The 56,502-nt window shown below is 73.2% G+C and carries 48 protein-coding genes and 1 pseudogene (2 of these 49 running past the window's edge); 30 read left to right on the top strand and 19 right to left on the bottom strand.

Annotated features, from left to right (window positions below; translation table 11 throughout):
• A protein-coding gene (locus tag ACF09J_RS19930; RefSeq protein ID WP_392306749.1) for an FAD-binding and (Fe-S)-binding domain-containing protein crosses the window boundary here: on the top strand, positions 1-1,790 show its 3' portion. The gene continues 1,288 nt to the left of window position 1, outside the view; only the last 1,790 of its 3,078 coding nucleotides appear in the window; its start codon lies off the left edge, out of view; it ends in the stop codon at positions 1,788-1,790.
• 40 nt (positions 1,791-1,830) lie between these two features.
• Positions 1,831-3,645: a thiamine pyrophosphate-requiring protein gene (locus ACF09J_RS19925; RefSeq protein ID WP_392306748.1), complete on the top strand. Its 1,815-nt coding sequence runs from the start codon at positions 1,831-1,833 to the stop codon at positions 3,643-3,645.
• Between the two features lie 568 nt (positions 3,646-4,213).
• Here the strand turns inward: ACF09J_RS19925 and ACF09J_RS19920 are convergent.
• Positions 4,214-5,107, bottom strand: a complete 894-nt coding sequence (locus ACF09J_RS19920) for a polysaccharide pyruvyl transferase family protein (protein WP_392306747.1) — start codon at positions 5,105-5,107, stop codon at positions 4,214-4,216.
• Between the two features lie 293 nt (positions 5,108-5,400).
• On the opposite strand from ACF09J_RS19920, the gene ACF09J_RS19915 reads away from it, so the two are divergent.
• The 12 genes from ACF09J_RS19915 to ACF09J_RS19860 are packed head-to-tail and all read left to right on the top strand — an operon-like array spanning position 5,401 to position 17,710.
• Complete coding sequence (locus ACF09J_RS19915) at positions 5,401-6,396, top strand: UDP-glucuronic acid decarboxylase family protein (RefSeq protein ID WP_392306746.1); 996 nt, start codon at positions 5,401-5,403, stop codon at positions 6,394-6,396.
• Positions 6,397-6,450: 54 nt separating this feature from the next.
• Positions 6,451-8,085 (top strand): carbamoyltransferase, encoded by a 1,635-nt coding sequence (locus tag ACF09J_RS19910; protein ID WP_392306745.1) that lies wholly within the window; start codon positions 6,451-6,453, stop codon positions 8,083-8,085.
• Positions 8,082-9,077, top strand: coding sequence for a glycosyltransferase family 2 protein (locus ACF09J_RS19905; protein ID WP_392306744.1), 996 nt, complete (start codon positions 8,082-8,084; stop codon positions 9,075-9,077). Before ACF09J_RS19910 ends, ACF09J_RS19905 begins: the two co-directional genes overlap by 4 nt.
• Positions 9,074-9,643, top strand: a complete 570-nt coding sequence (locus ACF09J_RS19900; RefSeq protein ID WP_392306743.1) for a D-glycero-alpha-D-manno-heptose-1,7-bisphosphate 7-phosphatase — start codon at positions 9,074-9,076, stop codon at positions 9,641-9,643. Before ACF09J_RS19905 ends, ACF09J_RS19900 begins: the two co-directional genes overlap by 4 nt.
• A complete protein-coding gene (locus tag ACF09J_RS19895; RefSeq protein ID WP_392306742.1) occupies positions 9,640-10,650 on the top strand; it encodes a glycosyltransferase family 9 protein in 1,011 nt (336 codons plus the stop codon). Before ACF09J_RS19900 ends, ACF09J_RS19895 begins: the two co-directional genes overlap by 4 nt.
• Positions 10,647-11,609 carry a glycosyltransferase gene (locus ACF09J_RS19890; RefSeq protein WP_392306741.1) on the top strand — a complete coding sequence of 321 codons (963 nt, stop codon included), beginning with the start codon at positions 10,647-10,649 and terminating at the stop codon, positions 11,607-11,609. Before ACF09J_RS19895 ends, ACF09J_RS19890 begins: the two co-directional genes overlap by 4 nt.
• Positions 11,606-12,838, top strand: coding sequence for a glycosyltransferase (locus ACF09J_RS19885; protein ID WP_392306740.1), 1,233 nt, complete (start codon positions 11,606-11,608; stop codon positions 12,836-12,838). The genes ACF09J_RS19890 and ACF09J_RS19885 overlap by 4 nt, the downstream gene beginning before the upstream one ends.
• Positions 12,835-13,464: an SIS domain-containing protein gene (locus ACF09J_RS19880; RefSeq protein ID WP_392306739.1), complete on the top strand. Its 630-nt coding sequence runs from the start codon at positions 12,835-12,837 to the stop codon at positions 13,462-13,464. Before ACF09J_RS19885 ends, ACF09J_RS19880 begins: the two co-directional genes overlap by 4 nt.
• Complete coding sequence (locus ACF09J_RS19875; protein WP_392306738.1) at positions 13,461-14,888, top strand: PfkB family carbohydrate kinase; 1,428 nt, start codon at positions 13,461-13,463, stop codon at positions 14,886-14,888. Before ACF09J_RS19880 ends, ACF09J_RS19875 begins: the two co-directional genes overlap by 4 nt.
• Positions 14,885-15,877, top strand: coding sequence for a glycosyltransferase family 9 protein (locus ACF09J_RS19870; RefSeq protein WP_392306737.1), 993 nt, complete (start codon positions 14,885-14,887; stop codon positions 15,875-15,877). Before ACF09J_RS19875 ends, ACF09J_RS19870 begins: the two co-directional genes overlap by 4 nt.
• Positions 15,867-16,796, top strand: coding sequence for a glycosyltransferase family 2 protein (locus tag ACF09J_RS19865; RefSeq protein ID WP_392306736.1), 930 nt, complete (start codon positions 15,867-15,869; stop codon positions 16,794-16,796). The genes ACF09J_RS19870 and ACF09J_RS19865 overlap by 11 nt, the downstream gene beginning before the upstream one ends.
• Complete coding sequence (locus ACF09J_RS19860) at positions 16,793-17,710, top strand: glycosyltransferase family 2 protein (RefSeq protein WP_392306735.1); 918 nt, start codon at positions 16,793-16,795, stop codon at positions 17,708-17,710. Before ACF09J_RS19865 ends, ACF09J_RS19860 begins: the two co-directional genes overlap by 4 nt.
• A 64-nt stretch (positions 17,711-17,774) precedes the next feature.
• On the opposite strand, the gene ACF09J_RS19855 is transcribed toward ACF09J_RS19860, so the two are convergent.
• Entirely contained in the window at positions 17,775-18,608 is an 834-nt protein-coding gene (locus tag ACF09J_RS19855; RefSeq protein ID WP_392306734.1) for a CAP domain-containing protein, read from the bottom strand.
• A gap of 449 nt (positions 18,609-19,057) precedes the next feature.
• On the opposite strand from ACF09J_RS19855, the gene ACF09J_RS19850 reads away from it, so the two are divergent.
• From ACF09J_RS19850 to ACF09J_RS19835, 4 genes are all read left to right on the top strand, one after another.
• Positions 19,058-19,495: a Fur family transcriptional regulator gene (locus ACF09J_RS19850; protein ID WP_392306733.1), complete on the top strand. Its 438-nt coding sequence runs from the start codon at positions 19,058-19,060 to the stop codon at positions 19,493-19,495.
• Between the two features lie 32 nt (positions 19,496-19,527).
• The gene (katG, locus tag ACF09J_RS19845) at positions 19,528-21,759 is read left to right on the top strand and encodes a catalase/peroxidase HPI (RefSeq protein ID WP_392306732.1); all 2,232 of its coding nucleotides are present in this window, start codon (positions 19,528-19,530) and stop codon (positions 21,757-21,759) included.
• A 170-nt stretch (positions 21,760-21,929) separates the two neighbouring features.
• A complete protein-coding gene (locus ACF09J_RS19840) occupies positions 21,930-22,388 on the top strand; it encodes a MarR family winged helix-turn-helix transcriptional regulator (protein ID WP_392306731.1) in 459 nt (152 codons plus the stop codon).
• Between the two features lie 52 nt (positions 22,389-22,440).
• Positions 22,441-24,180: an MFS transporter gene (locus ACF09J_RS19835; protein ID WP_392306730.1), complete on the top strand. Its 1,740-nt coding sequence runs from the start codon at positions 22,441-22,443 to the stop codon at positions 24,178-24,180.
• A gap of 74 nt (positions 24,181-24,254) precedes the next feature.
• On the opposite strand, the gene sbnA is transcribed toward ACF09J_RS19835, so the two are convergent.
• Genes sbnA through ACF09J_RS19810 form a run of 5 tightly spaced genes read right to left on the bottom strand, consistent with a single transcriptional unit; the run spans position 24,255 to position 33,297 of the window.
• Positions 24,255-25,307 carry a 2,3-diaminopropionate biosynthesis protein SbnA gene (gene sbnA, locus ACF09J_RS19830; protein ID WP_392306729.1) on the bottom strand — a complete coding sequence of 351 codons (1,053 nt, stop codon included), beginning with the start codon at positions 25,305-25,307 and terminating at the stop codon, positions 24,255-24,257.
• 37 nt (positions 25,308-25,344) lie between these two features.
• Entirely contained in the window at positions 25,345-26,424 is a 1,080-nt protein-coding gene (gene sbnB / locus ACF09J_RS19825) for a 2,3-diaminopropionate biosynthesis protein SbnB (protein WP_392306728.1), read from the bottom strand.
• Positions 26,421-27,425 carry a TauD/TfdA family dioxygenase gene (locus ACF09J_RS19820; RefSeq protein ID WP_392306727.1) on the bottom strand — a complete coding sequence of 335 codons (1,005 nt, stop codon included), beginning with the start codon at positions 27,423-27,425 and terminating at the stop codon, positions 26,421-26,423. Before ACF09J_RS19820 ends, sbnB begins: the two co-directional genes overlap by 4 nt.
• A gap of 56 nt (positions 27,426-27,481) precedes the next feature.
• Positions 27,482-30,757: an amino acid adenylation domain-containing protein gene (locus ACF09J_RS19815; protein ID WP_392306726.1), complete on the bottom strand. Its 3,276-nt coding sequence runs from the start codon at positions 30,755-30,757 to the stop codon at positions 27,482-27,484.
• Between the two features lie 14 nt (positions 30,758-30,771).
• A complete protein-coding gene (locus tag ACF09J_RS19810; RefSeq protein WP_392306725.1) occupies positions 30,772-33,297 on the bottom strand; it encodes a Pls/PosA family non-ribosomal peptide synthetase in 2,526 nt (841 codons plus the stop codon).
• Between the two features lie 433 nt (positions 33,298-33,730).
• On the opposite strand from ACF09J_RS19810, the gene ACF09J_RS19805 reads away from it, so the two are divergent.
• A complete protein-coding gene (locus ACF09J_RS19805) occupies positions 33,731-34,675 on the top strand; it encodes an MIP/aquaporin family protein (RefSeq protein WP_392306724.1) in 945 nt (314 codons plus the stop codon).
• A 39-nt stretch (positions 34,676-34,714) separates the two neighbouring features.
• On the opposite strand, the gene ACF09J_RS19800 is transcribed toward ACF09J_RS19805, so the two are convergent.
• The 5 genes from ACF09J_RS19800 to ACF09J_RS19780 form a co-directional block, all read right to left on the bottom strand.
• Positions 34,715-35,731 (bottom strand): DUF4331 family protein, encoded by a 1,017-nt coding sequence (locus tag ACF09J_RS19800; protein ID WP_392306723.1) that lies wholly within the window; start codon positions 35,729-35,731, stop codon positions 34,715-34,717.
• A gap of 278 nt (positions 35,732-36,009) precedes the next feature.
• Positions 36,010-36,513, bottom strand: a complete 504-nt coding sequence (locus ACF09J_RS19795) for a hypothetical protein (protein ID WP_392306722.1) — start codon at positions 36,511-36,513, stop codon at positions 36,010-36,012.
• Between the two features lie 35 nt (positions 36,514-36,548).
• On the bottom strand, positions 36,549-37,043 hold the full coding sequence (locus ACF09J_RS19790; protein WP_392306721.1) for a lamin tail domain-containing protein: 495 nt from the start codon (positions 37,041-37,043) through the stop codon (positions 36,549-36,551).
• 139 nt (positions 37,044-37,182) lie between these two features.
• Positions 37,183-38,208, bottom strand: coding sequence for an alcohol dehydrogenase (locus ACF09J_RS19785; protein ID WP_392306720.1), 1,026 nt, complete (start codon positions 38,206-38,208; stop codon positions 37,183-37,185).
• A 120-nt stretch (positions 38,209-38,328) separates the two neighbouring features.
• Positions 38,329-39,135 carry a thioesterase family protein gene (locus ACF09J_RS19780; RefSeq protein WP_392306719.1) on the bottom strand — a complete coding sequence of 269 codons (807 nt, stop codon included), beginning with the start codon at positions 39,133-39,135 and terminating at the stop codon, positions 38,329-38,331.
• A 167-nt stretch (positions 39,136-39,302) separates the two neighbouring features.
• Here ACF09J_RS19780 and ACF09J_RS19775 point away from each other — a divergent pair.
• Positions 39,303-39,590 (top strand): annotated as a pseudogene (locus tag ACF09J_RS19775) (GNAT family N-acetyltransferase); the annotation flags it as partial.
• A gap of 11 nt (positions 39,591-39,601) precedes the next feature.
• On the opposite strand, the gene ACF09J_RS19770 reads toward ACF09J_RS19775, so the two are convergent.
• Complete coding sequence (locus ACF09J_RS19770) at positions 39,602-40,756, bottom strand: Gfo/Idh/MocA family protein (protein ID WP_392306718.1); 1,155 nt, start codon at positions 40,754-40,756, stop codon at positions 39,602-39,604.
• Between the two features lie 158 nt (positions 40,757-40,914).
• On the opposite strand from ACF09J_RS19770, the gene ACF09J_RS19765 reads away from it, so the two are divergent.
• The 3 genes from ACF09J_RS19765 to ACF09J_RS19755 all read left to right on the top strand — a co-directional run bounded on the left by ACF09J_RS19765 (position 40,915) and on the right by ACF09J_RS19755 (position 43,873).
• Positions 40,915-41,922 carry a LacI family DNA-binding transcriptional regulator gene (locus ACF09J_RS19765; RefSeq protein ID WP_392306717.1) on the top strand — a complete coding sequence of 336 codons (1,008 nt, stop codon included), beginning with the start codon at positions 40,915-40,917 and terminating at the stop codon, positions 41,920-41,922.
• A gap of 307 nt (positions 41,923-42,229) precedes the next feature.
• Entirely contained in the window at positions 42,230-43,291 is a 1,062-nt protein-coding gene (locus ACF09J_RS19760; RefSeq protein ID WP_392306716.1) for a PP2C family protein-serine/threonine phosphatase, read from the top strand.
• A 174-nt stretch (positions 43,292-43,465) separates the two neighbouring features.
• Complete coding sequence (locus ACF09J_RS19755; RefSeq protein ID WP_392306715.1) at positions 43,466-43,873, top strand: SseB family protein; 408 nt, start codon at positions 43,466-43,468, stop codon at positions 43,871-43,873.
• An 83-nt stretch (positions 43,874-43,956) separates the two neighbouring features.
• On the opposite strand, the gene ACF09J_RS19750 is transcribed toward ACF09J_RS19755, so the two are convergent.
• A complete protein-coding gene (locus ACF09J_RS19750) occupies positions 43,957-44,301 on the bottom strand; it encodes a VOC family protein (protein WP_392306714.1) in 345 nt (114 codons plus the stop codon).
• A 353-nt stretch (positions 44,302-44,654) separates the two neighbouring features.
• Between ACF09J_RS19750 and crcB (ACF09J_RS19745) the strand changes: the two genes are divergently transcribed.
• The 5 genes from crcB (ACF09J_RS19745) (at position 44,655) to ACF09J_RS19725 (ending at position 47,790) form a co-directional block, all read left to right on the top strand.
• Positions 44,655-45,116, top strand: a complete 462-nt coding sequence (gene crcB / locus ACF09J_RS19745) for a fluoride efflux transporter CrcB (protein WP_392306713.1) — start codon at positions 44,655-44,657, stop codon at positions 45,114-45,116.
• On the top strand, positions 45,113-45,493 hold the full coding sequence (locus ACF09J_RS19740) for a DUF190 domain-containing protein (RefSeq protein ID WP_392306712.1): 381 nt from the start codon (positions 45,113-45,115) through the stop codon (positions 45,491-45,493). Before crcB (ACF09J_RS19745) ends, ACF09J_RS19740 begins: the two co-directional genes overlap by 4 nt.
• Positions 45,490-45,858: a fluoride efflux transporter CrcB gene (crcB, locus tag ACF09J_RS19735; protein WP_392306711.1), complete on the top strand. Its 369-nt coding sequence runs from the start codon at positions 45,490-45,492 to the stop codon at positions 45,856-45,858. The genes ACF09J_RS19740 and crcB (ACF09J_RS19735) overlap by 4 nt, the downstream gene beginning before the upstream one ends.
• Before the next feature lie 98 nt (positions 45,859-45,956).
• Positions 45,957-46,793 carry an undecaprenyl-diphosphate phosphatase gene (locus tag ACF09J_RS19730; RefSeq protein WP_392306710.1) on the top strand — a complete coding sequence of 279 codons (837 nt, stop codon included), beginning with the start codon at positions 45,957-45,959 and terminating at the stop codon, positions 46,791-46,793.
• 64 nt (positions 46,794-46,857) lie between these two features.
• On the top strand, positions 46,858-47,790 hold the full coding sequence (locus ACF09J_RS19725; protein WP_392306709.1) for a glutaminase: 933 nt from the start codon (positions 46,858-46,860) through the stop codon (positions 47,788-47,790).
• Between the two features lie 155 nt (positions 47,791-47,945).
• Here ACF09J_RS19725 and ACF09J_RS19720 read toward each other — a convergent pair whose 3' ends face one another.
• On the bottom strand, positions 47,946-49,163 hold the full coding sequence (locus ACF09J_RS19720) for a D-alanyl-D-alanine carboxypeptidase family protein (RefSeq protein WP_392306708.1): 1,218 nt from the start codon (positions 49,161-49,163) through the stop codon (positions 47,946-47,948).
• A 150-nt stretch (positions 49,164-49,313) separates the two neighbouring features.
• Positions 49,314-50,462 carry a transcription termination factor Rho gene (gene rho / locus ACF09J_RS19715; protein ID WP_392306707.1) on the bottom strand — a complete coding sequence of 383 codons (1,149 nt, stop codon included), beginning with the start codon at positions 50,460-50,462 and terminating at the stop codon, positions 49,314-49,316.
• A gap of 481 nt (positions 50,463-50,943) precedes the next feature.
• On the opposite strand from rho, the gene ACF09J_RS19710 reads away from it, so the two are divergent.
• Positions 50,944-53,064: a peptidoglycan recognition protein gene (locus tag ACF09J_RS19710; RefSeq protein ID WP_392306706.1), complete on the top strand. Its 2,121-nt coding sequence runs from the start codon at positions 50,944-50,946 to the stop codon at positions 53,062-53,064.
• Positions 53,065-53,304: 240 nt separating this feature from the next.
• Here ACF09J_RS19710 and ACF09J_RS19705 read toward each other — a convergent pair whose 3' ends face one another.
• Entirely contained in the window at positions 53,305-54,273 is a 969-nt protein-coding gene (locus ACF09J_RS19705; RefSeq protein ID WP_392306705.1) for an acetylxylan esterase, read from the bottom strand.
• Positions 54,274-54,403: 130 nt separating this feature from the next.
• Entirely contained in the window at positions 54,404-54,805 is a 402-nt protein-coding gene (locus tag ACF09J_RS19700; RefSeq protein ID WP_392306912.1) for a MarR family winged helix-turn-helix transcriptional regulator, read from the bottom strand.
• Between the two features lie 327 nt (positions 54,806-55,132).
• Here ACF09J_RS19700 and ACF09J_RS19695 point away from each other — a divergent pair, with 327 nt between their 5' ends.
• Positions 55,133-55,951: a putative protein N(5)-glutamine methyltransferase gene (locus ACF09J_RS19695; protein WP_392306704.1), complete on the top strand. Its 819-nt coding sequence runs from the start codon at positions 55,133-55,135 to the stop codon at positions 55,949-55,951.
• Positions 55,952-55,981: 30 nt separating this feature from the next.
• On the opposite strand, the gene ACF09J_RS19690 is transcribed toward ACF09J_RS19695, so the two are convergent.
• Positions 55,982-56,502, bottom strand: partial view of a SpoIIE family protein phosphatase gene (locus tag ACF09J_RS19690; RefSeq protein WP_392306703.1) — the end only. 1,558 nt of this gene lie beyond the right edge of the window; the window shows 521 of its 2,079 coding nt (coding positions 1,559-2,079); the start codon falls outside the window, past its right edge — the gene reads right to left on this strand; the stop codon is at positions 55,982-55,984.

The following is a 56,502-nucleotide window of genomic DNA, read 5'->3' as shown; positions in this document are numbered from 1 at the left end:
GCTACGACCATCCCTCGCTCTACGGCCACTTCGGGCAGGGCTGTGTGCACATCCGTATCCCCTTCGCGTTGAAGACCGGCGAGGGCGTCGCGGAATTCCGCCGCTTCCTGGAGCGCGCCGCCGACCTCGTGGCGTCCTACGGCGGATCCCTCTCCGGAGAGCACGGCGACGGACAGGCCAGGGGTGAACTGCTCACCCGCATGTTCGGTGAGCGACTCGTCGCCGCATTCGGCGAGTTGAAGGCGCTCTTCGACCCCGGCGACCGCATGAACCCGGGAAAGGTCGCCGAACCGAACCCGGTCGACGGGCAGTTGCGGCTCGGCTCCGCCTGGCGGCCCGCCACCGTGGAGCACCATTTCGGCTATCCCGAGGACGAACACTCCTTCACCCGCGCCGTGATGCGCTGCGTCGGCATCGGCAACTGCCGCAGCCACCACGGCGGCGTGATGTGCCCCTCGTACCGGGCCACCAAGGAGGAGGAGCACTCCACGCGGGGCCGCGCGCGGCTGCTGTTCGAGATGCTCGACGGCCACGCGGACTCCGCCGTCAAGGACGGGTGGCGCTCCACCGAGGTCCGTGACGCACTCGACCTCTGCCTGGCCTGCAAGGGCTGCCGGTCGGACTGCCCCACCGGCGTCGACATGGCCACCTACAAGGCCGAGTTCCTCGCCCACCACTACGAGGGCAGGCCGCGCCCGGCCGCCCACTACTCGATGGGCTGGCTGCCCCTGTGGGCCCGTCTGTCCCGCCTCGCCCCCTCCCTGGCCAACACCGTGCTGCACGCACCCGTCCTGTCCGGCGCCGGCAAACGGCTCGCCGGCGTCGACGGCGCGCGCGAGGCCCCCGTGTTCGCGCGGGAGTCGTTCCTCCAGTGGTGGCGGGCCCGGGGCGGCGAGGAACCGGACCCCGCAGACCCCCGGGCCGTGGTGCTGTGGCCCGACACCTTCAGCACCTACTTCCACCCCGGCATCGCCCGGTCGGCCGTCCGGGTCCTGGAGGACGCCGGGTTCCGTGTCGCCGTCCCCGAAAGGCCCGTGTGCTGCGGACTGACCTGGATCTCCACCGGGCAACTGCGCACGGCAAAGAAGGTGTTGCGGCACTCGCTCGACGTCCTGCGCCCCTGGATCGAGGCCGGCACCCCCGTCATCGGCCTCGAACCCTCCTGCACGGCCGTGTTCCGGGCGGACGCCCCCGAACTCCTCCCGGACGACCAGGACATGCGGCGCCTGACCGGCCGGTTCCGCACCTTCGCCGAGCAACTCGTCCACCACGCGCCCGAGAACTGGCGGCCGCCCGCCCTGTCCCGGCAGGCGACCGTGCAGACCCACTGCCACCAGCACGCGATCCTGCACGACGACGCCGACCGCGAGCTGATGCGCCGCGCCCACATCGACGCCCACGTCCTCGACGAGGGCTGCTGCGGACTGGCCGGCAACTTCGGGTTCGAGCGCGGCCACCACGAGGTGTCCATGGCCGTCGCCGAACAGGGCGTCCTGCCGGCCGTCCGCGCGGCGCCCCCCTCCGGCCTGCTCCTCGCGGACGGTTTCAGCTGCCGTACGCAGATCGAACAGGCCGGCACCGGCCGCGGAGCCCTGCACCTGGCCGAGGCACTGGCGCTCGGGCTGGACGGGACGCTCCCCGGCCACCTGCCCGAACGTCTCGCGCAGCGCCCCGCGAAGCCGTCGAGGGCCGCCGGGCGCGCGGCCACGGCCGTCGCCGCCGCCCTCGCGGCCACCGCCGCCACAGCGGCCGGCCGCGGCGCGATGAGCCGTCTGCACCGCAGCCCCTAGCCCCCGCACCCTCTCGGGCTCCACCGGAAAGGCTCCCCGCATGTCCATCAAGGTCTCCGACTACCTTCTCCAGCGCCTGCGCGAGTGGGAGGTGGAGCACGTCTTCGCCTACCCCGGCGACGGCATCAACGGCCTGCTCGCCGCCTGGGGGCGGGCCGACAACCAGCCGAGGTTCGTCCAGGCCCGTCACGAGGAGATGGCCGCCTTCGAAGCCGTCGGCTACGCCAAGTTCTCCGGCAAACCCGGCGTGTGCGCGGCCACCTCGGGCCCCGGGGCGATCCACCTGCTCAACGGCCTGTACGACGCCAAACTGGACCATGTGCCCGTGGTCGCCGTCGTCGGCCAGACCAACCGCAGCGCCATGGGCGGCTCCTACCAGCAGGAGGTCGACCTGCTGACCCTCTACAAGGACGTCGCCTCCGACTTCTGCGAAATGGTCACCGTCCCCGAGCAGTTGCCCAACGTGCTCGACCGCGCCATGCGCACCGCCATGGCCCGGCGTTCGGTGACGGCCGTCATCGTCCCCGCCGATGTGCAGGACCTCGACTACACGCCGCCCGAGCACGCCTTCAAGATGGTGCCCTCCAGCCTCGGCATGTCCCACTACGCGCCGGTGCCCTCCGAGGAGGACCTGGCCAGGGCGGCGGAGGTCCTCAACTCCGGGAGGAAACCGGCGATCCTCGTCGGCCAGGGCGCCCGCGGCGCACGGCAGGAGGTCATGCAGGTCGCCGAACACCTCGGCGCCGGGGTCGCCAAGGCACTGCTGGGCAAGGACGCCCTCGACGACGACCTGCCCTACGTCACCGGCGCGATCGGACTGCTGGGCACCCGCCCCTCGTACGAGATGATGCGGGACTGCGACACCCTCCTGGTCGTCGGCTCCAGCTTCCCGTACACGCAGTTCATGCCCGAGTTCGGCCAGGCGCGGGCCGTGCAGATCGACATCGACCCCCATATGATCGGCCTGCGTTACCCCTTCGAGGTCAACCTGGTCGGGGACGCCGCGCTGACGCTGCGCCGGCTGCTGCCGTCGCTCAAGGTGACCAAGGAGCACGGCTGGCGCCAGAAGATCGAGCAGGACACCGCGGCCTGGTGGGAGGTCATGGGGCGGCGCGCCGCGGTCGAGGCCGACCCGATCAACCCCGAGTACGTAGCCCACGCGCTGAACGATCTGCTCCCCGGCAACGCCGTCCTGGCCGCGGACTCCGGGTCCGCCGCCAACTGGTACGCCCGCCACCTCAAGCTGCGCGGCGCCATGCGCGGTTCGCTCTCGGGCACCCTCGCCACCATGGGTCCGGGGGTGCCGTACGCCATCGGCGCGAAGTTCGCGCACGGCGACCGGCCGGCGATCGCTCTCGTGGGCGACGGGGCGATGCAGATGAACGGCATGGCCGAGCTGATCACCATCACCAAGTACTGGAAGGACTGGGCCGATCCGCGGCTGATCGTCGCCGTCCTCAACAACCGGGACCTCAACCAGGTGACCTGGGAGATGCGCGCCATGGAGGGCGCGCCGCAGTTCCTGCCGTCGCAGTCCATCCCCGACGTCGCCTACGCCGACTTCGCCCGCTCGCTCGGCCTGGAGGGCATCCGGGTCGAGAAGCCCGGCGAGGTGACGGGAGCGTGGGAGGCCGCTCTGGCGGCGGACCGGCCCTGCGTGCTGGACTTCGTGACCGACCCGGCCGTGCCGCCCATTCCGCCGCACGCCACTCTCGACCAGATCGAGGCCGCGGCGACCTCGGTGCTCAAGGGCGACAGCGACCGCGCGGCCGTGGTCCGCCAGGGCTTCAAGGCCAAGGTTCAGGAGTTCCTCCCCACCCACCGCGACCGCGGCCGCCCCCAGACCGGCCACTGACAACGCGTCCCCCCGCACGGCACCTCCCGCCACGGCACGGGCGCCGAGCGCCGCTCCGCCGCCACGCGGCGGCGGAGCGGCGGTTGCGCCCCGGCCCGGTCGTCCGCGCTCCGAACGGTGCCCTGCGGAGCCGTTGGGCCGGTACCCCGTCCCGGTACGGCGACTGTCACCACCACCCGCCGCAGCGATCCCGCCGCCGTCCGCCCGGCGGGCGCTCGCCTTTGTGCGCCCGCTCGTGAGTGCGCCGTACGCCGCTCCGCCGCCGTCTGTCACGGCGGCGGGTGGTGGTTGGTCGTCAGCGCCCGCCCTGGGGGCGGTGTTCCGCCGACCCCCGCCTGCAGGGCGGGCGCTGACGGTGGGGCCGGTTCCCCGTCCCGGTGCGGCGACTGCCACCACCACTCGCCGCGGCGATCCCGCCGCCGAGCGCCGGGGCGACGCTCGCCTCCCTGCGCCCGCTCGTGAGTGCGCCGTACGCCGCTCCGCCGCCGTCCGTCACGGCGGCGGGTGGTGGCGGTTGCGCTGAGGTGGGGCGACCCCGGCGCCGTGCGCCGTCGACCGCGCCCCGGCGTCAGCTCGTCGCGTGCTGCCCTGCCGCTGTCCGGCCCGGCTCGGACAGTGACCAGGTCCACCAGTGGTCCAGGCGTTGTGGTGTGAGGGTGTCCGCCGTCAGGAGTGCGGGCCAGTCCTCGGCGTGGGCCTGGGCGCTGACCTTGGCGCCTCCCTCGACGGGGTCGACGGCGATCACGGGTGTGCCCGCCCGCAGGGCCAGGACCAGGCCGTGCAGTCGGGTGGTGACCACCAGGTCGAGGTGGGAGACGAGCGCGAGGAACTGCTCGCCCGTGGCGCACAGCCGCCAGTCGTCGGCGGCGAGGCGGGTCTCGGCGGGGACGCGCGCGCAGTCCTTGGCCGCCAGCCAGTCGGTGAGCCGCGCGTTCACCTCCGTGTGCCGGCGGCGGTCGCCGTACTCGCCCTGGCCCTGGCCCTCGGAGAGCACCACGCCCACGACGGGCGGCAGCGGCCCGACCGGCGCGGTCGCCGCCAGGTCGCGGCGGGCCGGGGCGGGCGTGCCGTCCCGCGCGAGCACCTCGCTGAAACCGGTGACCGCCGGGTCCGCCGGATCGACGACGCTGACACCGACCGCCAGCCTGCGACAGGCCCCGAACCCGCGGTGCAGAAGGTCGAACTGCGGTCCGTGCACGGGACCGCACACGAAGACGAGGGTGTCGTAGCGCCGCGGATCCGCGGTCGTCAGTGACAGCGCGTCCGGCCGGAAGACCGGACTCCACGCCGTGTCGTGCGGGACGCCCGCCCGGGTCAGCGCCGTGGACACAAGCCGCTGGGCGAGCACGTCACCCGCTGTCGCCTCCCCGTCGCGGAAGCTGAACCAGCCGGTGAGCAGCAGCCGCCGGGGACGCGGCGCGCGCAGGGCGGTGAGCAGCTCCGCCACGAGATCGTCGGCCATGGGCCTCGACCCTGTGTCCATGGTCCCTCCGGCTGCGGTGACGCACAGGCGTCACACGAGTACCCGGACGTCGAAGAAAGAACCAACGTGTGAAGCCAACCGCCAGGGGAACTTGGCTGTCGACGGCGGGCGACCACCAGGGCGGTCCACAGGACCGGCGGAACCCGAGCCCTTCCCCGTCTTCCTTCTCAACGGGCCGAAGACACGACCCGGCGGCACAGAGGCGTCCGAAGAGCAGGCCAGAACATTGCCCGGGCCACGGCATGGACGTACAGCACGAAGGAGTGCCCCTGATGGTTGGTGACACCCTGCCGTTCTCCTGGAAACGAGCGGTCGTGACCGGCGGTGCCGGCTTCCTCGGCTCCCACCTGTGCGAGCGGCTGCTGGATTCAGGCGTCGAAGTCGACTGCGTGGACAACCTGGCCTGCGGGCGGCGGGAGAACATCGCCCACCTGGAGGCCCGGCCCGGATTCCGGTACCTGCACTGCGACGTGTCCGCGCCCGACTGCGTGGAGCCGCTCCTCGGCGACTACGACCTCGTCCTGCACTTCGCCTGCCCCGCGTCACCGGCCGACTACCTCAGGCTGCCCCTGGAGACCCTCGACGTGGGCAGCCTCGGCACCCGCAACGCCCTCGCGATCGCCGAACGCTGCGGCGCGCGCTTCCTGCTCGCCTCCACCTCGGAGGTGTACGGCGACCCCCTCGTCCACCCCCAGCACGAGGGCTACTGGGGCAACGTCAACCCGATCGGCCCGCGCAGCGTGTACGACGAGTCCAAACGGTTCGCCGAGGCCCTGGTCACCGCCCATGCCGGCACGCGCGGCACCGACGCCGGGATCGTCCGGCTGTTCAACACCTACGGCCCGCGCATGCGCGCCCACGACGGCCGGGCCGTTCCCACCTTCATCAGCCAGGCCCTCGCGGGCGAGCCGCTCACCGTCACCGGCGACGGCAGCCAGACCCGCTCGCTGTGCTACGTGGACGACACGGTCGACGGCGTACTGCGGGTTGCGGCGAGCCGGTCCGTGCGGCCCGTGAACATCGGCGGCTCCGACGAGATCACGATGGTCGACCTGGCCCGCCGCGTGGTCGCGCTGACCGGCTCCGACTCGCCCATCGACTTCATCGACCGGCCCGCCGACGACCCCTGCCGGCGCCGCCCCGACACCACCCTGGCGCGCGAACTGCTCGGCTGGGCGCCGCAGGTGCCCTGGGAGGAGGGCCTGAAGCAGACGATCGCGTACTTCGCCTCCCCGCCCTCCGCGCCCTCACGGGCCCCGCAGCCCTGACCCCCGGCCGTCTGCCGACGGACCACCGGCCCTCAGCCGACCTGGAGACAGCGCATGCACGTCCTCGGTATCAACGCACTCTTCCACGACCCCGCCGCCGCTCTCCTCACCGACGGCAGGGTCGTGGCCGCAGCGGAAGAGGAACGGTTCTCCCGCCGGAAGCACGGCAAGCGGCCCGTCCCCTTCGCCGCCTGGGAACTACCGGAACAGTCGGCCCGCTGGTGCCTGGAGCAGGCCGGGCTCACCCCGTCCGACCTGGACGCCGTCGCCTACTCCTACGACCCCTCCCTCGCCCGGCCCGCCCAACGCATGGGACTGCACGACCCCTTCGACCACCTGCGCCAGGAGTACGCCCGCCAGGCCCCCGGCTTCCTCGCCGAGGCGCTGCCCGGCCTCGACCCCGCCAAGGTCCGGTTCGTTCCGCACCACGTGGCGCACGCGGCCTCCGCCGGTCCGGTCTCCCCCCACCCGGACTGCGCCGTCCTCGTCCTGGACGGCCGCGGCGAGTGCGGCTCCCACCTGGCCGGCCGGTACACGGGCGGCCAGCTCACCGTCCTCGGCGCGCAGGAACTGCCGGACTCCCTCGGCCTGTTCTACGAGGACCTCACCCAGCACCTGGGCTTCCTGCGCAGCAGCGACGAGTTCAAGGTGATGGCGCTCGCCTCCTACGGCGCCCCGCGCTTCGCCGGCCGGCTGCGCGAGTACGTCCGGGCCGACGACAGGGGCGGCTTCCGGGCCCGCCCCGTGCCCTGGGCATCCCTGGTGCCGCCGCGCCCGGCGGGCGGCGCCTGGCACCAGGACCACGCCGACCTCGCGGCCAGCGCCCAGCTCTGCCTGGAGGAGGCCCTGCTCGCCCTCGCCCGGTGGCTGCGCGAACTCACCGGCGAGGACGCCCTCACCATGGCCGGCGGTGTCGCCCTCAACTGCGTCGCCAACACCCGCCTGTACCGGGAGAGCGGCTTCCGGCACGTGTGGGTGCAGCCCGCCGCCGGGGACGCCGGCACGGCGCTCGGCGCGGCCGCCCACGTGGCGGGGGAGAAGGACACGGTGGAGCCGATGCCCACCGCCGCGCTCGGCCGCGGCTGGAGCGACGGCGAGCTGCGCGACTGGCTGGAGCGCGCGGCGGTGCCCTACGAGGAACCCGCCGACATCGCCGAGACGGCGGCCGAGGCCCTGGCCGCCGACGGCATCGTGGCCTGGTTCCAGGGACGCAGCGAGTACGGGCCGCGCGCGCTCGGCCACCGCTCCCTGCTCGCCCACCCCGGGCACGCGCGCAACCTGGAACGGCTCAACGCGGTCAAGGGACGCGAGGAGTTCCGGCCGGTCGCGCCGATGGTCCTCGCGGAACGGGCGGCCGAGATCTTCGACGGCCCCCTGCCCAGCCCCCACATGCTGTTCGTGCACGACGTGTCGGACGAGTGGAAGACCCGTATCCCAGCCGTCGTGCACATCGACGGCACGGCCCGCATCCAGACCGTGGACCGCGCCGACGAACCCCTCGTGGCCCGCTTGATCGACGGCTTCGAGCGGCGGACCGGACTGCCGGCCGTCGTCAACACCAGCCTGAACACCGCCGGACGGCCCATGGTCGACGACCCCCGCGACGCCCTGGAGTGCTTCGGCTCGGCCCCCGTCGACCTGCTCGTCCTTGGACCCTTCGCCATCCGGCGCGGAAAGGCCTTCGCATGACCGCCGCCCCCGCCTACACCGTCGTCGTCCCGACGATCGGCCGCCCCTGCCTCGCCGCGTGCCTGCGCGCGCTCGCCGCGGCGGACGGGCCCCCGCCGTACGAAGTGGTCGTCGTCGACGACCGTCCGGCACCCGGTCCCGGTCTGCCGCTCGCGGAGGCCGGGCGGCTCCGGGACCGGGTCCGCACCCTGCGCACGGCCGGCCGGGGACCCGCCGCCGCCCGCAACGCCGGCTGGCGCACGGCCACGACCGCCTGGACGGTCTTCCTGGACGACGACGTCCAGGTGCTGCCGGACTGGTCCCGGCTGCTCGCCGAGGACCTGCGCGAGGCCGGCGAGGACGTCGGCGGCGTCCAGGGGCGGCTGCGGGTCCCGCTGCCCGCGGACCGCCGTCCCACCGATTGGGAACGCAACACCAAGGTGCTGGAGGACGCGGCCTGGGCCACCGCCGACATGGCCTACCGGACCGACGTGCTCGGCGACGTCGGCGGGTTCGACGAACGCTTCCCCCGGGCCTTCCGGGAGGACGCCGACCTGGCACTGCGCGCCCTGCGGGCCGGCTGGTCCCTGCGGCGCGGCAGGCGCGTCACCCGCCATCCCGTCCGCCCGGCCCCCTGGTGGGCCTCGCTGCCCGCCCAGCGGGGCAACGCCGACGACGTCCTGATGAACCGGCTGCACGGACCCGACTGGTGGACCCGGGCCGACGCGCCCAGGGGACGGCTGCGCCGCCATCTGGTGGTGACGGCCGCCGCGCTCGCCGCGGCCTCCTGCGTCCTGGCGCGACGGCACCGGGCCGCGACCGCCTGCGCGGCGCTGTGGACGCTGGGCACCGCCGAGTTCGCCCTCGCCCGCATCCTGCCGGGCCCACGGACCGCGCGGGAGATCGGCGGGATGCTCGGCACCAGTGTCCTCATCCCGCCCCTCGCGGTCGCGCACCGGCTGCGCGGAACCGTCCGCCACCGGCACGCCGAACCCCTGCGAGGCACCCCATGAGCACCCGCCGGCCTCGCGTGCGCGCCGTCCTGTTCGACCGTGACGGAACCCTCGTGGCGGACGTCCCGTACAACGGCGATCCGGACCGTGTCCGCCTGCTGCCCGGCGCCGCCCGGGCCGTCGGGCTCGCCCGCCGCGCGGGCCTGGCCACCGCGGTGGTCAGCAACCAGTCGGGGATCGGGCGCGGGCTGCTCACCGACGAGCAGGTCCGCCGCGTCAACGCACGCGCCGACGAGCTGCTCGGCGGCGTCGACGTCTGGGCCTTCTGCCCGCATGCGCCGGACGCCGGCTGCGCCTGCCGCAAGCCGCGGCCGGGCCTCGTGCTCGCGGCCGCGCGGCGGCTCGGTGTCGCCCCCGCCGACTGCGTGGTGGTCGGTGACATCGCGGCGGACGTCCTGGCCGCGCGGGCGGCGGGCGCGCGAGGCCTGCTCGTGCCGAACGCGGCCACGGCGCCCGCCGAAGTGAAACGTTTCGCCGATGCGTGCGCGCCGGACGTCCTCGACGCGGTGCGCCAGGTGGTGGACTCCGCCCGCGGCGGCGTCCCGGCGGGAAGGGGTGCCCGATGAAGGCCCTCGTCGTCCGACTCGACAGCTTCGGGGACGTACTGCTCGCCGGACCGGCGGTGCGTGCGGTGGCCGCTCACTGCGCCCACGTGACCATGCTGTGCGGGCCGCGCGGCGCCGCCGCGGCCCGGCTGCTGCCCGGTGTCGACGAGGTCCTGGTGTGGGAGGCGCCCTGGGAGGGCTTCGACCCGCCCCCGGTGAGCGCGCCCGACATCGACGGCCTGCTCGCGCGCCTGCGCGCCCGCGCCTTCGACACCGCGCTGATCCTCACCTCCTTCCACCAGAGCCCCCTGCCGGCCGCGCTGCTGCTGCGGCTCGCGGGAATCGGCCGCATCGGCGCCGACAGCGTCGACCACGCCGGGCGGCTGCTTGACGTGCGCCACCGGCGGCGGCCGGGCCGCCACGAGGCCGAGGCCGCGCTCGACACCGCCGTCGCCCTGGGTTTCCCGCCACCGCCCGGGGACGACGCCCGGCTGCGGGTCCTCCCGCCGCCCGACACCAGCACCCTGACCGGCTGCGGGCCCTACGTCGTCCTGCACCCCGGTGCCAGCGCCCCCGCGCGTGCCTGGGGCCCCCGCCGGTGCGAGGAGGCCGTCGCGCTGCTCGCGGACGCCGGGCACCGCGTGGTCGTCACCGGCGGCCCTCAGGAGCGGGACCTCACCCGCAGGGTGAGCGCCGGGGCCGCCGTCGACCTGGGCGGGCGCACCGCCCCGCGCACCCTCGCCGGGGTGCTGCGCATGGCCGACGTCGTGATCAGCGCCAACACGGGGCCCGCCCATCTGGCCGCCGCGGTCGGCACCCCGGTCGTCTCGCTGTTCGCCCCCGTCGTACCGCCCGGCCGCTGGGCGCCGTACGGCGTGCCCGTCATCCTCCTGGGCGACCAGGCGGCGCCCTGCGCGGACAGCAGGGCCCGGGTCTGCCCGGTGCCGGGGCACCCCTGCCTGAACGAGGTCACCGGCCAGGACGTGGTCCGCGCGGTGCACAAGCTGATCCAGGAACGGAACTCATGAACATCCTCGTGTGGCACGTGCACGGATCCTGGCTCACGGCCTTCGTCCAGGGCCCGCACACCTACCTGCTCCCGGTCACCGGGGACCGTGGCCCGGACGGCCTGGGCCGCGCGGTGACCTGGGACTGGCCGGCGAACGTGCGTGAGCTCACCCCCCGGGAGCTGCGGGACTGCGAGATCGACCTGATGGTGCTGCAACGCCCGCACGAACCCGACCTGGCGCGGCGCTGGACCGGCCGCCGCCCCGGAGTGGACGTGCCGGCCGTGTACGTCGAGCACAACAGCCCCGACGGCTCACCGGTGGACACCCGCCACCCGCTGGCGGGGCAGACGAGCATCCCCGTCGTCCACGTCACCCACTTCAACCGGCTGATGTGGGACAACGGCAGGGCCCCTACGGAGGTCGTCGAGCACGGCATCCTCGATCCCGGCCACCTGTGGACCGGCACCGAGCCGCGGGCGGCCGTCGTGGTCAACGAGCCAGTGCGCAGGGGCCGTACCACCGGAACGGACCTGCTGCCCCGCTTCGCCCGGTCGGCGCCGCTGGACGTGTTCGGGATGCGCACCGACGGACTCGCCGGACACCTGGGACTGCCGGCCGAGCGGTGCCGCACCCGCGACCTGCCCCAGCACCGGCTGCACCAGGAGATGGCCCGCTGCCGGCTGTATCTGCACCCGGTGCGCTGGACCTCGCTGGGCCTGTCCCTCCTCGAGGCCATGTTCCTCGGCATGCCGGTGGTCGCCCTGGACACCACCGAGGTCCGCGAAGCCGTACCGGAGGGGGCCGGAGTGGTCTCGAACCGCCTCGACGTGCTGGAGGACGCCGTACGCGGGTTCCTCGCCGATCCGGAGCACGCGCGGCGGACGGGGGAGACGGCCCGGGCCGCGGTGCGGACCCGCTACGGAGGACGGCGCTTCGTGGACGACTGGGAGCGCCTGATCAAGGAGGTCACCCGATGAGTCGCACCCTGACACCGGCCGGGCACGTCGCCATGGTCTCCGAGCACGCGAGCCCGCTGGCGGCACTCGGCGGACCCGACGCCGGCGGCCAGAACGTGTACGTGGCGCAGCTCGCCCGCCAACTGGCCGGAAAGGGCTACCGGGTCACCGTCTACACCCGCCGGGACGCGACCGGTCTGCCGGACTGCGCCACCCTCACCGGCGGTGTCCGCGTGGTCCATGTGCCCGCGGGACCGCCCGCACCGCTACCCAAGGACGAACTCCTGCCCTACATGGGCGAGTTCGGGGAGTTCCTCGCCCGGCAGTGGGCCGCCGCCCCTCCGGACGTGGCGCACGCCCACTTCTGGATGTCCGGCCTGGCCGCCCTGTCCGGCGCCCGCGGCCTCGGCATCCCCGTCGTGCAGACGTACCACGCCCTCGGCACGGTCAAGAAGCGCCACCAGGGCGCCGCCGACACCAGCCCGCCGCAGCGCGTCACCATCGAGAGGGCCGTCGGGCAGGCGTGCGCGCGGATCATCGCCACCTGCTCCGACGAGGTCGCCGAACTGGAGGCGATGGGCCTGCCGCAGGAGCGGACCGAGGTCGTCCCGTGCGGCGTGGACCCCGGCGAGTTCACCCCGCTCGCCCGGCCCCGCCCGGCCGGCGGCCCAAGGCGCCTGCTCGCCGTCGGCCGGCTCGTGCCCCGCAAGGGCTTCGACCGGGCGATCCGCGCCCTGGCCCGGATACCGAACGCCGAACTCCTCGTCGCCGGCGGCCCCGAGGCCCGCCTGCTCGGCGCCGAACCCGAGGCGGAAAGGCTCCGCTCCATCGCGGGCGAGTACGGCGTGTCCGACCGGGTGACCCTGCTCGGCGGGGTCGGCCGCGACCGGATGCCCGAGCTGATGGCCGGCGCCGACCTCGTCCTGTCGCTGCCCCGCTACGAGCCCTTCGGCATCGTGCCCCTGGAGGCCATGGCCTGCGCCAGGCCCGTCGTCGCCAGCGCGGTCGGCGGCCAGCTCGACACGGTCGTCCACGACCGGACGGGCGTCCTGGTCCCCGCCGACGACGACCGCGACCTCGGCGCCGTCATCGGCGCGCTGCTCGACGACCCCTACCGGCTCGCCCGCTACGGGGACGCCGGCCGCCGGCGGGTCCTGGCCCACTACACGTGGGACCGCGTCGCCGAGGGGATCGCCGGGGTCTACGCGGCCGTTTCCTCCACCGCCTCGCTCCGGGAGGCCGTCCGATGAAGACCGTCACCGGCACCGCGCACTGCGACGACCTGATCAAGGCCCTGGAGTCGTTCCGCGACCGCGGGCCCGTCATCGAGCGATGGGGACACGAACTCGCCCGGCGCCTCGGCTCCGGCGCCCGGCTCCTCGTCGCCGGGAACGGCGGCAGCGCGGCGCAGGCGCAGCACCTCACCGCCGAACTCGTGGGCCGCTACCGGGACGACCGGCCGCCGTTCTCCGCCGTCGCCCTGCACGCCGACACCTCCTCCACCACCGCGATCGCCAACGACTACGGCGTCCAGGAGGTGTTCGCCCGCCAGACCGCGGCCCACGGCCGGCCCGGCGACGTCCTGATGCTGCTGTCCACCAGCGGCGCGAGCGCCAACCTACTGACCGCCGCCGAGCGGGCCCGCCGGCTCGGCATGACGGTCTGGTCGCTGACCGGCCCGGCGCCCAACCCGCTGCAACTCGGAAGCGACGAATCGCTCTGCGTCGACGCACCCGTGGCCGCCACCGTGCAGGAACTCCACCTGGTGGCCGTCCACATGCTCTGCGAGTGCTTCGACGCGGCGGTGGAGCACGGCGAGGCGGACGGGGCCCGTACCGCGCGCCGGTCCGTCGTCTCCCGGAAGGGCCGCACATGACTGCCTCCCCCACACCCCTGCTCGTGGTCGGCGACGCGCTGCTCGACCACGACGTGCGCGGCCGGGCCGACCGGCTGGCCCCCGACGCGCCGGTGCCCGTCGTGCACGGCGCCCGGCGCAGCTCCCGCCCCGGCGGAGCCGCCCTCGCCGCCCTCCTCGCGGCCGCCGACGGCCGGCCCGTCACCCTGGTCACCGCCCTCGGCGACGACGAGGCCAGCCACACCCTGCGGGACCTGCTGGCCGGCCGCGTCGAACTGGTCGAGGTGCCGCTGGACGGCTCGCTGAGCAGCAAGACCCGCATCCTCGCGGGCGATCGGCCACTGCTGCGCCTCGACGACGGCGAAGGACGCGCCCGTGCGGCGACCGCGGCCGCCGCGGACGCGGTCGACGCCGCCACCGGGATCCTGGTCGCCGACTACGGCCGGGGCACCGCCGAAGTCCTCCGGGACGTCCTCGCCGCCGCCGCGGGCCGCGCCCCCCTCGTATGGGACCCGCACCCGAAGGGCGGGCCCCCGGTCCGCGGCGTGCGGCTGGCCACGCCGTCCGCGCGGGAGGCCCGCACGTTCGCCGGGCGGGCGGACCGGCACGCCGAGCCCGCCGACACCGACGGCCTGCGCTCGGCCGGCCGGGACGCCCGCGCCCTGATCCGGGCCTGGCGGGCGCAGAGCGTCGCCGTGACCCTGGGCGAGCGCGGCGCGCTGCTCTCGCACGGCGAGACACCCCTGCTCGTGCCCACCCCGGCCACCGCGGCGGGCGACCCGTGCGGCGCCGGGGACCGGTTCGCCGCGACCGCCGCCGCCCTCCTGGCCGACGGCGCCTTCACCGAGACCGCCGTGCAGGCCGCGGTCCACGCCGCCACCCGGTACGTCACCGAGGGCGGCGCCCGGTCGGTCGCCGCCGGGACCGAGTCGCGGCCCGTACCCCTGGAGGCCCCCGCCGAGGAGGACGGCACGGCCGACGCCGTGCGCACGGCCGCCCGGGTCAGGGCCGCCGGGGGCACCGTCGTCGCCGCGGGCGGCTGCTTCGACGTGCTGCACGCCGGTCACGTCGCCCTGCTCCAGGCGGCACGCCGCGTCGGGGACTGCCTGATCGTGTGCGTCAATTCGGACGCCTCGGTGCGCCGCCGCAAGGGCGCGGGCCGCCCCCTCGTGCCGGCCGTCGACCGGGTACGGGTGCTGCGGGCCCTGGAGTGCGTCGACGCGGTCGTCGTCTTCGACGAGGACACCCCGGAACGGGTCCTGTCCGAACTGCGCCCGCACGTCTGGGCCAAGGGCGGCGACTACGCCCTGACCAGCCTGCCCGAGCAGCCCCTGGTGGAGAGCTGGGGCGGACAGGTTCTCCTGCTGCCCTACCTCGACGGCCGCTCCACCACACGGCTCGCCCGCCGCGCCGCGCAGGCACCCGCCCCGGGAGGCGCCCGGTGACACCTGCCTGCCACACCCCGCGCGTCCTGGTGCTCCGGGCCCTGGGCCTCGGCGACCTGCTCGCCGGCGTGCCCGCGCTGCGCGGCATCCGCCGGGCCTTCCCCGGCTGCCAGGTCGTCCTCGCCGCGCCGCCCGGCCTCACCGAGGCCGCGTACGCCACCGACGCGGTCGACGCCCTCCTGCCGGCCGAGGCGCCCGCCAGGGCCGTGCCCTCGCTCACCCACTGGCCCGGACCCCCGCCTGACCTGGCCGTCGACCTGCACGGCAACGGCCCCGAGAGCCGCGACGCCCTGGCCGCCCTCCACCCGCGCCGGCTGCTCGCCCACGCCTGCCCGGACGGCCCGCCCTGGCGGCCCCACGTCCACGAACGCGACCGCTGGTGCGCCTTCCTGCATGCCTACGGCATCCCCGCCGACCCCGCCGACCTGCTGCTCGCCCGTCCGCCCACCCCCTCCCCGGCGCCGGGCGCGGTCCTCGTGCACCCGGGAGCGGCGTCGGGCTCCCGCCGCTGGCCGCCCGAACGGTACGCCGCCGTCGTACGGTGCCTGCGCGCCGCGGGACACCGCGTGGTGGTGACCGCGGGGCCCGGCGAGGACGACCTGGCGCGTGCGGTCGCCGCGCACGGCGGTCTGCGCGCGGCGGACGTCCTGACCGGGGGACTGCCCTTCCGGGAGCTGTCCGCACTGGTGGCGCAGGCGTCCCTGGTCCTCAGCGGGGACACCGGACTCGCCCATCTCGCGGTGGCGCACGGCACCCGCTCCGTCACCCTCTTCGGACCGGTCTCCCCCCGCCTGTGGGGACCGCCGCCCGGCTCCCGCCATCTCGCCCTGTGGAAGCCGGGGCCGCCCGGCGACCCGCACGGCCGCGCGGTCGACGCCCGGCTGCGCCGCCTCGGCCCCGGAGAGGTCGCCGCCGCCTGCCTGGCCTCGCTCCGGCGGACGGACCCCCGCGCACGGCGCCGAGGAGCGGAGGCGGCCCGTGTCCACTGAACCGGTCACCGCCACGGACCCCGGCACCGCCCCCGGACCCGATCCCCGGGTCACGGTGGCGGTGATCACGCGCGACCGGTGCGCGAGCCTCCTGCGCACCCTCGACGCGCTCGCCGCGCTGCCCGAGCGGCCACCGGTCGTCGTCGTCGACAACTCCGGCGGCGACAGCACCTGGAGAGCCGTGCGGGACCACCCGGCGGTCACCCGCCTGCTGCGCCCCGACGCGAACACCGGCGCCCTCGGCCGGAACCTCGCCGCCCGGCACGCCCGCACCCCCTACGTCGCCTTCAGCGACGACGACTCCTGGTGGACGGCCGGATCCCTGCGACGCGCGGCCGACCTCCTGGACCGCCATCCGCGCCTGGGCCTGCTCGCCGCCCGCACCCTGGTGGGCCACGAGGCCGCCGACGACCCGCTGAACGCCGTCCTCGCCTCCTCGCCCCTGCCCTGCGAACCCGACCTCCCCGGCCGCCCGGTGCTCGGCTTCCTCGGCTGCGCCTGCGTGGTGCGCCGGGAGGCGTTCCTGCGCGTCGGCGGCTACCACCCGCTGCTGTTCTTCGGGGGCGAGGAGACACTGCTCGCCTACGACCTCGCCGCCGACGGCTGGGGCGTCGTCTACGAACCGGACCTGCGCGCCTGCCACCACCCGGACCAGGGCGAGCGCACCGGCCGCTCGGCGGTCGTCCGCCGCAACCAGGTGCTGACGACCTGCCTGCGCCGCCCCTGGCCGGTCGCCCTGCGGGCCGGCGCCGAGCTTGCCCTGGCCGCCGCCCTGGGCCGGCCCGGCGCCCGCCGGGCACTGAAGGAGACCGCCGTCCGGCTGCCGGCCGCCGTCGCCCGGCGCCGCACCCTGCCGCCGCACGTCGAACGGGCCGCCCGCCTGCTGGACGGGCGGGAGGCCAAAGGAGGCGCCGGATGACCGAACACGGCCGGGACGGGACCGACGCCCGTACCACCGTCGTCGTGATCACCCGCGACCGCAAGGACGAACTGCTGCGCACCCTCGGGAAGTTGCGGCGGCTGCCCGAACGCCCCCCGGTGATCGTCACCGACAACGCATCGAGCGACGGCACCGCCGAAGCGGTCCGCCGCCACTTCCCGGAGACGACCCTGCTGACCCCCGGCCGCAATCTGGGCGCCGTCGGCCGCAACCTGGCCGTACGGCAGGTGCGGACGCCTCATGTCGCCTTCTGCGACGACGACAGCTGGTGGGAGCCGGGCAGCCTGCGGCGGGCGGCCGACCTGCTCGAGAGGCGGCCGCGGCTCGCCGCGGTCACCGCGCGGATCGTCGTCGAACCGGACGGCACCGAGGACCCCGTGGTCCGCGAACTGCGCGAGTCGCCCCTGACCGGACCCGACTGGCTCCCCGGCCCCGCCCTCGGCTCGTTCCTCGCCGCCGCCACCGTGCTGCGCACCGAGGCGTTCCGGGCCGGCGGCGGCTTCCACCCCGGCCTGTGGCTGGGCGGCGAGGAGGAACTGCTCGCCTGCGACCTGCTGCGCCAGGGCTGGTGGCTGAGCTACGCCGAGGAACTCACCGTCCACCATCAGGCGTCCGTGCTGCGCGACAGCACCGAGCGACGGGTGCTGGGGCTGCGCAACACGCTGTGGTTCACCTGGCTGCGCCGCCCCCTGCTGCCGGCCCTGCGGCGGACCGGGCACCTGCTGCGCACCGTGCCCCGGGACGTCGCTTCGGTCCGCGCGTTCGCGCACGCGGCGGCCGGACTCCCGTGGGTGCTGCGCGAGCGCGAGCCCGTGCCCAGAGAGCTGGAACTCCGGCTGAGCCGACTGGAGTCGGCCCGCAGGACCTCGCCCGCGCGGCGGTACGTCGGCTGAGGGGCCGTGGCCTGCCGTGGCCGGCCGGCGCGGTCCGGCCGGGGGTGCCGGACCGCGCCGCGGGTCAGCGGCCGGCTCCGAACTCCTGGGTCCAGTAGTTGCCGGGCTGGGCGAGACCGACGCCGATCTCCTTGAAGGAGCAGTTGAGGATGTTCGCCTTGTGTCCCGCGCTGGACATCCAGCCGTCCATGACCTGCTCCGGGGTGGCGTAACCGTAGGCGACGTTCTCGCCGTAGGTCTGCCAGCTGTAGCCGGCCTGCGTGATCCGGTCGCCCGGGTTGGATCCGTCGGACCCGGTGTGCGACATGTTCTTGTGGGCCGCCATGTCGTCGCTGTGCGCCTGGGCGGCCTTGGTCAGCTTGTCGTTCACGGTCAGGGCCGAGCAACCCGCCTTGGAACGCTCGGAGTTGACGAGCTCCACGACGCGGGCCGTGGCCTTGGACGACGCGGAGTCGTCCTTGGACGCGGTCGGTTCGGCGGGTGCTCCGGCGTCGGGCGCGCTCGGCTGGGCGGGTGCTCCGGCGTCCGGGGCACTGGGCTGGGCGGGTGCTCCGGCGTCGGGCGCACTGGGCTGGGCGGGTGCTCCGGCGTCCGGGGCACTGGGCTGGGCGGGGGCGGCCGCGTCACCCGGGGACGCCGGTGAATTCGGGTTGCCCGGGGGGAAGTGGTTGCCGTGCCAACGCCAGCTGTGACCGCCCGGCTGGGATCCACCGGGTCCGCCGGGCTGCAACCCGCCGGGTCCGCCGGGCTGCAACCCGGCGCCGGAGGAGGGGCTGCCGCCGGGGGCGGACGGCCGGCCGTTGCAGGCCAGTGCGGTGGAAGGGACGGCGACGACGCCCACGGCGACGGCGGCGACGACTATGCGCCCGTAGTGCTGCTGCTTGCGGTGCGTACCCATGCGTGACCTCGCTCGGGGTGGGGGATCGTCATTCTTGGGACGGCTCCGCAAAGGGTGCAAAGGGCGCCCGGTACTACGTCACCTCGTAGCTTCGGGAGACCCTTGCGAAAGCGAACGCGGGCGTGCTGCCCCCGGCCCCGTCGGCCTCCGTATTCCTGGCACACCGTCAGGAGCCCCTCGGAAGCGCGGGACGAGCGGCGGCGACGGGGGAGCGGCGCGTCGGCGGGTCCGTCGGGACACGCCCCCGCACGAAGACGGACATATCCCATATGTCGCCGGAGGGGCGTCTACTATCCCGGACGCATAGTTGCGGGATGGAACGTGACAGATGTCACGGAACCGCGGGTTCCGCGCCTCCGTCCCCGTCGCGGTCACGGCCGCTGGGACACGGCAAGACTTTGACCCTTCGTTTTCTTGAGTCGTTCGTGTTTACCGCGTAGGTTCTGCGCATGACCGGATCTCGGACCGAGTCCACCGCCGGTGAGCTGCGCGGTGCCGGCCTGCGCGTGACTGCCGCGCGGGTGGCGCTGCTCGAGACCGTACGGGCAGGTGATCACCTCGATGTCGAGGCGATCGCCTCCGGGGTGCGCGAACGCGTGGGTCACGTCTCCCTGCAGGCCGTCTACGAGGCGCTGCGCGCGCTCACCGCGGCGGGGCTCGTGCGCCGCATCGAACCGGCCGGCAGCCCGGCCCGGTTCGAGGGGCGCGTCGGGGACAACCACCACCACGTCGTGTGCCGCTCGTGCGGTGCCGTCGCCGACGTCGACTGCGCCGTCGGCGACGCCCCCTGTCTGACCGCGTCCGAGGACCACGGCTTCTCGATCCACGAGGCCGAGGTCATCTACTGGGGCCTGTGCCCCGCCTGTTCCACCTCCGGCAGTACCTGAGCTCGCGATCCGCCCAGTCCGGAAGGAAGACCATGTCCGAGAACCCCGATGCCATCGTCACCGACGCCAAGACGGAGGGCACAGGCGGCTGCCCGGTCGCGCACGGCCGTGCGGCGCACCCCACCCAGGGCGGCGGAAACCGCCAGTGGTGGCCGGACCGTCTCAACCTGAAGATCCTCGCCAAGAACCCCGCGGTGGCCAATCCCCTCGGCGCGGACTTCGACTATGCCCAGGCGTTCCAGAGCCTCGACCTGCCCGCCGTCAAGCGGGACATCGCCGAGGTGCTGACCACCTCGCAGGACTGGTGGCCCGCGGACTTCGGCCACTACGGCCCGTTCATCATCCGGATGGCGTGGCACAGCGCCGGCACCTACCGGATCAGCGACGGCCGGGGCGGCGCGGGCGCCGGCCAGCAGCGTTTCGCGCCGCTCAACAGCTGGCCGGACAACGGCAACCTGGACAAGGCCCGCCGCCTGCTGTGGCCGGTGAAGAAGAAGTACGGCCGGAACCTCTCCTGGGCCGACCTCATGATCCTCGCGGGCAACGTCGCCCTGGAGTCGATGGGCTTCAAGACCTTCGGCTACGCCGGCGGCCGCGAGGACGTGTGGGAGCCCGAGGAGGACGTCTACTGGGGTCCCGAGACCACGTGGCTCGGCGACGAGCGCTACACCGGCGACCGCGAGCTGGAGAACCCGCTCGGCGCGGTCCAGATGGGCCTGATCTACGTCAACCCCGAGGGCCCGAACGGCAACCCGGACCCGATCGCCGCGGCCCGCGACATCCGTGAGACGTTCCGCCGGATGGCGATGAACGACGAGGAGACGGTCGCCCTGATCGCGGGCGGCCACACCTTCGGCAAGACCCACGGAGCGGGCCCCGCCGACCACGTCGGCCCCGCCCCCGAGGGCGCCACGATGGAGGAGCAGGGCCTGGGCTGGCGCAACACCTACGGCACCGGCAAGGGCGGCGACGCGATCACCAGCGGCCTCGAGGGCATCTGGACGGACACGCCGACCACCTGGGACAACAGCTTCTTCCAGATCCTGTTCGGCTACGAGTGGGAGCTGTTCAAGAGCCCGGCCGGCGCCTACCAGTGGCGGCCGAAGGACGGCGCGGGCGCGGACACCGTCCCCGACGCCCACGACCCGGCCAGGCGGCACGCGCCCACGATGCTGACGACGGACCTCTCGCTGCGGGTCGACCCGGCCTACGAGCCGATCTCGCGGCGCTTCATGGAGAACCCGGAGGAGTTCGCGGACGCCTTCGCGCGCGCGTGGTTCAAGCTGACCCACCGCGACATGGGCCCGGCCGTGCGCTACCTCGGTCCGGAGGTTCCCACCGAGACGCTGATCTGGCAGGACCCGCTGCCCGAGGCGGACCACGAGCAGATCGACGCCGAAGACGCCGCCGAGCTCAAGGCCAAGGTCCTCGACTCGGGCCTGTCGGTGGCGCAGCTCGTGTCCACTGCCTGGGCGTCGGCCTCCACCTTCCGCGGCAGCGACAAGCGCGGCGGCGCCAACGGCGCCCGCATCCGGCTCCAGCCGCAGAGCGGCTGGGAGGTCAACGACCCCGACGGGCTGGCGACGGTGCTGCGCACCCTGGAGCAGGTGCGGGAGTCCTTCAACGCCGCGCAGAGCGGCGGCAAGCGGGTCTCGCTGGCCGACCTCATCGTGCTCGCCGGCGGCGCGGGCGTCGAGCGGGCCGCCAAGGAGGCCGGCTTCGACGTCGAGGTGCCCTTCACCCCGGGCCGCGTGGACGCCTCGCAGGAGGAGACCGACGCGGAGTCCTTCGCCGCGCTCGAGCCCACCTCCGACGGGTTCCGCAACTACCTCGGGAAGGGCAACCGGCTGCCGGCCGAGTACCTGCTGCTCGACCGGGCGAACCTGCTCACCCTGAGCGCCCCCGAGATGACGGTCCTCGTCGGTGGTCTGCGCGCGCTCGGTGCCACGTACAACGGCTCGCAGCTCGGCGTGCTCACGAAGACGCCCGGCGTGCTGACCAACGACTTCTTCGTCAACCTGCTCGACCTGGGCACGACGTGGAAGGCGGCGTCCGAGGACGCCGGCACCTTCGAGGGCCGCGACGCCGCCACCGGCGAGGTCAAGTGGACGGGCAGCCGTGCCGACCTGGTCTTCGGGTCCAACTCCGAGCTGCGCGCGCTCGCGGAGGTCTACGCGAGCGACGACGCGAAGGAGCAGTTCGTCGGGGACTTCGTCGCGGCCTGGGTCAAGGTCATGAACCTCGACCGGTTCGACCTCGCCTGATCGCGGGTTCCGACCGCGGCTGACGACAACCGAACACGCCTGATCACGCCCGACATCGGCTGATCACGACATCGAGGCCGGCCGGCCCGTCCCGGCCGGCCTCGACGTGTCCCCGCCCGCCCTGATCGCGAAATCTTGTTTCGCCCTACACGTAAGCGCATAATGCACTTATGCATAAGTGGGTTATGGACCCAGCGGGCCCCGAGGCGTCGCCCGAGGACCTGATGATCGCCGTCGAGCAGATGGTCCGGTACGTGCGCCGCAGCGCCACCGCCGGCGGACTGAGCACGGCCGCCTCCTCGGTGCTGTCGCGGCTGGGCCGCGAGGGGCCGTACCGGCTGACCGAGCTGGCGCGGGCCGAGAGCGTGTCCCAGCCCAACATGACCCAGCTCGTGACCCGCCTCGAGCGGGCGGGGCTGGTCCGGCGCACCGCGGACCACAGCGACGGCCGGGGCGTCCTCGTGGAGGCCACCGACGCCGGTCTCGAGGTCTTCAGGCAACGCCGCTCGGAACGCGCCCGGGCCCTCCAGCAGCTCGTCGAGGAGCTGCCCGAGGCCGAGCAGCGCGCGGTGCGGGTCGCGCTGCCCGCCCTGGCCCGTGCCATCGAGGACCGCCAGGCGCGCTCCTGACCCGCCCATGCCGTCACCGACCACGTCAGCCCACCTCACAGGAGAGGCGCACATGAGTGCACCGCACGCAAAGGACGCCGGCCACGGAAAGGCCGCCAGTCCTTTCAAACAACCCAAGGCTGTCTGGGCCGTCGCGTTCGCCTGCGTCATCTCGTTCATGGGCATCGGCCTGGTCGACCCGATCCTGCCCGCCCTGGCCCAGAACCTGCACGCCACGCCCAGCCAGGTCTCCCTGCTGTTCAGCAGCTATCTGATCGTCACCGCGGTCGCGATGCTGATCGTCGGCTGGTTCTCCAGCCGCTTCGGGGCCAAGCGCACCCTCGTCACCGGTCTCGCCGTCATCGTCGTCTTCTCCGCCCTGGCCGGCACGTCGGGCTCCATCGACGGCATCGTCGGCTTCCGCGCCGGCTGGGGACTGGGCAACGCCCTGTTCATCGCCACCTCGCTGGCCGTCATCGTCGCCTCCGCCAGCGGCGGCTTCGGCGGCGCGATCATCCTCTACGAGACCGCGCTCGGCCTCGGCATCGCCGTGGGCCCGCTGCTCGGCGGCGAACTGGGCTCCATCAGCTGGCGCGGCCCCTTCTTCGGCGTCGCCGTCCTCATGGCCATCGCCCTCGTGGCCACCCTGGCCTTCGTGCCGAACCTGCCGAAGCCCGCACGCCGCACCTCGCCCCTCGCCCCCCTCAAGGCACTGCGCCACCGCGGCCTGCTGACCATGGGCATCATGGCCCTGCTCTACAACTGGGGCTTCTTCACCATGCTCGGCTACGCCCCGTACCCGATGGAACTGGACGCCCACCAACTCGGGCTGGTCTTCACCGGCTGGGGCCTGCTCGTGGCCGCCTTCAGCGTCTTCTTCGCCCCGCGCCTCCAGGCCCGCTACGGCACCGCCCCCGTGCTCTACGCCAACCTGATCGGCCTGAGCATCGTGATGGCCGTCATAGCCGTCGGCGTCGCCACGCCGACCGTCGTCATCGTGGCGGTCGTCGTCAGCGGCGCGTTCATCGGCATCAACAACACCCTGACCACCCAGGCCGTCATGCTCGTCTCCCCGGTCGAGCGGCCCGTCGCCTCCTCCGCGTACGGCTTCCTGCGGTTCATCGGCGGCGGCCTGGCCCCCTACGTCGCCGGCAAGCTCGCCGACGCCACCGACCTGAGCGTCCCGTTCTACCTCGGCGCCGCCACCTTCCTCCTCGCCATCCCGGTGCTGGCCTGCGGTCACCGGCTGCTGCGGCAGGCCGAGACACGCACCGGCGAAGCCGAGGAGGTCGCACCGACGTTCACGCCCGTCGGCCCCGCGCCGTCCGCCGGCACGCCGCCCGTGGTCGTCGCCGTCGGCGCCCACGAGGGGGCCGGCGTGATCGTCGACGCCGCGGCACGGCTCGCCCGGGACTCCGGCAGCCCCCTGGAGGTCGTGCACGTCCAGCAGACCGCCGTCGTCGAGGAACAGGCGGCCGACGCCGAGGACTTCGAGCAGGCCCGCGCCACCGTCACCGCGCACCTCGACCGCCTCGCCGCCCACGGCGTCGTCGCGCGGGGCCAGATCCTCGGCAGCGTCGGGGACCACGCGGCGGCCGGCCGCGCCCTGGCCCGGCACGCCGGCGAGGTGGGCGCGCGTGCCGTCGCCGTGGGCCGCTCGCCGCGCGGCCCGCTGGCCCAGTTCGCCGACGGCAGTTTCACCGCGGCCCTGACCCACGCCGCCACCTGCACGGTGGTCCTGGTCGACCCCGGCAGCGAGCCCCGGCCGCTGACCGCGGCCACGCTGTCCGAACTGCGCGGCGCGGCGGGCTGACCGGCGGAGCGCACCCGCACGGGGACCGCGGGGCGGCCGTCCGCCCCGCGGTCCCCGTGCGCGTGCGGCGGGCGTCACCGCTCGCGGGGGCCGCCCTGCGCGCGCGAGCGCGGGTCGACGGCCAGGGACCCCGCGGTGACCTCCTCCGGGTCGGGCTCCTCCTGGCCGCGACGGTCGCGCAGGAGCAGGTCGCCGTACAGGTCCTCGAGCCAGGAGGTCTGGTAGATGGTGTCCAGGTAGCGCTCCCCGAGGTCGGGGGCGATGGCCACGGCGGTCAGGTCGCGGGCGTCGTTGCGCGACAGCCACTCCATCGCGCCGCTGACCACCGTCCCGGTGGAGCCGCCGAAGAGGAAGCCGCGCCGGGCCAGCCGGTGGCAGGCACGGATGGTGTCGGCCTCCTCGACCCGGATCACCTCGTCGACGAAGGACTCGTCGAGCAGCGGCGGACGCATGCTCATCCCCAGTCCGGGGATCATCCGCCGGCCCGGCTGACCGCCGAAGGCGACCGAGCCGACGGTGTCCACCGCGACGATCCGCACCGGCCGGTGCCACTCGCGGAAGAAGCGGGCGCAGCCCATCAGCGTGCCCGTGGTGCCCGCGCCGACGAACAGCACGTCGAGCCGCGGGAACTGACGGGCGATCTCCGGCCCGGTCCTGCGGTAGTGGGCCCCCCAGTTGTTCGGGTTGGTGTACTGGCTGAGCCAGACGTAGCGCTCGTCGGAGGCGCACAGCGCGCGGACGTAGTCGATCCGCGCGCCGAGGAACCCGCCGTTGGCGTCCAGGTCGGCGATGACGTGCACCTCACTGCCCAGTGCCTCCATCAGCAGCCGGGCGGACAGGTTGCAGCGGGAGTCCGTCACGCAGAGGAACCGGTAGCCCTTGCTGGCGGCGATCATGCTGAGCGCCACACCGAGGTTGCCCGACGAGGACTCGATGAGGGTCGAGCGGGGGGTCAGGAGGCCGTCCCGCTCCGCGGCCTCGACCATCTCTGTCGCGGCCTTCATCTTGATCGAGCCGGCGAAGTTGAAGCCCTCGCACTTCAGGTAGAGCGAGCGCCCGAATATCGACCGGAGATCAACATAGAGTTGGCCTTCGTTGAAGGCATGGGGGGCTGATATGACGGGCACGCTGGCCTCCTGATTCCTGAGCCGAGGGAAGGAACGTTCAGCCGTACCGGCGCAGCTCATGGAAGAAGTCGTCGATGACGTGCAGGTTTCCGGCGCGGGCCACCTCGTCGTAGACGTACTTGCCGACGGCGAGGTCGAGAACCCCCAGACCGAACGGCGAGAAGATCACCGGCCGGTCGGTGGGCGGGTCGACCCGCCCGGTCATGACGTCGTCGAGGGTGCCGTTCAGGAAGTCCCGGCCGCCGGTGAGCTGCTCGGTCAGGTGCGGCGAGGTGTCGGCCTTCAGGCAGTGCTCGACGTCGTCGACGAAGTTGGCCGCGGAGAGCAGCACCTGCGGGGCGAGGTCGCGCAGCGACACGTGCAGGACGACCGGGTGGTGGGTGAACCAGGCCGGGTCGGTGACGTGCGGCTCGCCGGCGATCGTCGCGAAGACCAGCAGGTCGCTGGAGCGGATCAGGTCCTCGGCGCTCTCGTGGACAGTGACCTCCGGGGCGTTCCCGGCGGAGCCGGATTGGCGCAGATAGCCGCAGAACCCGGCCGCGCTGTCGGCGGACACGTCGTACACGCCGACACTGTCGAAGCCGAAGCCGGTGCCCGTCAGGAAGGTGTGGATGTAGCGCGCGATCAGACCGGTGCCGAAGAAGCCGACCCGGGTGGGGCGCGGGCGGTTGCGGGTGAGCCAGTCGGCGGCCAGCGCCGCGGACGCGGCGGTCCTGGTGGCGCTGATGATGGAGCTCTCCAGACAGGCGATGGGGTAGCCGGTGTCGTGGTCGTTGAGGACGAGGACCGCCGAGGCCCGGGGCAGTCCGGCGCCGACGTTGTCCGGGAAGCTGGAGATCCACTTCAGTCCGTCCACGCCCGCCGGACCGCCGACGGAGGCCGGCAGCGCGATGATCCGCGACGTGGGGCGGTCGGGGAAGCGCAGGAAGTACGACGGCGGGTTCACCGTGCTGCCGGAGCCGTGCAGCCGGTACGTCGCCTCGACCAGCTCGGTGAGCTGCTTCTGGCGCCCTTCGAGCGCCTGCCGCACCTGGGCGCCGGAGATCACGGCGAAGGTGGGCGCCGGGGCCTGCCGGGAGGCGGTCCGGCCGGTGGCGGGGGAGGTCACGGAGGTCATCGCCGGCTTCCCTTCGCGGTCGGGCCGTACTCGGCCAGGCGCTGGGGCTGGGCCATGGCGACGAGCACCTGCCGGTCACCGGTGAAGGCCTCTCTGCTGTGCGCGGTGCGTATGTTGTCGACCAGCAGCAGGTCGCCGGACTGCCAGGGCTCGCGCCGGGTGTGCGCCTCGTAGGTCTCGTTGAGCAGCTCGATCACCTCCTCGCCGATCGGTGCGCCGTCGCCGAAGCAGGTGTTGAACGGCAGTCCGTCCGCGCCGTACTCGTCCACCAGGTACTCGCGCACCTCGGGGGCCAGCGTCCACTCGTTGAGGAAGGCGATCTGGTTGAACCAGCAGCGCCGGCCGGTGACCGGGTGCCGCACCACGGCGCAGCGCCGCTGCCGGGTGCGCAGTCCGCCGTCGGGCTGCCAGGCGAACTCGATGGCGTGGGCGCGGCAGTAGTTCTCGACGGTCTCGCGGTCGTCGGTGCCGAAGGACTCCTCCAGGGACGCCCCGATCTCGTCGTTGTAGCTGCGGGTGAGCAGCCAGCCCTCCCGCTCGAAGCGCTCGGTCAGCCCGGTGGGCAGCGCGTTCAGCACGGCCTCCGCGTCGGCCACCGCGGTCGCCCCGCCCTCGGCGGGCGCGGTCGGGCACGCGAACAGCATCAGCCCGGGCACCTTGAGCGCGTAACTCAGCTCGTGGTGCATGCACATGGGCTGGTTGGCGGGCCAGGCGGTCGAGGAGTACAGACCGGGGCCGTAGGACTCGCGGGGGGCGAACGCCTCCCGCTCCGGCATCAGGGGGCCGGCCAGTTCCGTGAAGACGGCGGATATCCGCTCCGCCTCCCGCAGCCCCAGGCCGCGCACGAACAGTGCTCCGTGCTCGGCGACCAGCGCCCGCAGTTCTTCGCGGTGCTCGGCCGCCCATCCGGTCGCGTCCGCAGGGGTGTCGACGCGCAGGACGGGCGGTCTGCCCGGGCGCAGCTCCACCTCCAGCACCGAAGCCGGGGATGAGAACGACATCTCGGTTTCCTTTCGTTCGTCACCAGCGAGGCTCACAGAGGCGGCCTCAGCGGTGTTCAGGAGGAGGCCAGCAGCCCCGCGGCGTCCAGTACGGCCGCCGCCGCCGCGGCCGGGCGGGTGCGGGGGAAGTAGTGGCCGCCGTCGGTGAGTTCCCGCAGGTCCACCTGTTCGGCCAGCAGCTCCCAGTCCCGCCAGTGGTCCCGGAAGCCCACGGTGCTCGGGTCGTCGTCGGCGACGACCACGGTGACCGGCGCGGCCAGTCGCACCGCGGGTGGGCTGTCCAGGGCGTCGGCGAAGCAGCGGTGCGCCGCCACGCAGTCGTGCCGGTAGGCGGCCCCGACGCGTTCGGCGTGCTCCGCGTTCAGCTCGCCGAGTTCCAGGTAACCGCCGTCCGCACCGAGCCGGGCGGCGATCTCGGCGTCACCGCGCTCGGTCAACTCGGTTGCGGCGGCGCGTCGTTCGGCCGCCGTCCCGAGCAACTGGGCGCCGAGGAACACCCGTGTCACCTCGACCCCGAGCGCGGCGAGCCTCTGGGCGGTCAGCAGGGCGGGCGCGGTGCCGGAGGAGTGGCCCCACAACATGACCTGTTTCAGGCCGCGCCCGGCGATCTCCGCGGCGACCCGCTCCACCACCTGGTCCAGCGGCGCGAACGGCTCCTCGCCGGCGGCCAGGTCGTGGCCGGGCAGGTCCACCGCGAGGACGGCGACGCCGCTTCCGGCCAGCGCGCCCGCCAGCGGCTGGAAGTTGACCGCGTTGCCGCCCGCGTGGGGGAAGCACACCAGCGCGCACGCGCGGGAGGCCTCGTCCGCCGACAGCGGCTGGAGCAGCCCCGGCCGCTGCCGGGCCGTGCCGTCGAGGCACGCGGCGAGTTCGGCGAGCACCGGATGCCGGGTGATGTCCTTGAGGGACACCTCGCGGTTCAGGGCGATGGTGAGCTTCACCGCCGACAGGGAGGTGCCGCCGAGGTCGAAGAAGTGGTCCCGCCGGCCGATCGCCTGCCCGGGCAGGCCCAGCAGTTCCGCCCACGCGGCCGCGAGCCGCCGCTCGGTCGGCGTGCGCGGGGCGTCCTCGGACTCCCCGGAACCGGCCTGTTCCGTCGCCGGCGCACTGCGTTCGGCCAGCGCGGTCAGCGCCTTGCGGTCGATCTTGCCATTGCCCGTCAGCGGCAGCGCGTCCTGCCAGTGGAAGGCAGACGGGACCATGTACGCGGGCAGCGCGGCACCGAGCGCCTGGCGCAACTCCTCCGGCTGGAGCCGCCGGCCGGTGTGGAAGGCGATCAGGTGCGTGCTGCGGCCCGCGAGTTCGGCGACGACCACCGCGCCGTCCCGCACCCCGGGAACGCGCAGCAGGGTGTTCTCGATCTCGCCGATCTCGATGCGGAACCCGCGGATCTTGACCTGGCTGTCCCGGCGGCCGAGGAACTCGAGCTTCCCGCCGGGGTGCCAGCGGCCCCAGTCGCCCGCCAGATACAGTCGCTCGCCCGGCCGGTGCGGGTCCTCTCGGTAGCACTCACGGGTCCGTTCGGGATCGTTGACGTATCCGCGGCCCACGCACACACCGGAGAAGGCGATCAGCCCGGGCGCGCCGAGCGGCACCGGCGAGAGGTTCTCGTCGACGACGTAGACGCGCACGTTGTTGACCGGCCGTCCCAGCAGCACCCGTTCCGGCACCGCGTCCATGACCTCGTGGTTGGTGTCGTCCGAAGTCTCGGTCAACCCATAGGCGTTGACCAGCTTGATGCCCGGCTGGAGGGCGAACCAGCGCTGGACGAGCTCCCGCTTCAGCGCCTCGCCGGTCACCGACACACAGGCCAGGTCGGGCAGTTCGCGGGGGTGCCGCTCCAGGTACGAGGCCACCACCTCCAGATAGGAGGGCACGACCTGCGCCACGGCGACCCGGCCGCGTACGAGCGTGTCGACGAACCGCTCCACGTCCACCACGGCTTCCTGCTCCACCAGCAGGGTCCGCCCGCCCACCAGCAGCGCGGCCAGCAACTGCCACAGCGAGATGTCGAAGCACTGCGGAGCCGTCTGCGCCACCACCCGCCCGGGACCGATCCCCAGATCGTCGATCTTGGCGTACAGGTGGTTGAGCATGCCCGCGTGCTCGCACATCGCGCCCTTGGGCTCACCGGTGGAGCCGGAGGTGAAGTAGATGTACGCCAACTGGTGGGGAGAGACCTCCACTTGGAGGTCGTCGTCGGCGTGCCGCTCCGCGTACGCCGTCTCGATCAGCAGCTTCTCGGTCCCCGCCGGCAGCGCGGCCAGCGCCTCGTCCAGGGTGCCGGTGCTGCCCGGCTCGGTCAGTACCAGCCGGCAGCCGGCCCGGGCGAGCGTCGCCTCGATCCGCCCGGCCGGGAAGTGCGGCTCGATCGGCAGGTAGGCGCCGCCGGCCTTCAAGACCGCCAGGACGGCCGCCAGCCAGTCGAGATTGCGCTCGGTGACCACGGCCACCACGTCCTCCCGGCGCAGACCGCGCGCCAGCAGGGCCCGGGCCAGCCGGTTGGCCCGCGCGTTCAGCTCCCCGTACGTCCACGAGCGCTCGCCGTGCACCGCGGCCACTGCCTCGGGGTGGGCCCGTACCCGCTCCTCGAAGAGCTCGTGAGCCCGCGCGGACGGCAGCTCCCGGTGGGGCCCGGCCAGCCCCTCCAGCTGGTCGCGCCTCTCCTCGGGCGACACCAGGCTCTGCCGGGTGTGCTCGGCGTCCACGTCGGCGGTCATCAGGCGCAGCGCGGTCAGGTGGTAGCCGCAGATCCGGGCCGCGGCGCCGGCGTCCAGCACGTCCGTGCGGTACCGCAGCCGTGCCGTCAGCAGCCCGTCCGGCTCCCCGAACGCCACCCGAAGCACCGCCTCGGCGGGCAGGGCGCCGGTGTCGATCCCGGTGTCCGCCGGGTCGAAGACTGCCTCGAACGACGGTCCCGGGAGCCCCAGCTCCCGGCGCAGCTCGTCCACGGGGAAGTCCCGGCGCGCGAGCAGGTCCGCCGTGACGCGGTGGGCGTCGAGCACCAGCCGGCGCCAGGACGCCGGCGCGACGGCCAGCCGGCAGGGCAGCGGGCCGGCGTCCGGGCCTGGGACATGGCCCGTCACCACGTCCGGCTCACCGGACAGCACCGCCAGCACCTTGGCGTGCGCGGCCAGCAGGACCGCGCCGGGCGGCACCTCCAGCTCCGCCGCCAGGGCGCGCACCGCCCGCGCCGTCCCGGCCGGCACGATCTGCTCGTGCTCGGCCTCACCGGCCACCGGCTCGGCCGCCCACCGCGGAACGGCGGTGAAGCCACCGGCGGTCAGCACCTCGCTCCAGAACTCCCTGTCCGCTGCCACGAGCGCTCCCATCGACTGGCCCTTCCTCACTTCGCCGTCGGCGCGGCGGGGTTTCCGCCCCATTCCGTCTTCGCGGGGACTTCCTCGCCTTTCATGAGGAAGGAATCGGGTGCCAGTACGGCCCCGTCGCCCAGCGTCACGCCGTAGTGCACGTGTGCGCCGATCCCGAGCGTGCAGTCGGAGCCCAGCGTGGTGTGGTCCGACTTGAAGGTGCCGTCCTCCTGCGAGTGGCACTGGATCTTGCTGCCCGCGTTCAGCGTGCAGTCGTCACCGATGACGGTGAGCGTCCGCTCCGTGATGTAGCAGCCGTCGTCGAAGACCCTGCGGCCGATGCGCACGCCCATCAGGCGCCAGACGAGGGTTTTGAACGGGGTCCCGTTGAACACCTCGAGCCATTCGTCCGGCACCTTCCACAGCCGCTCGTGCCACCAGAAGTACGGGTCGTAGATGGAGCACAGGCGCGGACGCAGGGCGCGGAAGGCGGCGATGGCCCGCTCGACGAGGATGAAGTAGCCGGCCGTGAGGGTGAGGGTGAGGGCCAGATAGCCGGCGATCACCACGTGGCCCAGCGTGGCGTACAGGTCGACGCAGGCCAGACCGAGTCCCGTGAGCATCGCGGCGAGCACCCAGCGCAGCAGCAGGAAGAGCGCCATGGAGCGGAGGTTGTAGCGGTTCTTCGCGGCGAGGCTGCGGTGCAGGGCGTCGCCCGTCCTGAGGTGGTCGAAGCGGGTGTCGCGCTCCACCGAGCGGGGGATCTCGAAGCACGGTGAGCCGAGCAGCCCGACACCTTCGCGCAGTTCGCCGTCGAGGGGGACCATCACCTTCGTCGCCAGCAGGCAGTTGTCGCCCGTCCTGGCCCCCGCCGGATACGCGATGTTGTTGCCGAGGAAGTTGTGCGCGCCGATCGACGCCCGGCTCACCTTGAAGGACGTGCTGGAGTACTCGGCGTTGATGACGGAGAGCCCGTCGGCCACCATCGTGCCGCTGCCCACCGACACCAGGAACGGCGTCTCGTGCTGCACCTCGGTGCCGAAGTTCGAGCCGGTCTGCTCCACCCGGGAGAGGTCGTATCCGAGCCGGCGCAGGTAGGGGACGATGTAGGAGCTGTCACCGAAGAGCCAGGGGAAGAACTTGATGTTCGTCAGGCCGGCCACCGTGCGGTGCAGCGCGTAGTGGAAGCCGTAGAGCGGATAGACCCGGTCGGGCCTGACGGCCAGGCTCAGCAGCCGGGGCACCGTGAACAGCACGCCCAGGCCCACGACGAGCCCGCCGAAGAACAGCACGGCGGACACGGTGAGGGTGTCGGTGAGGAACTCCGGCATCGTGGACAGGTTCGTCCCCGCGTCCAGGCGGGTGCGCAGCGCCGGGACCTGCGAGAACAGTATGTAGACGCCGCCGACGGCGAGCGGCAGGTACAGCAGGAAGAGCTGGAGCAGGGAGGTCAGTCCGAACGCCGCCCGCCGCAGGGTGCCGCACCGGGCCGGTTCGACCCGGATGTGGTCGAACGACGTGGGCTGCGCCGGGGAGCCGTGCCGGCGTTCACCGGCCGGCACGTGCTGGCCCCGGTACAGGGCGGAGGAGTGGCCGAGCTGTGCGCCGTCGCCCATCGAGGTGTCGATGTCGAGCACCGACTTCTCGCCGACGAAGACGTCCCGGCCGAGGTCGATCCGGCCGGTCTGGATGTGCCCGGCGTGCGCGCGGTAGCAGAGGAAGAACGTGTCCTTGCGGATCACCGTGCCCGCTCCGATGGTGAGCAGGTCGGTGCAGACCGGCACGGAGTGGGAGAGGATCGTGACGTCCTTGCCGATCCGCGCGCCCAGGGCCCGCAGGTACATCACGTACACCGGATTTCCGATGAAGAGAATCATCGGATTCGCGTGCAGGAGCACCTTGACGATCCAGAAGCGGAGATAGGCCGCACTCCACACCGGGAATTCCCCCGGCTTCCAGCGGCCGACGAGAACCCACTTCGCCGCGATCGGGAAGAGGCACAGGAGGATGAATCCGCCGGTCCCGAACAACAGGGAACGGAGATAGATGTCGAGGAGTCCCGATGCCGAGGCGACCCACTCGTACGCCTGCGCGGTGACCATTCCGACGACGAACGAATACCCGAGGAAAATGAGCAATTGGGCCGCTCCGCACAGCACGTAGCGCGCCGTGCTCGGTGCCGTGCCGACCGGTGCCGGCGTCCCGCCCGCCGGTGCCGCCGGGGCCGCCGCCGACGGTGCGTCGACGGGGGTCGGAGAGGCGACCGCGAGAGCTTCCGCCAGGCCGCGGACCGTGGGGTTGCGGTAGATGTCCTTCATGGACACCGACGGCAGGTCGGATCTTTTTCTGACCCGTGCGCAGAACTGCGCCATGACCAGGGAGTTGGCCCCCAGGTCGTCGAAGAAATGACTGTCGGGCGGGACGTGTTCGGCGTGTACGACGTCCGCCAGAATCCCGGCGAGTTCCCTTTCGGTATCCGCGGCCGGGATGGTGCCCGTATGCCCGGCGATCACGGGTTCGTCCGGCCCGGGCATCAAGATGTCGGCAGACTTCTCCACCATGCGAGCTCCCTGAAGGAAAGGTCGAAAACCATCGGCCAGCGGTGCCCGGTCTCCGGGACCGTGCGTTTTCGCCTGATCACGAAACCATGGATCAGTCTTGTTCGGCCGCCGCGGGGGTGCCACTCGGATCCGGCGGCGCAGAGGCGGCCGGAGCGTTCGGTGAGCCGCTATTCCTCGGTTCTTCGCACCGCCGGGATGAGCAATCTCACCCGTATGGGGGTTCACTCTCCAGGGGGAGAGGGCACGCGGCCCGCCGTCTCGGGCCGCCTGCCGGGAAGCAGCGGCCGGTGTCCCGCACCGGGCCGAGTGGCCTCGGTCCGCACCGGCGCGCAGACTGGCAGTGAGGCGGGGCCGCCCGGGTGGGCGGTGCCGCGAGGCCGCCCTGTGCAGGGCTGTGCCGGCCGTTGCCGGACCGTTCGTTGAGGGGGCCGATATGGCCGTGGAAATCCCGCCCCTGCTGAGACCGTCACGGCTCAGGAACCGTGGAGGGCTCGGGGGCGAATGCATGGCAGAGTTCCTGGGGACCTTCGTACTCATCGCTTTCGGATGCGGCTCGGTGGCCATGACGGTCGCGGCGCTGCCCGGTTCGGGCCGTACGTCGGGGCCCACGACGTTCTTCGTCGGCGCCGCCGACTGGCTGGTGATCGGCTGGGGCTGGGCCTTCGCGGTGGCCTTCGGCGTGTACGTGGCCGGCGGCGTCAGCGGGGCGCACATCAACCCCGCGGTGACGCTGGCGTTCGCGGTGCGCCGCAAGTTCCCCTGGGCGAAGGTGGTTCCGTACTGGATCTCGCAACTGGCGGGCGCCTTCGTCGGCGCGGCGCTGGTGTACGCCGTCTACCACGATGCGATCAACACCTTCGACAGCGTGTCGAAGGCACCGAAGACGCATGGGCACACCCTCGCCACGTTCTCGATCTTCGGTACCTTCCCCGCGCCCTACTTCCACGGCGGTTACTGGGGGCCGCTCGTGGACCAGATCGTCGGCACCGCCTTCCTGGTCATGCTGATCGCGGCGGTGATCGACCTGCGCAACATGGCCGTGAAGGCCAACCTCGGACCGCTGATCATCGGCTTCGTGGTGGCCGCCATCGGCATCTCCTTCGGAGCGAACGCCGGGTACGCCATCAACCCGGCCCGTGACTTCGGGCCGCGCCTGTTCACGTTCTTCGCGGGATGGGGAGACCTGGCTCTACCCGGCAGTCTGGCGGGGTCGTTCAGTCACTACTGGTGGATCCCGATCGTCGGACCGCTGATCGGAGGGGTCGTCGGTGTCCTCGTCTACGACCTGTTCATCGGCGACGTGCTGCACGTGCGCGCCCAGAAGGGCGAGCTGCCGGAGCCCGGACGCACCCGCCCGACCGAGGAGAACGACACATAGCCGCTGCTGTCGCCGCACAGGGCGCCCGGTCACCGACGCTCAGGTGGTCGCCGGGTGCGGGTCGCCGAGGTACGGGAACCGGTCCAGGGTGTCGGTGTGCGGCGTCAGACCGGTGGGCGGCGCCTCGTTCCTGGTGAGGAACGCGACGCGGATGTCGATGACGTCTTCCGTGAATGTCCGGCCATTCGGGTACGCGGCCGGCTTGGACGGGTCGAAGTGCAGTACGTCCGGCAGGAGGCCGTGCTCGTCGAGCGCGGTGATCGCCTCCTCGCGCGAGTAGCCGCCGGTGTGGCCGAGCAGGTGGACGAACTGGTCCGTCCACCTGGCCCGGTCGTCGACCGGCTCGCCGGCGTTGTACTCCTCCTTCGTGTCGTCGGTGTTGAAGAAGCTGCTCATCGACGGGTGCCCGGCCCGGTCCGCGTGGACGAGTTCGCCGTCGCGCAGGACGCTGCACCGGCCCCAGACGCGCAGTTCGGGCTCGGGGGCCAGCTCCGCTGTCGGCAGTTCGACGGCCATGGAGAAGACGTTGGCCGTGCTGTTGGAGTCGACGCCGGTCCACGGGGACTTTCCGCCCAGGTGCGGCGCGGTGAAATTCCGGTTGCCGCTGGTGTCGAACAGGTTCTTGATTCCGTCGAAGTCGAAGAAGAAGGCATCGCTGCGGCTGCCGGCGGCCACCTGGTAGTCGCCGCTGCTGACCACGTTGGCCTGCGGTCCGAAGGAGACGGCGGCTTCCGAAACGATCTTGGTGCCGACCGCCTCGGGCTTGCGGGACTCCGCACCGGTTGCCATGAAGACGCTGTAGGTCTGCGAGCCGTCGGAGGCCGGCGGGCTGAAGACCCAGCTGAAGGCGCGGTCGGTCAGGTAGTCGCCGTCGTTGTCGATGTTCAGGCGGTACACGGCGTCGGGGTGCATGGCGTCGGCGTTGGGATTGGCGTTGAGGATGAGAACGGTCCTGCTCGGATCGCCGGGTGCCCCGAAGGCATAGAGGTCGCACAGATCGAGACGCTGGTCGTCGAGCGGTGCGCCGAGGCTGAGGCCGGTGAAGTGGTTGGACATGTCGGGCCCTTCCCTTGCTCGTCCGTCCGCTGGAACGCTCGACCGGTCGTTCTCGGGGCGCGTGAGTACACCCACACCTGTGCGGTGCGTCCACGCTAGCCGCCACAGCGGTCCGGCCACCGAAGGTGAAGCCACGGCCGTCAAACAACGCTCGAATGGATCACCGGCAGGCGGGGGCGTTCGTCTCCCGGTGAGACAGGACGCACCCGCCCGGCCGAGGAGAACGACACATGGCCGCTGCCGTCGCCGGACGGGTGCGCCTGGTTACCGACACCCGCTCAGGAGTAGGTCCAGCGCCAGGCGTTGGAACGGTACGAGCACGTGATGCGCGTGCCGTTCGCGGTGGTGGTGCTGGCTCCGTGGTCGCTGTTGCGGCAGTACTGCCCCGCCTGGTAGCAGTTGCCCGCGTTGGAGCGGATCGAGCACGTGCCGGAGGCGCTGCCGCCCCCGCCGCCGCTGCGGGTGGTGCCGCTTCCGGCGACAGCGGCCGTTTTGGTGACGGTGACCGTCGGACCGGGCGTCCTGACGGTCTCGGTCTCGGTGGCGGTGACCGTCGCGGTGGGCGCGGGTGTGACGGTCTCGGTCGCGGTCGCCGTGACGGTGGCCGTGGCCGTGACGGTCACGGTGGGCTGCGGCTTCGCGGCCTCGCCGCCGGACTGGCCGCAGCCGAAGGCTCCGACGGCGAGCAGGGCGACGCTCGCCGCCCGCGCGAGTGCCCGCCGGTGCGACAGACGGACGCCGGATCTGCCGCCCGGTCGTCGCGGCCGGTGGTGCTGGTTCATGGTCCCCCCTGGGGCCGGTACGCGGACGGGCGGGCTCAGCCGTGGTAGCGGATGTAGCCGTCGCCGTCGCGGTCGTCGCGGGCCTTGGTGTAGGAGTGGACGTCGGCCCGGGCACCGGAGGGCTTGAGCAGGTAGATGGTGTCCTTGTCGTTGTTCCAGAGGAAGTTGCAGTTCTGGCGGTAGACGACGTTCTTGGCGTCGGAGTCCGTGCCCTTGCCGCCGCGCAGCTTCACGTAGTCGCCGGGCTCGAGGTAGTGGTTCGCGCGGAACGTGAACCGGTTGCCGGAGGCGTCCTTGACCACGTAACCCTTGAGGTTGACCTTCGCGGTGCGCGAGTAGTTCTTGATCGTCAGGTATTCGTTCTTGGTGTTGCCGGTACGGCAGTTGTTGGAGTCGCGCCCGGGCGCGTCGTACTGGACGCCCTTCACCTTGAGCGCGGACGAGTATTCGGCGGCCTGCGCCGGAGCGGCGCCGACGACAGCGACGGTACCGGCCGCGGCGGCCACGGCCAGTACGGAGCGTATGCGCATGAGGTTCCCCCCTCAGTGGAGCCAATGGAGCCTCAGGAGCATACACAGGAGGTGAGAAAGGGGTAACGGGGAGGTGTGGAGAGTGTGAAGGCGACCGTGTCTCCTCGACACGCGAGCCGCTCTCGCGATCAGGCGTGCCTCACGCGGTCGTGAGCACCATGCGGAACCGGGCGGAGCCGGAGAGCATCTTCTCGTACGCCTGGCCGGCCTGGTCCAGGGGCACGACCTCGGTCATCGGGCGGATCCCGTGCAGCGCGCTGAACGCCATGGTGTCCTGCACGGCCTGCGCGGTGCCCGACGGGTGGCCGCGGATGAGACGGCCACTGGTGATCAGCTGGAGCGGGCTGATCCCGAGCGGTTCGGGCGTCGCCCCGATGACCACCAGCTCGCCGCGGTGCGACAGGCCGTCGACGGTCGCCGCGATCGCCTCGGAGCTGCCGGCCGTGGCCAGGACGACCTTGGCGCCGCCCAGCGACTGGAGCGCCTCGCCGACCGGGGTGTCCGTCGTACTGTCCACGTAGTGGTGCGCGCCGAGCCGCTTGGCGAAGTCGGCCTTGTCGGCCCCGCGGGCGATCGCCACCGTCTCGAAGCCCATGGCCACCGCGTACTGCACCCCCAGGTGACCCAGGCCTCCGATGCCGAGCACGGCCACCAGATCGCCCGGCTGCGCGGAGCTGCGCCGCAGTCCGTCGAACGTGGTCACGCCCGCGCACGCCATCGGCCCGGCGTCGCTCGCCGCCAGCGCCTCGGGAATGCGGGCCAGGGCGTCGACCGGCGCGATCACCCGCTCGGCGAAGCCGCCGTCGTAGGACCAGCCCGGCACCTTCAGATCCGGGCACACGATGAAGTCGCCCTGCCGGCACGGGGTGCAGTGGTGGCAGCTGCCGCCGAACCAGCCCACCGCCACCCGGTCGCCCACCTGCCAGCCCTGGTCCCGCGTCCCCTCGCCGAGCTGTGCGATCCGCCCGCCGATCTCGTGCCCGGGCACCACCGGGAAAGTGATCCCGGGCAGCGCGGCGTTCACGAAGAAGCTGTCGCTGTGGCAGACCCCGCACGCCTCCACGGCGATCGCGACCTGACCCGGGCCCGGCTCCGCCACCTCACGCTCGACGATCTCGAACGGACCGCCGGCGGCGGTCGCCTGCGCGACTTTGTAGGTACTCATCTGTCTCTCCCGGGAAGCGGGTACGACGGACCCCCGCAACCAGCACATCAGCTCCGTGCCGTTCGCGCGCGCCGTACGGGAGGGACGGCGGGCCCGCGACCGCGCGGGCCCCGGCCGCGGTCAGCCGCCCGGCATGGGGCGCACGGTCAGGATCTGCTGCGCGTGCCCGACCGGACCGTGCAGATCGTGCAGGACCGTGCTGGTCAGGCCCACGCCGGTCGGGCCGAAGGCCACGGTGGTGTCCAGACCGGTCCAGGGACCCTCCGGGCGGCGGTGCAGGTGCACGGTCAGGTCGACGTTGGGGAACATCCACGCGGTCGGCGACTCGCGTACGGCGATGCCGTTCGACGTGTCGACGAGGGCCAGGTAGGAGGCGAGCGGGCTGCTGGGCTCGCCCGCGACCAGGCTGAGCGGGGTGGAGATCCAGGCGGTGGTGCGGCCCGGACTCGGCGGGGCGAGCGGACGGATGTCCAGGGACGCGATGAAGCCGCCCGGCCACAGCTCGCTCATCGCCCAGGGCGCAAGCCCGTCGGGCGGGGCGAGCCGGTCCCCGGCGCCCCCGGCGACGGCCGCGGTGTCCTGGGCCGACAGCAGCCAGACCCTGGCCCGGACCACCGGGCGCCCGGCGATGCGCACGACGGCTTCCAGAAGCTCGATGGTGCGGCCGGGACGGAGGGTCTCCACCTCGATCTCGCACTCGTCCAGGGCCGGCGCCCCGAGGATGTCATAGCTGATCCGGGCCGGTATCAGGGCGCTGCCCCCACGCGCGGCCAGATGGTCCTCGACCGCGTGGACGACCAGCCCGCCCAGCGGGCCGAAGTGCTGCTCGCGCACGTCCCAGGCGCCACCGGCATGCTCGGTGGGCTTGAAGCGGTGCTCGTCGATGCGTTCGTAGTAGCTGCCGGGAACCGGGGCGCCGGTGTTCAACGCGTACTTCTCCTCGGGCTGTTCACGGGAAGCCGAACAGGTGCGGGTTTCTCGCGCCGGATCGGCCGGGCAGCCCCATCATGGCCCAGCCCATACTTGCCATCTACACCCACCTTCCGTCAGGAGGCCCCGTGCTCTTGCGTGACGTCACCCTCGACGACGGCGCCGACGGCGACGACGGCCCGATCCCGGAGATCGGCTGGATGGTGCTGCCGCGGTACCAGGGGCGCGGACTCGGCGGCCGTGCGGCCCGCGCGCTGCTGGAACGGGCACGGGACGAGGACCGCTGGGGAGAGGTGCACGCCTTCCCGGCTACCACCAACGCGCCCTCGAACGGCATCTGCCGCTCTCTCGGCTTCCGGTTCGTCGGCGAGCGCGAGGTGGAGTTCGCCGGCCGGGTGCTGCGCACCAACCACTGGGCGATCACCCCGCGCACGGACCTGACGCCGGGGTGAGGCGGGACGGGTCAGCCGAGGCTCACCCAGCCGCGCTCCCCGGCGGAGCGGGCCATCGCGTCCAGGGCCACCGCGGCGGCCACGGCGTCGTCGAGGGTGGCGCCGTGGGGCTTGCCCTCCGTGACCGAGCGCAGGAAGTGGTACGCCTCGACGACCTTGAGGTCGTCGTAGCCCATGGCGTTGGCCGCACCCGGCTGGAAGGCCGCGTACTCGCCGTGGCCCGGGCCCACGTGGACCGTGCTGACGGGCTGGTCCTGGTAGGCGGTGCCGCGGCTGACACCGAGTTCGCCCATGCGCCGGAAGTCCCACCAGAGCGCGCCCCGGGTGCCGTGGATCTCGAAGCCGTAGTTGTTCTGCTCGCCCACCGAGACCCGGCAGGCCTCCAGGACACCGCGCGCGCCGGAGGCGAAACGCAGCAGGCAGTTCACGTAGTCGTCGTTCTCCACCGGACCGAGCTCGCCGCCCGCCGCCCGGGTGTGTCCCGAGGTGGCGCCGGTGGGGCGGGCCCGTTCGGGCACGAACACGGCGGTGTCCGCGGACAGCGACTCGATCTCGCCCAGCAGATGGCGGGCCAGGTCGACCCCGTGCGAGGCCAGGTCGCCCAGCACCCCGCTGCCGCCGCGTTCACGCTCGTAGCGCCAGGTCAGGGCGCCCTCCGGGTGAGCCGCGTAGTCGCTGAACAGCCGGATGCGGACATGGGTGACCGTGCCGATCTCACCGGCCGCGATCATCTCGCGGGCGGCGTCGACGGCGGGCGCGTTGCGGTAGTTGAAGCCGACCGTGCCCCGCACACCGGCCCGTGCGGCGGCGCCGGCGACCGCGCGGGCGTCGTCGGCACCCAGACCCACCGGCTTCTCGATCCAGATGTGCTTGCCCGCCTCGGCCATGGCGAGACCGATCTCCCGGTGCAGGAAGTTCGGGGCGGTGATGCTGACCGCCTCCACCCGGGGGTCGGCGGCGATCTCCCGCCAGTCGCGGGTGGCGGAGTCGAAGCCGTACCGCTCGGCCGCCTCCTCGGCCCGGCCGGGCACCTCGTCGGCGACGGCAACCAGGTGCGGACGCACCGCGAGCCCGGGGAAGTGGTGGGGCACGCGGGCGTACGCCTGGGTGTGCACCCGTCCCATCCAGCCGAATCCGACGACGGCGACGCCGAGCGTAGGCACCATGAAAGCCCCTCGTTTGGACCGATCCAAAACCTGGTGGCTCACGATGGGGCCGCCTCCCGCCAGGTGTCAAGCCACCCGTGAAGCTTCCTGCGAGCGCCTCCCACGCCCGCCTCCCGGCCTCTTTACAAGGACCCCGCCCTCATGGAACGGTCCACACCGTGCGACCGCCCACCATCCGTGACGTCGCCGCGCGCGCCGGTGTGTCCAAGTCCCTGGTCTCCCTGGTGCTGCGCGGCTCCGGCAGCGTGCGCCCCGAGAAGCGGCAGGCCGTCCTCGCCGCGGTCGAGGAACTCGGCTACCGGCCCAACGCCGCCGCCCGCAGCCTCAGCGAGCGCCGCACCCGCACCGTCGGCGTGCTGCTGAACGACATGCGCAACCCCTGGTTCGTGGAACTCCTCGACGGTCTGAACTCCCGCCTGTACGACTCAGGTCTGCACATGCTGCTCGCCGACGGCCATCTCAACCGGCGCCTGGGGGAGGACCTCACCCGCACCTTCGCCGAACTCCGTGTCGACGGCCTGGTCGCCGTCGGCACCCTGCGGGATCCCCGCGCGCTGCGTGTCGCGGCCGGCCGGGTGCCCACCGTCGTCGCGGGCACCCACGAGCCCGAACTGCCGGGGGTGGACGTCGTCGCGGGCGACGACGAACAGGGCGCCCGGCTGGCCACCGAGCACCTCGTCTCCCTCGGCCACCGGCACATCGCCCACATCGCGGGCCGGGGCGCGGTCGGCGAACTGCGCCGCCGCGGCTTCGAGGCCGCCATGCGCGCACACGGGCTCGCCGGCACGGCGGTCGTCGAGCAGGGCGACCTCACCGAGGAGGGCGGCTACCGGGCCACCGTACGGCTGCTCAGCCGCGCCCCGCGGCCCACCGCCGTGTTCGCGGTCAACGACATGGCCTGCGTCGGCGCGCTGTCCGCCGCCGAGGAGAGCGGCCTCCGGGTCCCCGGGGACCTCTCCCTGGCCGGCTACGACAACACCTATCTGTCGCGCCTGCGCCACCTGTGGCTGACCACCGTGGACAACGCCGGCCACGACGTCGGCCGGCGCGCGGCCCAGCGGCTGCTCGACCGCATCGACGACCCGGACCTGCCCCGCACCGTCTGCCTGACCAGCCCGGTCCTGGAGGTGCGCGGCACGACCGCACCGCCGGCCGCGACCGGCTGACGAGCACCTCCCGCAACCCCCTGGCCGGACGAGCACCTTCCGGAACGCCCCTGTCCGGACGAGCATCCTTCGCGGCGCTCGCCGGTCACCCCGGATCCCGAATCGGCCGCCGCCCGCGGGTTACCCGGACCCGGGGTTCGGAAGTGAGCCCCCGGGGTCCTCCGTGCGTCGCGCGTCGCGGAGGGCCCACCGTGGTGCGCCGGGAGACCGGCCGCTCGCCGGACACCGGCGCCCTCGCCCGGCCGGGCCAGGGGTGAGAACATGGCGTGTGTCGCTCATGGACCTACGGCGTTCACCATCGGGACGGGTGCTGGTCCTCATCCCCCTGGTACTGATCGCTGTGGTGGGCGTCGTGGACGCCCTGACCCCGCCGGACGTGCACCTCGGCCCGCTGCTGGTCGCGGCTCCCGCGTTCACCGCCGCGTTCTCCGGGCCCTGGCTCACCGCGCTGATCGGTGCGCTGGCCGTCGGGACCGAACTCTCCATCGGGGGCGTCCAGGGCACGCTGGGCACCCAGAACCTCCAGGCCGAGGTCGCGTCGCTGGTCATCGTCTCCTGTCTGATCGTGCTGTTCTGCCTGTTCCGGGACCGGCGCGAGCACCAGCTGACGCAGAGCAGGGTCGTGGCACGGGCCGTCCAGGACGTGCTATTCCCGCCGCTGCCCGAGCGCAGCGGCCCCCTGCGGATCGCCTGCCTGTACCTCGCCGCCCAGGACGAGGCCACCATGGGCGGGGACCTCTACGCCGCCGCCCGCACCGGGCACAGCACCCGGCTGCTCATCGCCGACGTGCGGGGCAAGGGACTGCCCGCGATCAGCCATGCCGCGCTGCTGCTCGGCGCCTTCCGCGCGGCCGCGCACCGCCGGCCCTCGCTGCCGCGCCTGGCCGTGCACCTGGACGGCGCCATGCGCTGGGAGTTCCGGCAGTGGCAGAACGCGCAGATGCTCGACACCGACGAGTCCTTCGCCACCGCCCTGCTCGTCGACATCCCCGACAGCGAGCCCGTGCTGCACCTCCTGAACTGCGGCCACCCCTCCCCGCTGCTCATCGGCAGGGAGGCGGCCGAGCCGCTGAGCGCGCGGGCCGTGGCACCACCGCTGGGCCTGGGCGAGCTGTCCGGCGTCGTGGACTACGAGGTCGCCTCGTTCCCCTTCCCGCCCGGCGACACACTGCTCCTGCACACCGACGGCGTCCTGGAGGCCCGTGACCCGCGGGGCGACTTCTACCCCCTCGGCGAACGGGCCGGCGCCTGGGCCGCCGAACCGCCGGACCTGGTGCTGACCCGGCTCCACGACGACCTCCTCGCCCACACCCACGGCCGCCTGGGCGACGACGCCGCGGCCGTCGCGATCCGCCGCGGCCGGTCGTGACCGACACCGGCGCCACCCCGCCGCCCACCAGTCACAGCCGTCACCGGGGCGGCGACGGGGAATCTCCCGGCGCCTCGTGATTGCGCCGTGTGCGTTCGGGTACGCGAGCAGAGCCCGTGCCCGGCCGGTCAGCTCCCGGGCGGGCCGCTCGACTGCCGCGACCAGGGAACCGCCATGCAGACACCAGCGAACGACAACACCCCGACGCCCGCCCAGCAAGCGCTGGACGTGCTTGCCGACAACGCCGAGGACACGGTGGCACTGGAGACGCTCGCGAGCAGCGACGTACTGGTCCCCGTGCCCGACGACGCCAGCGAGGAGGACGCCACCAACCCCACGGCGGTGGCCCTGCCCGTCCTCGAACAGCCGGGCGGGGCGCCGGTGGTGCCCGTGTTCACCTCCGAACTGGAGATGTCCGACCTGCTGCCCTTCGTCTCCCGTTACCGCCTGGTACCGCTCGGTGCGCTCGCGTCCCAGTGGCCGGCCGACGACCTGTCGCTGACCATAGACGCCAATTCGCCGCACGGTCTGACGCTCACCTCGGAGGGAGTGCGCAACCTGCTGGCCCGGCCGCACGGCTGAGCGGCACCGCGAGGACCACACCGCGATGACCAACCGGACCGGCCCTCCCCGGTGGGGCGGCACACACCGCCGCGGCGGCCGGCTCAGGCGTCCTGGAGAAGGCCGATGAGGTTGCCGTCGGCGTCCTTCGCCGAGGCGATCAGCCGGCCGCCGCCCACGTCCTGCACGTCCTGGAGGACCTCGGCGCCCGCGGCCACCAGTGCCGCCAGCCGGGCCCTGATGTCGTCGACGTGCCAGTACGGCACCGGTCCGGTCATGCCCTTGGAGTGCCCGTTCGGGTCGAGCCCCACGTCCTGTCCTGCGTCCTTGAACCCCACGTAGTAGGGCGCGTCGGCATACGGCTCGACCTGCAGCAGCGCGCTGAACAGGGCCTTCGCCCGGTCGAGGTCCTTGACGGGGTAGATGATCGTCTTCAGGCCGGCGGTCATGGCGTACTCCTTGCCATCGGGGTTGCTGGGAGAGGCGCGGCTCCGCACTCGGCGGAGGCGGCACGGGCCGACGGTGTGTCGGTGGTTCCACGCTAGGACAGGCGGGCGCCGTGCGGCTTCTTTGATCCTGACCGCTTGCCGGGCGGCGTCACCCGGCCGCCGTACACACCGCGCCGGGCGTGTGCGGTGCCGATCCGGTCGCGTTAGCCTGTAGCCCGGCCGCGAAGGATGCGCAGCGCGGCGGTGGGGCCCGCCGTACCGAAACCGTGGCACTGGTGCCGCCAACGGTCCCTACTCGCGTCGAAGGAGCGCCCCGGCATGTCCGGGCGCGGGCGAGCAGGAGACGTACGAGCATGACAGTCCCGGAAACCGAGAGCCTTCGGGCGCGGACGAGCCCCGCGCGACGGCGGGCGTGGCGGACACAGGCGCCGGTGGTCGCCGTGGTGGCACTGGGCGGAGCGCTCGGGGCCACCGCCCGGTACGCGGTCTCGCAGTGGCTGCCGACGCCGGCCGGGGGGTTCCCGTGGGCGATCTTCTGGGTCAACGCCTTCGGCTGCGCGGTGATCGGCGTCTTCATGGTGGTCATCACCGACGTGTGGGGCGCCCACCGCCTGGTCCGCCCGTTCTTCGGTATTGGTGTGCTCGGCGGCTTCACCACCTTCTCCACCTACGCTGTCGACGTCCAGCGGCTGGTGGACTCCGGCCACGCCCGTACCGGGCTGGCGTACCTGTCCGCGACCCCGTGCGCGGCGCTCGCGGCGGTGTGGCTGGCCGTGACGGCGGCCCGCCGTGTTCTGAAGTGGAGGCAGCGATGACCAGGCTCACCGGCAGCGCGCTGCGCGTGACCGTCTTCGTCGGAGAGAACGACACCTGGCACCACCGGCCCCTGTACTCGGAGATCGTCCACCGGGCCCACGCGGCGGGCCTCGCGGGCGCCAGCGTCTTCCGCGGTATAGAGGGGTTCGGCGCGACCTCCCTGATCCACACCTCGCGGCTGCTGTCGATGAGCGAGGACCTGCCGGTGGCGGTGGTGATCGTGGACACCGAGGAGCGGGTGCGGGCGTTCCTCCCGCAACTGGACGAACTGGTCGCCGAGGGACTGGTGATACTCGACGACTGCGAGGTCATCCGGTACGTCGGCCGCGCGGCCGGCCCCGGCGGCGCGGGCGCGAAGGGCAGGAAGTCCTCGTGAACTGGCTGCTCGTGGTCCTCGGGGCCGCGGTCGGGGCGCCCCTGCGCTACCTCACCGACCGCGCGGTGCAGTCCCGGCACGACTCGGTGTTCCCCTGGGGCACCTTCGTGGTGAACGTCGCCGGCTGCCTGATCCTCGGCCTGCTGACCGGCGCGGCGGCCGCGGGCGTCGCCGGACCGCATCTGCAACTGCTCCTGGGCACCGGACTGTGCGGGGCCCTGACCACGTACTCGACCTTCTCCTACGAGACCCTGCGCCTCACCGAGACCGGCGCGGGCACCTACGCCCTCGCCAATGTCGTCGCCAGTGTCGGGGCCGGCCTCGGCGCGGCCTTCGCCGGGGCGTGGATAGCCGGCGGCTTCTGACGGTCGCCGCCGATTCCGCCGCCCGTCACCGGCCCGTCACCTCAGCACCGTAAGTGTGTGTCCACCACTGTCGATCACCGTCCTCAGAACTGGATCCCATGAGCGCCATCTCCGTCGGTCAGGCCGTCGTCCTCGGAGTCGTCGAGGGGGTGACCGAGTTCCTCCCCGTGTCCTCCACCGGCCATCTGAAGATCACCGAGGGGCTCATGGGCATCCCCGTCGACGACAAGTCGGTCGTCGCGTTCTCCGCCGTCATCCAGGTCGGCGCCATCGCCGCCGTGCTGGTGTACTTCTTCAAGGACATCGTGCGGATCGTGTCCGCCTGGTTCCGGGGGCTGGCCGACAAGCAGGAGCGCTACCACCACGACTACAAGTTCGCCTGGTGGGTCATCTTCGCGACCATGCCGATCGTCGTGGTGGGCCTGGCCGCGAAGCCCTTCATCGAGGGGCCGCTCGGCTCCCTGTGGGTGGTCGCCGGTTCGCTGATCGCCGGCAGTGTCGTGATGTGGTGCGCGGACCAGATGGGCAGGCACAAGCGCGGTGAGGACGACACCTCCTTCAAGGACGCGATGCTGGTCGGCAGCTCGCAGATCCTCGCCCTGCTCTTCCCCGGCTTCTCCCGCTCCGGCGCCACCATGTCGACCGCGCTCATCCTCGACCTCGACCGCGTCGCCGCCACCCGCCTGTCCTTCTTCCTCGGCCTGCCGGCCCTGACCGGCGCCGGCCTCTACGAGCTCAAGGACGCGCTCGGCGCGAGTGTGGGCGCCGTCCCGCTGGCCGTCGGCACCGTCGTGTCCTTCGTGGTCGCCTACGGCTCCATCGCCTGGCTGCTGAAGTTCGTCGCCAAGCACTCCTTCAACGCGTTCGTCGTCTACCGGATCCTGGTCGGCCTGCTGCTGTTCGGCCTGCTCGGAACGGGCGTCCTCACCAGCTGAGCACGCTTCTGCGCCCGCCGCCCGGCCCACCGCCGCGGCGCACCGGGACCGGCCCGGAGGCAGAATGGCGATCATGACGTCGTCCCCGACCTATCTTCCGGTCCTTGAGCACATCGCCGAGGAGATCGAGCACACGCCCGGCCGCGGGCGCCCGGCCGACTACATCCCGGCGCTCGCGGCCCGGGACGCCCGCGCCTTCGGCATGGCCGTCGCGGAACTGGACGGCACGGTGTACGGAGTGGGGGACTGGCGGGAGCCGTTCTCCGCGCAGTCCATCACCAAGGTGTTCACCCTCGCCCTCGACCTGGCGCGCGAGGGCGACGAACTGTGGGAGCACGTGGGTCGCGAGCCCTCCGGCAACCCCTTCAACTCCCTGGTGCAGCTGGAGTACGAGAACGGCATCCCGCGCAACCCGTTCATCAACGCCGGCGCCCTGGTGGTCACCGACCGGCTCCAGACCCGTACCGGTGACGCGGCGGGCGAGCTGCTGGGCTTCCTGCGCGCCGAGAGCGGCAACCCGGAGCTGGACTTCGACGAGGAGGTCGCCGCCTCCGAGAGCGCGCACGGCGACCGCAACGCCGCCCTCGCCCACTTCATGGCCTCCTACGGAAACATCGACAATCCGGTGCCGGACCTGCTGGACCAGTACTTCCGCCAGTGCTCGATCGCGGCCTCCTGCGCCGACCTGGCGCTGGCCGCCACGTTCCTCGCCCGGCACGGCATAAGGGCGGACGGCTCCCGGCTGCTCGCCAGCAGCCAGGCCAAGCAGGTCAACGCGGTCATGCTCACCTGCGGGACGTACGACGCGGCCGGCGACTTCGCCTACCGTGTCGGCCTGCCCGGCAAGAGCGGCGTGGGCGGCGGCATCATCGCCGTCGTACCGGGCCGGTGCGCGCTGTGCGTGTGGAGCCCCGGCCTGGACGAGCGGGGCAACTCGGTGGCCGGCGTGGCGGCCCTCGACCGCTTCACGACCCTCACCGGCCTGTCGGTTTTCTGAACGGCCGCCCGGCGCGCGTCACCCGAGCGCACGCCGTCGGTGCGCGGACGGCAGCCCGGCGTCCCGGCCCGGTCGGCGTCCGCCGCGGTCTCGGCCGCGACGGGCTCCGGGGGCGACACCGACGTCCGCGGACCGTGCCGGGTCCCGTCGGCCGGTCAGACGCGCGAGGCGCGCCTGCGCCGGAACCGCAGACCGAGCAGCAGGGCCCCCGCGCCCAGACCGGCGGCGCCCGCGATGGTTCCCGTCCCCGGCCAGTCCGACTCCTGGGGCCGGGGCGCACCCGCGGACGCGACGACCGCCGCCCCCGGCTTCGTACCGGGCTTCGCTCCGTGCTCCGTCCCCCGCTTCGCCTCGGTCGTCGTCTCGTGCGAGACGGGCCGCAGGGCGTCGAGCGAACCCACCGGATCGACGTGACCGGCGGCGCCGAACCCCCAGTCGAGGAGCGCGCGCCCCTCCTCGTAGACGTTGCCCTCCTGAGGGTTCATCAACGTCACCAGGATGGTGCGCCCGTCCCGGTGGGCCGCGGCGACGAGCGTGTTGCCCGCGTTGGTGGTGTAGCCGTTCTTGATGCCGATCAGACCCGGATACGGCTCCACGCCGTCGGCACCGGTGAGCAGGCGGTTGGTGTTCGCGATCTGGAACGTGCCGTCGTTGCCGGGGAAGGCGGCGTGCGCGGTGGAGCAGTACCGCGCGAAGTCCGGGTTGCGCAGCCCGGCCCGCCCGAACACGGCCAGGTCGTACGCCGAGGAGTCCTGCCCGTCGGCATCGTAGCCGTCGGGGGAGACGACCGTGGTGTCCAGGGCGCCCAGGGAGCGGGCCTTGGTCTCCATCTGCCGGGCCGTGTGCTCCCAGCCGCCGTTGAGCGCGGCGAGCACGTGCACGGCGTCGTTGCCGGAGTTGAGGAACACCCCGCGCCACAGGTCGGCCACCTGGTACGTGTGGCCCTCGACGACCCCCACCAGGCTGCTGCCCTCGCCGATGCCCGCCAGTTCCTTGGCGCTGACGGTGTGCTGGATGCCCGCGGGGAAGGACGGCAGCACGGTCAGGGCGAACAGCGTCTTGAGGGTGCTCGCGGGCGGCAGCCTGCGGTGCGCGTCGTGCGCGGCCAGCACCTCGCCCGACGCGGCGTCGGCCACCACCCAGGACAGCGCGGAGACGGCCGGGACGTCGGGCGCCCCGGCGCGGAGCCGGACCTGTGTGCCCTCGCCGTCCAGCAGGGCCGGCTGCGGCACCGTCGCCCTCGGCTGCACTATCGCTCCCGTGCCCCCGCCCGTCGGACCGGCGGCCGCGACCGGAGAGGTCAGCGCCAGCAGACTCGCCGCGCAGAGTGCGCAGGCCGATACCGTGGTGCGCTTAGAAAATCTGATCTTCATATCGCAAACGTAGGGACAAAACGGTGCAGGCGGGACGCTGCCGAGAGCCGAACGGGGTCCGTGAGCACCCGGATGTCCTAGCTGCGTACCCCGACGGGCCCACAGCGGGCACGGTGCTGAGGGGGCGTCGGTTGTCCGGCGCGCCCTGGCTCAGTCGGTGGGCAGCGTCGGCTGGACGCGGCGCAGGAACGTGGCGTTGTCGGGCGTGTCGCGCAGCCGTTCCAGCAGCGTTTCCATACCGGTCCTGCCCTCGCGGCTGCGCAGGGCGCGGCGCAGACCACGGACAGCCGTCAACTCGGCCGGGCTGTACAGGAGTTCCTCACGCCGGGTGCCCGAGGGGTCGATGTCGACGGCCGGGAAGACGCGACGGGAGGCGAGTTCGCGGCTGAGCCGCAGCTCCATGTTGCCGGTGCTCTTCAGCTCCTCGAAGAAGAAGTCGTCGGCGCGGGACCCGGTCTCCACCAGCGCGGTGGCGAGGATGGTGAGGGAGCCGCCCTCCTCGGCCGACCGCGCCGCCCCGAAGAACCGCTTGGGCCCCAGGAGCGCGCCCGCGTCGACACCGCCGCTGAGGGTGCGGCCGCCCGCCGCGGCCGCGTTGTTGTGGGCCCGGCACAGCCGGGTGAGCGAGTCGAGGAGGACGACCACGTCCTCGCCGGCCTCGACGAGCCGTTTGGCCCGTTCGACGACGAGTTCGGCGAGCGCGATGTGCTGCCTCGGGGACCGGTCGAAGGTGGAGGCGTACACCTCGCCGCGCACCCGGCGCCGCATGTCGGTGACCTCCTCAGGGCGTTCGTCGAGCAGCACCACCATCAGCCGGCACTCGGGGTGGTTGCCCGCGACGGCGGCGGCGATCTGCTGGATCAGCACGGTCTTCCCGGTCTTGGGCGGTGCCACGACGAGACCGCGCTGCCCCTTGCCGACGGGCGCGATCAGGTCGGCGACGCGGCCGGTGAGTCCGGCGGCCGGGTGTTCGAGGCGCAGCCGCTCGCGCGGGTGCAGCGGAGTGAGGTCGTGGAAGCGCCGCCGGGCCCGGGCCTCGTCCGGCGAGCGGCCCCCGACGCCCGTGATCTCGGTGACGGCGTGCTGCTGCCCGAGCAGGCCTGCGACGGCATCGCCCTTGCGCAGGCCGTGGCGGCGGATCAGCGCGGCGGAGACCCGCGGGTCGGCGGGGGCGGGCAGGAAGTCCGCGCCGCGCAGATGCCCCTTGCCGGTCGCGTCGATGTCCAGGACACCGGTGACGGCCTGGGGGGCCGCGGACGTCTGCCGCGGTGCGGCGGGGCGTTCGAGTGTGGTGGTCATATGGGTGAAGGTCCTTTCGCGGACGGACGGCACGGGACGTGCGATGGGGGAAGGGCACAAGCCGCGACGGGGAGGCGTGGAGCACGGCCTCCGGCGGCGGAGGACACCACCTCGGCCGCGGCGCGCTGCCCGGGAAGGGCGCGGAGCGCCGCTCACGGAGAAGGTGAGGAGAAGCAGATCGCGTCGACCGCGACAGACGCGGCGACCCGGCGAGCTGATGAAGAACCGCACCGGCGCCCACAACGGGGCGTACACAGGTGCTGACGCCAGGGTACCACCCGGCTCGCGTGCGCGGCGAGAGCAGTGATCTGCGGCACAGCCGACCCCGGTGCGGTGACGTTCACCGGCCGCGGCGCGCTGTAAGAACCGGGCCCCCGAGTGACGGGTGTGTCTCCCGTTTTCTTCTTTGGGCCGTTTCGGGCCCTGTGGGGGTGGATTCGCCGTGAGCCGTCGTACGTCGCATGCGTACCGACCGCTGAGCTTGAAGAGACGGGCGTGGCTGACGCTCGGTGCCGTCGTCCTCGGGGGCGGGGGCATCGTGACGTATGCCGTCGCCAGCCCTTCGGGCGACCACGGCGCCACGGGCCGGGCCAAGCGTCCGCTGAAGATCTACGACCTCGCGCTGAAGGGCGACACGGACGCCAGGCGTGAGCTGCCCCGCACCGACACCCAGCAGTTCTCGCTGCTCGGCGTCACCTGGACGGGTGCCGGCAAGCGACTGCACGGCACGGCACAGGTGCGCACCCGGAGCACGGCGACCGGCGAGTGGAGCGCCTGGCACGGCCTCGGACTCGACGCCGACCCGCTGGAGAAGCCCGGCCGCGGTGTGCGCGGCGCGTCCGAGCCGCTGTGGGTCGGGCCATCCGACGGCGTCCAGGTGCAGATCGTCCGCAAGAACGGCACCACCGGCCCGATGCCCAAGGGGCTCAAGGTCAACCTCGTCGATCCGGGCGTGGTGACCGACGCCGAGACCAAGGCGCCCGCCGGGAACGAGCCGGCCGCCTTCGTCGCCGGGGCCGTCACCGGCCCGGTGAGCGGCGACACCGCACCGTCGGCGCCGGACGCGCCGCCGTCCACGGTCCCCGAGCCGCCGATCGTGCCCCGCGCCGACTGGGGCGCCGACGAGTCGCTCAGCCCCGACCCCTCGGAGTACAACGGCGACGTGAAGGCCGTGTTCGTCCACCACACGGACGGGGCCGCCTACACCTGCGACCAGTCGGCGTCGATCGTGCGCGGCATCTACGCTTTCCACACGCACGCCGAGCCGAGCGGCAACGGCTGGAACGACATCGGCTACAACTTCCTCGTCGACAAGTGCGGCACCGTCTTCGAGGGACGCAAGGGAGGCGTCGGCCTGCCGGTCCTCGGCGCCCACACCTACGGCTGGAACCGTGAGTCCACGGGCATCGCGGTGCTCGGCGACTACACCTCGGCCGGCGCCTCCGACGCCGCGCTGGCCTCCGTCGCCCGGGTGGCGGCCTGGAAGCTCGGCCAGTACGGGGCCGACCCCGCCGGCACCGTCCAGCTCACCACGGCCGCCACCCAGACGAACTACTCCGGCACCAGCTTCACCGCGGGCCGCACGTACACCTTCAACCGGATCTCCGGCCACCGCGACGGCTACAACACCGAGTGCCCCGGCGGCTCCCTGTACGCCCAGTTGCCCACCATCCGCTCCTGGGCGGCCGGCCCGGTGCAGGGCCTGAAGGTCGCCTCGGTCACCGGCGCGACCCTGTCGGGTTCGACGTACTACACCAAGAACAGCCTCACCGTGAAGTGGACGGCGACCACGCCGAGTTCGCTCATCAAGAGCTTCCAGGTGCTGGTGGACGGCAAGGCGGTCGCCACCACGTCCGGCACCGCCGCTTCCGCCACCGTCACCCTGGCCGCGGGCAAGCACACCGTCGCCGTGCGGGCCGTGCACCAGTCGGGGAAGACCGCGACCAGCGCCACGCTGAACGTCACGGCGGAGACGACGGCCCCCACCTTCACCACCGCGCCGAAGCTCGCCCTGCGTGGCGGTACCGTCAACACCGCGGCCGTCCCGGTCACTTTGAGCTGGAAGGCCGCGGACACCACGGCCCTGCGCTCCGTGCAACTGCTGTCCCCGACCACGGCCACCTTCGGCCCGGCCACCACCAGTTCCAACCGCACCGCCAAGTCCGGCAGCGCCTCCACCTGGTCGATGCGCGCGATCGACTACGCGGGCAACTCCCGTACGTCGTCCGTGTCGTACACGCCGGTGATCCTCCAGGAGAGTTCCGCCACCAAGTCCGGCAGCTGGACCACCCGTTCGTCGAGCAGCTACCTCGGCGGCAAGTCGTACTCCAGCGGCTCCAAGGGCGCCAGTCTCACCTGGACGTTCACCGGCCGCTCCGCCGCCTGGGTGGTCTCCCGCGCCTCCACCTCGGGCAAGGCCTATGTCTACGTGGACGGCACCAAGACCGCCACGGTCGACCTGAAGTCCTCCTCGACGCAGTACCGGCAGGCCATCTGGACCAAGACCTGGTCCGGCAGCGCCAAGCACACCGTCAAGATCGTCGTCGTCGGCACCTCCGGCCGCCCGACTCTCACCACGGACGGTCTCGTCTACATCAAGTAGCTCCGCCCCACGTCCGGTGCGGGAACACCCGGGCCCGGGGGCCCCCCCCCCCCCGCGGGCGGCCCCCCGGGGGGGGGGCGGGGGGGCCCCCCCCCCCCCGCGCCCGCCCCCCCCCCCCCGGGGGCGGGGCGCCCCCGGGCGGGGGCCCCCCCCCCGGGGGGGGGGGCCCCCCCCGGGCCCGGCCCCCCCCCCCCGGGGGGCGCCCGGGCCCGAGGTCGTGCTCAGGGGTGCCCCGCGCCGTCAGGCGTACGACCGCAGCCAGCGGAGCTTGGCCGCCTCCTGGTAGGGGCCGCCGCCCTCGTGGTCGTTGAAGTCGTACACCTCGATCCGCTTGTCCTGGTGCGCCCAGGCGTTGAACGCGGCGAACACCGTGGAGGGCGGGCAGGTCTGGTCCTCCAGGGCCGCCGAGAAGAGCGCGGGCGCGCGGCCGCGGGCGGCGAAGTGCACGCCGTCGAAGTACGACAGCGTGCGCAGGGCGTCCTCGGTGCGGCCGCGGTGGGTCTTGAGGTAGAGGCCGATCTCCCGGTACGGGTGACGGTCGGTCAGCGTCGCGCCGCGCGGGTAGTCGCACAGGAACGGCACGTCCGGCGCGATCGCGACCAGGTCCGGCACCAGCCCTCCCACCGCCAGCGTGATGCCGCCGCCCTGGCTCGCGCCGATCGCCGCGGTCCGGCCCGCGTCGGTCAGCGGGTGGGAGCGGGCCGCCTCGATCGCCCGGACCGCGTCGGTGAACACCCGGCGGTAGTAGTAGTTCTCCGGCGCGTCCAGACCGCGGGTCATGAAGCCGGGGTACGCGGGGGGGCCGCCGACCGGGTCGGGGGTGCCGCCCCCGCCGCCCCAGGCGCTGCCCTGCCCGCGCGTGTCCATCACGAAGTGCGCGCGGCCCGTCGACGCCCACAGCAGGTGTTCGTGCGGCAGGCCGCGCCCGCCGCCGTAGCCGACGAACTCCACGACCAGCGGCAGCGGCGCGTCGACCCGCGCGGGCAGCGTCAGCCAGCCCTTGACCGGGTGCCCGCCGAAGCCGGTGAAGGTCACGTCGTACACCTTCACCGTCGCCAGTCCCGTGTCCACCAGGTCGAACCGGGCGTCCAGGTCGTGCTCGCGGGCCTCCTGGAGCGTCTTGGACCAGAAGGCGTCGAAGTCCTCGGGCTCGGCGGACGAACTGCGGTACTCGCGGAGCTCGTCGAGGGGAAGGTCGAACAGGGCCATCAACAACCGCCTTCGCGAAGAGACTGAAGAGACTGCGGGGGCCACACCGTACGGCCTCGGCGCGGGCCGCCGTCAGCGGAGGTGTTCGTTCCGGACGTGCCGGATGTGATGGACGGCGGTCCCGGGCGCGTCAGGCGCCGTCCTCGTCCCGGCCGGGCCAGGCGTTGTAACGGGTGAGGTAGCCCGCGAACCGTTCGAGGTCGTCCTCCGGCCAGCTGGCCAGGCGCTCGTGGAAGGCCGCGCGGCGGCTCTCCGTGACCCGGGCGAGGATCCGCCGCCCGGCGGCCGTCAGATGGAGCACCTGGACACGGTGGTCGCCGGGGTCGGTACGGCGCTCGACGAGGCCCGCGCGCTCCAGGGCGGACACCTGCCGGCTGACGGTGGACTTGTCCAGCGCGTAGTGCGCGGCCAGGTCGGTGGCCCGGCAGCCGCCGCTCTCCTCCAGATGCCCGAGGAGCGTGTACGACACCAGGGACAGCTCGGGGTGCATGCGTCCCGCCGAGGCACGGGCCCGGCGGGCGAAGACCGTCATCTCGCGGTGGATGGTCTCGACGGCCGTCTCCCCGGCGGGCGTCCGCCGTGCGGCGCCGCGTCCTTCCGGTTCTGTCGCTGCGGTCACCGAATGCCTCCCCTGCTCTTCCGGTTGCATAGTACAACTGATGGGGCGAGGAGGGGCCGGCGGCCGGGCGTTGGGGTAGGGTGACCTGCGGCCGCGGAGGGTCCCGGTCGCAGGAAGCCGAGGAGGTGAGACCCATTACCGCTGTGTCAGGTCGGGTGCTCTCCCCTCGAAACGGCGCGGATCACCGTCGGTAGGTGACCGCGGGAGCGCCCTTCGGCTCCCGAAAGGTCCCGGCATTCGATGCCCGTACTTCCTCCCCCTTCTGCCTCTTTCTCCTCCTCCGCCTCTCCGCCGCCGCGTGCCGGGGTGGTCGCCGCGCTGCGCGCCGCCGGCTGCGTGTTCGCCGAGGAGGAGGCGGAACTGATCCTCGCCGGCGCCCGCACGCCACGGGAGATCGCCGCCCTGGTGGAGCGGCGCGTCGCCGGCTTCCCCCTCGAACAGGTCCTCGGCTGGGCCGGGTTCCACGGTCTGCGGATCGCGGTGGAGCCGGGTGTCTTCGTCCCGCGGCGCCGTACCGAGTTCCTGGTCGACCAGGCGGTGGCCCGGTCCCCGGAGGCGTCCGTCGTCGTGGACCTGTGCTGCGGCTCGGGAGCCGTGGGCGCGGCGCTGGCCGAGGCGCTCGGACCGGTCGAACTGCACGCCGCCGACATCGATCCGGCCGCGGTGCGCTGCGCCCGGCGCAACATCGTCCCGAGGGGCGGCGCGGTCCACCGGGGCGACCTGTTCGACGCGCTCCCGGGCAGTCTGCGGGGCCGCGTCGACATCCTGGCGGCCAACGTGCCCTACGTCCCCACGGACGAGGTCGGCCTGCTGCCGCCCGAGGCCCGCGACCACGAGCCGCTGGTCGCCCTGGACGGCGGCCCCGACGGCCTCGACATCCTGCGCCGCGTCACCGCCGAGGCCCCCACCTGGCTCGCCCCCGACGGCTGCCTCCTGGTCGAGACCAGCGAGCACCAGACCCCGCAGGCGCTGGCGGTCTTCCTCGAGGCCGGCCTGACCGCCCACCTCGCCGTGTCGGAGGAATTCAGCGCACACGTGGTGACGGGAACCAGACACTGACCGGGTGAGCCGGCCCCGCGGGCGGGGGAGTCACGGCAGTGGCTGGGCGCGGGCGATCAGCAGGGCCACGTCGTCGTGGTTGTCCGGTTGGTGGAGAGTGCGGAGCAGGAGGTCGCAGAGCTCTTCCAGGGGACGGGGCGGGCCGCCGAGGAGGTTCAGGAGCGTGGCCAGGCGCTCGTCCAGGGACTCCCGGCGCGTCTCGACGAGCCCGTCCGTGTAGAACACCAGCTGGTCGCCCGGGTCGAGGTGCACCGTCGTGGTGGAGAACGGGATGCCGCCGACGCCCAGCGGCACCCCGGTGGGCAGTTCGAGCAGTTCCGGCGGACGGCCCACCGGGATCCGCGCCGGGGGCAGGTGCCCGGCGTTGGCGATCCGGCACCGCCGCAGGTGCGGGTCGTGGATGGCGTACAGGCAGGTGGCGATGGAGTGGTCCAGGCCCTCCGTGATCCGGTCGAGGTGTTCGAGCAGCCGCGCGGGATCGAGGTCGAGCGAGGCCAGCGCCTTCGTCGCGGTGCGCAGCCGGCCCATCGTGGCCGCCGCGTTGATGCCGC

The organism is Streptomyces sp. NPDC014889 (assembly GCF_043081205.1).
Classification (GTDB): Bacteria; Actinomycetota; Actinomycetes; order Streptomycetales; family Streptomycetaceae; genus Streptomyces.
Note: the sequence above shows the minus strand (reverse complement) of the source record. Positions and strands in the feature narration are given on the sequence as shown.

Excerpts from the sequence above, each read along its gene's own strand:
- ACF09J_RS19925 (WP_392306748.1), top strand. The coding sequence starts at position 1,831 with ATGTCCATCAAGGTCTCCGACTACCTTCTCCAGCGCCTGCGCGAGTGG.
- ACF09J_RS19920 (WP_392306747.1), bottom strand. The coding sequence starts at position 5,107 with ATGGCCGACGATCTCGTGGCGGAGCTGCTCACCGCCCTGCGCGCGCCG.
- ACF09J_RS19915 (WP_392306746.1), top strand. The coding sequence starts at position 5,401 with ATGGTTGGTGACACCCTGCCGTTCTCCTGGAAACGAGCGGTCGTGACC.
- ACF09J_RS19910 (WP_392306745.1), top strand. The coding sequence starts at position 6,451 with ATGCACGTCCTCGGTATCAACGCACTCTTCCACGACCCCGCCGCCGCT.
- ACF09J_RS19905 (WP_392306744.1), top strand. The coding sequence starts at position 8,082 with ATGACCGCCGCCCCCGCCTACACCGTCGTCGTCCCGACGATCGGCCGC.
- ACF09J_RS19900 (WP_392306743.1), top strand. The coding sequence starts at position 9,074 with ATGAGCACCCGCCGGCCTCGCGTGCGCGCCGTCCTGTTCGACCGTGAC.
- ACF09J_RS19895 (WP_392306742.1), top strand. The coding sequence starts at position 9,640 with ATGAAGGCCCTCGTCGTCCGACTCGACAGCTTCGGGGACGTACTGCTC.
- ACF09J_RS19890 (WP_392306741.1), top strand. The coding sequence starts at position 10,647 with ATGAACATCCTCGTGTGGCACGTGCACGGATCCTGGCTCACGGCCTTC.
- ACF09J_RS19885 (WP_392306740.1), top strand. The coding sequence starts at position 11,606 with ATGAGTCGCACCCTGACACCGGCCGGGCACGTCGCCATGGTCTCCGAG.
- ACF09J_RS19880 (WP_392306739.1), top strand. The coding sequence starts at position 12,835 with ATGAAGACCGTCACCGGCACCGCGCACTGCGACGACCTGATCAAGGCC.
- ACF09J_RS19875 (WP_392306738.1), top strand. The coding sequence starts at position 13,461 with ATGACTGCCTCCCCCACACCCCTGCTCGTGGTCGGCGACGCGCTGCTC.
- ACF09J_RS19860 (WP_392306735.1), top strand. The coding sequence starts at position 16,793 with ATGACCGAACACGGCCGGGACGGGACCGACGCCCGTACCACCGTCGTC.
- ACF09J_RS19855 (WP_392306734.1), bottom strand. The coding sequence starts at position 18,608 with ATGGGTACGCACCGCAAGCAGCAGCACTACGGGCGCATAGTCGTCGCC.
- ACF09J_RS19850 (WP_392306733.1), top strand. The coding sequence starts at position 19,058 with ATGACCGGATCTCGGACCGAGTCCACCGCCGGTGAGCTGCGCGGTGCC.
- katG (WP_392306732.1), top strand. The coding sequence starts at position 19,528 with ATGTCCGAGAACCCCGATGCCATCGTCACCGACGCCAAGACGGAGGGC.
- ACF09J_RS19840 (WP_392306731.1), top strand. The coding sequence starts at position 21,930 with ATGCATAAGTGGGTTATGGACCCAGCGGGCCCCGAGGCGTCGCCCGAG.
- ACF09J_RS19835 (WP_392306730.1), top strand. The coding sequence starts at position 22,441 with ATGAGTGCACCGCACGCAAAGGACGCCGGCCACGGAAAGGCCGCCAGT.
- sbnB (WP_392306728.1), bottom strand. The coding sequence starts at position 26,424 with ATGACCTCCGTGACCTCCCCCGCCACCGGCCGGACCGCCTCCCGGCAG.
- ACF09J_RS19820 (WP_392306727.1), bottom strand. The coding sequence starts at position 27,425 with ATGTCGTTCTCATCCCCGGCTTCGGTGCTGGAGGTGGAGCTGCGCCCG.
- ACF09J_RS19815 (WP_392306726.1), bottom strand. The coding sequence starts at position 30,757 with ATGGGAGCGCTCGTGGCAGCGGACAGGGAGTTCTGGAGCGAGGTGCTG.
- ACF09J_RS19810 (WP_392306725.1), bottom strand. The coding sequence starts at position 33,297 with ATGGTGGAGAAGTCTGCCGACATCTTGATGCCCGGGCCGGACGAACCC.
- ACF09J_RS19805 (WP_392306724.1), top strand. The coding sequence starts at position 33,731 with ATGGCCGTGGAAATCCCGCCCCTGCTGAGACCGTCACGGCTCAGGAAC.
- ACF09J_RS19800 (WP_392306723.1), bottom strand. The coding sequence starts at position 35,731 with ATGTCCAACCACTTCACCGGCCTCAGCCTCGGCGCACCGCTCGACGAC.
- ACF09J_RS19795 (WP_392306722.1), bottom strand. The coding sequence starts at position 36,513 with ATGAACCAGCACCACCGGCCGCGACGACCGGGCGGCAGATCCGGCGTC.
- ACF09J_RS19790 (WP_392306721.1), bottom strand. The coding sequence starts at position 37,043 with ATGCGCATACGCTCCGTACTGGCCGTGGCCGCCGCGGCCGGTACCGTC.
- ACF09J_RS19785 (WP_392306720.1), bottom strand. The coding sequence starts at position 38,208 with ATGAGTACCTACAAAGTCGCGCAGGCGACCGCCGCCGGCGGTCCGTTC.
- ACF09J_RS19770 (WP_392306718.1), bottom strand. The coding sequence starts at position 40,756 with ATGGTGCCTACGCTCGGCGTCGCCGTCGTCGGATTCGGCTGGATGGGA.
- ACF09J_RS19755 (WP_392306715.1), top strand. The coding sequence starts at position 43,466 with ATGCAGACACCAGCGAACGACAACACCCCGACGCCCGCCCAGCAAGCG.
- ACF09J_RS19750 (WP_392306714.1), bottom strand. The coding sequence starts at position 44,301 with ATGACCGCCGGCCTGAAGACGATCATCTACCCCGTCAAGGACCTCGAC.
- crcB (WP_392306713.1), top strand. The coding sequence starts at position 44,655 with ATGACAGTCCCGGAAACCGAGAGCCTTCGGGCGCGGACGAGCCCCGCG.
- ACF09J_RS19740 (WP_392306712.1), top strand. The coding sequence starts at position 45,113 with ATGACCAGGCTCACCGGCAGCGCGCTGCGCGTGACCGTCTTCGTCGGA.
- ACF09J_RS19730 (WP_392306710.1), top strand. The coding sequence starts at position 45,957 with ATGAGCGCCATCTCCGTCGGTCAGGCCGTCGTCCTCGGAGTCGTCGAG.
- ACF09J_RS19725 (WP_392306709.1), top strand. The coding sequence starts at position 46,858 with ATGGCGATCATGACGTCGTCCCCGACCTATCTTCCGGTCCTTGAGCAC.
- ACF09J_RS19720 (WP_392306708.1), bottom strand. The coding sequence starts at position 49,163 with ATGAAGATCAGATTTTCTAAGCGCACCACGGTATCGGCCTGCGCACTC.
- rho (WP_392306707.1), bottom strand. The coding sequence starts at position 50,462 with ATGACCACCACACTCGAACGCCCCGCCGCACCGCGGCAGACGTCCGCG.
- ACF09J_RS19705 (WP_392306705.1), bottom strand. The coding sequence starts at position 54,273 with ATGGCCCTGTTCGACCTTCCCCTCGACGAGCTCCGCGAGTACCGCAGT.
- ACF09J_RS19700 (WP_392306912.1), bottom strand. The coding sequence starts at position 54,805 with ATGACGGTCTTCGCCCGCCGGGCCCGTGCCTCGGCGGGACGCATGCAC.
- ACF09J_RS19695 (WP_392306704.1), top strand. The coding sequence starts at position 55,133 with ATGCCCGTACTTCCTCCCCCTTCTGCCTCTTTCTCCTCCTCCGCCTCT.